This window comes from Acidocella sp. C78, assembly GCF_907164655.1.
This window is the reverse complement of sequence record NZ_CAJQZK010000073.1, coordinates 1-55589: the sequence shown is the minus strand read 5'-3', so window position 1 is coordinate 55589 and position 55589 is coordinate 1. Positions and strand designations below refer to the sequence as shown.

The window sequence follows — 55589 nt, the reverse complement described above, 5'->3', positions numbered from 1 at the left end:
CACCTCATCGGGCGTCAGGGTTTCGCCGGGGTTGGGCTTCACCCAGGCGCAGGGCACCTCGCCCCATTTCGCGTCCGCGATGCCGAAGACCGAGACGCTGGCGACCTTCGGGTGGGTGAACAGGAATTCCTCCACCTCGCGCGGGTAGATGTTTTCGCCGCCGCGGATCACCACGTCCTTGCTGCGGCCGACGATGGTGCAATAGCCGTCCTCGTCGATCACGCCGAGATCGCCGGTGTGCATCCAGCCGGCGTCGTCGATCGCCTCGGCGGTTTTCGCCTTGTTGCCCCAGTAGCCGAGCATCACCGAATAGCCGCGCGTGCACAGCTCGCCCCGCTCGCCGCGCTGCACGATCCGCCCCTCGGCGTCGATCACCTTGACTTCGAGATGGGGGTGGATGCGCCCCACCGTCGCCACCCGGCGTTCCGGCGTGTCGTCGGTCGCGGACTGGAAACTGACCGGCGAGGTCTCGGTCATGCCGTAGCAGATGGTGATTTCCGGCATGTGCATCCGGTTCATCACCCGGCGCATCACCTCGATCGGGCAGGAGGTTCCGGCCATGATTCCGCCGCGCAGCGAGGAGAGGTCGAACCCCGCGAAACCGGGATGTTCGAGCATGGCGATGAACATGGTCGGCACGCCGTAGAGATGGGCGCAGCGTTCCTCGGCAACGGCGCTCAGCGTCGCCAGCGCGTCGAACCCGGCGGCGGGATAGACCATCGTGGCGCCATGGGTGATCGCGGCGAGATTGCCCATCACCATGCCGAAGCAATGATAGAGCGGCACCGGGATACAGATTTTCTCGCCGTCGCGCAGGCCGATTCCCTTGCCCACGAAATAGCCGTTGTTGAGGATGTTGTGGTGCGAGAGGGTGGCGCCCTTGGGCGCGCCGGTGGTCCCCGAGGTGAACTGGATGTTGATCGGGTCGTCGAATTGCAGGTCGGCGCGCAGGGCTTCCAGCGCCGCGCGGCTCGCAGGTGTCGCGGCGGCGGCGATGGCGGCGAAGGGCGTCATGCCAGCGGGCAGATGAGCCGCGCCGCCGATGACGAAGCGGCGTTCGAGATGCGGCAGGCGGTCCGCCGGAATGCTGTCCAGCATCGCGACATAGTCGCTCGACTTGAAGGCGCGGGCGAGGACGAGGGCGCGGCACTGGACGTCGTTCAGCACGTATTCCAGCTCGGCGGTGCGATAGGCCGGGTTGATGGTGACGAGAATGATCCCCGCCCGCGCCGAGGCGAATTGCAGGATCGCCCATTCGGCGTTGTTGGGCGACCAGATGCCGATGCGGTCGCCGCGGCGCAGGCCCAGCGCGAGCAGGCCGGCGGCGACGTCGTCCGCCGCGCGGTCGAACGCGGCATAGGTGAAGCGCTCGCCGCTTTCGCGCACCACCAGCGCCTCGCGGTCGGGTGGCGGCGGGCGGCCTCCGCCAGGGCGGCGCCGATGGTGATTCCGAGGCGCGGCGTGTCGCCCGGTCCCTGGACGTAGCTGGTGCTCGTCATGATTCGTTGTCTCCCTGCGGCCGAGCGTAATGCAGCCGCCGGACGGCGCAAGGGGGCGGGTGGCCGCGCGGCTGGAGCCGCTCTATAACGGGGCGATGGTTTTTCCCCCGCCGGACCGCGCCTGATGCACGCCCGCCCCAGCGCCACGATCGAACGCCGGCTGGACGAGGCCGCCGCCGCCTGTGCCGCCGCCGGCCGGCAGCTCACGCGGCAGCGCCGCGCCGTGCTCGGCCTGATCCTCGCCGCCGAGGGGCCGCTGACCGCCTACGAACTGCTCGACCGGCTGCGGCAGAGCCATCGCGGCGCCACGCCGGCGACGATCTATCGCGCGCTCGAATTCCTCATCGCTGCGGATCTCGTGCACAAGGTGGAGAGCCTGAGCGCCTATGTCTCCTGCGCCGACCCGGCGGGCGAGGCGCAGGGCCATACCCATGCGGCGCAGTTCTTCATCTGCCGCCAGTGCGGCGCGGTGGCCGAGCTGGAGGACGAGGCGGTGGCCGCCGCGCTGGAAGCCGCCGCGGCGCGGATCGGCTTCGCCCCGGGGGGCGCGATCGTCGAGGTCGGCGGGCTCTGCGCCGCCTGCGCCGCCGGCTAGTGTCCCGAATCTGAAATCCGATGGATTTCAGATGCAGGGCAGAGCACTCTATGACCCGCGCGGGGGCGTGCCGGCGCGGGCGATGGGGGCGACGAATTGCGGCTCGGTGTCCCAGGGGAACAGAATCCAGGTGTCCTGCGAGACCTCGGTGATGAAGGTATCGACCAGCGCCTTGCCGGCCGGCTTGGCGTAGACGGTGGCGAAATGGGCGCGGGGGAGCAGCTGGCGCACCTCGCGCGCGGTGGTGCCGGTATCGACCAGATCGTCGATGATGAGGAAGCCCGCGCCGTCGCCGGCGGCGGTGGGCGGCTTGGTGATGGTCGGCTTGCCGATCCGCTCCTCGTCATAGGTGACGATGCTGACGGTCTCGATCAGGCGGCATTCCAGCTCGCGGGCGACGATGGCGGCCGGGATGAGGCCGCCGCGGGTGATCGCGACGATGCCATCGAAGGGCGCCAGCGCGTTGAGCCGCCAGGCCAGCGCCTTGGAGTCGCGGTGAAGCTGGTCCCACGAGACGGTGTAGTAATGCGCGGCCATCAGAACAGGCGTCCTCCGTCGGGCACGGTGAAATCGGGGCGGATCAGCACGACCTCGCCGTTTTCGTCCGGCAGGCCGAGGGTGAGCACCTCGGACATGAAGGGGCCGATCTGGCGGGGCGGGAAATTGACCACGGCGCAGACCTGCCGGCCGATCAGCCGGTCCGGCGCGTAATGCACGGTGATCTGCGCCGAGGAGCGCTTCACGCCGAGCGCGTCGCCGAAATCGATCCACAGGCGGATGGCGGGCTTGCGGGCCTCGGGGAAGGGTTTCGCATCGACGATGGTGCCGACGCGGATGTCGATCCGGGCGAAATCGTCGTAGGTGATGGTCTGGGACGTGTTCTCGGCCATGAGGCTGCATTGGCCAGCGCGGGCGCATTGTCAATCCGGCGGCGGAATGCGATTGGATCGGCAAACCGTTACAGGAGTGTCCAGAGAATGCGCGATTTCGACTTTCCGGGCCGCAGCGCCGTCTATGCCGGGCGGGCGATGGCCGCGACCTCGATGCCGGCGGCGACCCTCGCCGCGCTCGACGCGCTGCGGGCGGGCGGCAACGCGCTCGATGCGGCGGTGACCGCGGCGGCGGTGCTCGGCGTGATCGAGCCGCACTCGACCGGCATCGGCGGCGATTGTTTCTGCCTCTACAAGAAGGCCGGCAGCCCCGAGGTGATCGCGATGAACGGCTCGGGCCGGGCGCCGGCGGGGGCGACGATCGACTATTTCGAGCGGCAGGGGATCGCCCAGCTCGACAATATCTCGCCGCACGCCGTGACCGTGCCGGGCGCGGTTTCCGCCTGGGAGACGCTGCTCGCGGCGCATGGCAGGCGCGGGCTCGACGCAGCCCTGGCGCCGGCGATCCGCTATGCCGAGGAGGGGCATCCGGTGCATCCGCGCGTCGCGTTCGACTGGAAGCTGGTCGAGGGCAAGCTGCGCCGCAGCGGCGCCGCCGCCCTGCTGCCGGGCGGGGCCGCGCCGGAAGCGGGGACGATGTTCCGCCAGCCCGAGCTTGCGCGCACGCTGAGGGCGATCGCGAAGGACGGGGCGAAGGGGTTCTACGAGGGGCCGGTCGCCGCCGGCATCGTCGCGGAGCTGCGGGCGCGCGGCGGCGTGCATACCGAGGCGGATTTCGCCGCCGGGCGGACCGCGGCGAAATTCGTCACCCCGATCCAGCGGGATTTCGACGGGCTGACGATCTGGGAATGCCCGCCGAACGGCTCGGGCCTGCTGGCGCTGATGCTGCTCGGCATTCTCGAAGGGTTCGGCCCGGCGCCGGACGGGCCGATGGGGCCGATCCGGCTGCACCGGCATATCGAGGCGGCGCGCCTCGTCTATCGCGATCGCGACGCGCTGCTCGCCGACCCGGACCAGGCGGAGGTGCCGGTCGCGCATCTGCTCAGCGACGACTATCTCGGCGGGCTGCGGGCGCTGATCCGCGACGACCGGGCGATGGTGGACCTGCCGCGCGCCGGCGAGACGGCGCTGCCGCTGCACCGCGACACCGTCTATCTCTGCGTGGTGGACGAGGACGGCAACGCCTGCTCGTTCATCAACTCGACCTATGAGAGCTTCGGCTCGGGGATTCTCGCCGGCGATACCGGCGTGGTGCTGCACAATCGCGGCATGGGCTTCCGCATCCAGCGCGGCCATCCGAACTGCATCGCGCCGGGCAAGCGGCCGATGCACACGATCATCCCCGGCATGGCGACGCAGGGCGGCGAGGCGGTGATGCCGTTCGGCGTGATGGGCGGGCACTACCAGCCGATGGGCCAGTCCTGGCTGGTGACCAACATGCGCCAGTACGGGCTCGACGTGCAGGAGGCGCTCGACCTGCCGCGGGTGTTTCCCTTCGCCGGACAGGTGGAGCTGGAGCGCTCGGTGCCGGCGGCGAGCCTCGAAGGGCTGGTCGCGCGCGGGCACAAGGTGGTGCGCGAGGACCGGCCGGACGCGCGGCCGCATGGCGGCGGCCAGGCGATCTGGATCGATCGCGGGCGCGGCGTGCTGATCGGCGGCTCCGACCCGCGCAAGGACGGCTGCGCGCTCGGCTATTGATCCCGCGCCGCGCCGCGCCGTGCCGCCCGTCCCGCGCGCGCGGGCGGGCGGGGCGGCGAAATTCGGGGGGTGAAAATTTCCGGTTCAAATCCGGGCGAAAAAGGCGAATACTGTCTCCCGTCGGGAGAGCAAGGCCATGGAAGACCCCGCCCACGCAGCGGCCCCGCACGGGCCGCGCGCCGTCGCCCTGGTAGGTCCGCAGGGCAGTGGCAAGAGCGCGCTGTTCGCAGCGCTGATCGACGCGGCCGGCGGCGGCGCCGCCGCGCGGCGCGGCGGGCGAGGGCGAAGTTCCACGCATGACATGCAGGTCGGCCACTGCGATTTCCTGGGCGAGCGCTGGGCGCTGCTGGATTGTCCCGGATCGGTGGAGTTCGTCCACGAGGCGGCGGCGGCGCTGGCGGTGGCGGATATCGCGGTGGTGGTGGCCGAGCCTGACCCTGCGCGGGCGATCGCGCTCAGGCCGGTGTTCCGCATGCTGGAGGACGCCGGCGTGCCGTTCCTCGTTTTCGTCAACAAGGTGGACACGCTGAGCGCGCCGGCCGAGGCGCTGGTGGCGGCGATGCAGGCGGAGACCGCGGTGCAGCTGGTGCCGCGGCAGATGCCGCTCCGCGAGGGCGAGCGGGTCATCGGCTATGTCGACCTGCTCTCGGAGCGGGCGTTCCGCTACCGGCCGGATGCGGCCTCGGAGCGGATCGGGCTGCCGGCGGGTGTGGCCGCCACCGAGCAGGCGGCGCATGACGCGCTCATCGACAGCCTGGCGGACCGGGACGACGAGCTGCTCGAACAGGTGATCGAGGGGGCGACACCCACGCCCGCCGAGCTTTACGGCCATTTCCGCAAGGACACGGAGGCGCGCAGCCTGGCCGGGGTGATGTTCGGCGCGGCCGAGCATGCGCATGGGGTGCTGCGGCTGTGGAAGGCGCTGCGGCACGACGCGCCGGAGGTGGGCGCGACGGCGGCGCGGCATGGGGTGGCGCCCGACGGGCCGGCGCTGGCGCAGGTGTTCCGCACGAGCTGGCGCGGGGCGGCGGGCAAGCTTTCATTCGCCAGGGTCTGGCGCGGGGCGCTGCGCGACGGGACGAGCCATGGCGGCGTGCGGATCGGCGGGATGATGCGCTTCGCCGAGGGCGAGTTGCAGCGCGTGGCCGAGGCGGAGGCGGGCGATGTGGTGGCACTCGGCCGGCTCGACGGGGTGGGCACCGGCGGCACGCTGGGCGAGGCGGCGCCGGCGATGGCCTTTCCCGCGCCGCCGCCGCCGCTGCACGAGGTCGCGATCGCCGCGGCGGAGCGGCGCGACGACGTGAAGCTCGCCAGCGGGCTGGACAAGCTGCTGGAGGAGGACCCGGCGCTGCGCCTCGCGCGCGACGCCGACAGCGGCGAGACGCGGTTGGCCGGGCTGGGCGAGATTCATCTCGGCGGCGCGGTGGAGCGGCTGGAGCTGCTTTCCGGCGTCGCGGTGCGGACGGCGCGGCCGCGCGTGGCCTTTCGCGAGACGATCCGCCGCCCGGTGCGCGAGCATGCGCGGCTGAAGCGGCAGACCGGCGGGCATGGCCAGTTCGCCGATGTGACGCTGGAGATCGCGCCGCGCGGGCGGGGCGAGGGATTCGCCTTTGCCGACCGCATCACGGGCGGCGCGGTGCCGAAACAGTATATCGCGGCGGTGGCCGACGCCGCCGAGGAGGCGACGCGGCGCGGGCCGTTCGGCCACCAGGTGGTGGATGTCGCGGTGACGCTGGTCGATGGCGGGTTTCACGCGGTGGACAGTTCGGACATGGCGTTCCGCGCGGCGACGCGGGCGGGCATGGCGGAGGGGCTGGCGAAGGCCGAGCCGGTGCTGCTGGAGCCGATCCACCGCATCACGATCAGCGCGCCGAACGCCTTCACCGCCGGAGTGCAGCGGCTGCTGAGCGGACGGCGCGGGCAGATTCTGGGCTATGCCGAGCGCGCCGGCTGGCCGGGCTGGGACGATACCGAGGCGCTGCTGCCGGCGGCGGAGCTGCACGGGCTCGCGGTCGAGCTGCGGTCGCAGACCGCGGGGCTTGGCAGCTTCGTCCACAGTTTCGCGCATCTGTCGGAAGCGCCGCCGCGGCTGGCCGAGAAGGTGGCGCAGGCGGCGGGCAGCTGATTTTACAGGCAAGGAGACGAGATGGACACGCAGGTTTCCGGCACGCTGGCCGCGCCGTTGCTGATCGGGCGGGATTCGCGGGGCGTGGTCACGCTCACGCTCAACCGGCCGGCGAGTTTCAACGCGCTGTCGGACGAATTGCTCGCCGCCCTCGATGCGGCGATCGGCGCGATCGCGGCGGATGCGGATGCGCGGGTGGTGGTGCTGGCGGCGGCGGGGCGGGCGTTCTGCGCCGGGCACGATTTGCGGGAGATGATCGCGCGCGAGGACGAGGCGGCGCATCGCGACCTCTTCGCCCGCTGCACCCGGGTGATGCTCGGCTTGCAGCACCTGAAGGTGCCGGTGATCGCGCGGGTGCAGGGGTGGCGACGGCGGCGGGCTGCCAGCTGGTGGCGAGCTGCGACCTCGCGGTGGCGGCGGCGAGCGCGCGCTTCGCGGTTTCGGGCATCAATCTCGGCCTGTTCTGCTCGACGCCGAGTGTGGCCCTCGCCCGCGCGGTGCCGCGCAAGGCGGCGCTGGAGATGCTGTTCACCGGCGCGATGATCGATGCCGAGGAGGCGGCGCGGCGCTTCCTGATCAACGAGGTCGCGCCGGATGACGGGCTGGATGACGCGGTGGCGCGGCTCGTGGAGCAGATTCTCGCCAAGCCGCGCGCCGCCCTTGCCATCGGCAAGGCGCAGTTCTACCGCCAGATCGAGCTGGGCATTGCCGAAGCGTATGACGTGGCGGGCGAGGCGATGGCCTGCAACATGCAGGACGCGGCGGCGCGGGAGGGGATTTCACGCTTTCTCGACCGTAGGAAATAATTCCAAACGGCGAGACATCATTCAGTAGGAAACAATTCAGTAGGATGAAATTCCCATCCGGCCCCGGAGGAAAAACCGGGGCCGGAGCAGAACGTCAGTACATGTGCTGGCCGCCGTTGATCGACAGGGTCGAGCCGGTGATGAAATCGGCCTCGTCGGCGGTGAGGAAAACGACGCCGCGGGCGATGTCCTCGGCGTGGCCGAGGCGGCCGACGGGGATTTTCGCGATGATCTTTTCAAGCACTTCCGGCGGCACGGCGCGCACCATGTCGGTATCGACATAGCCGGGGGCGATGGCGTTGACGGTGATGCCGAAGCGGGCACCTTCCTGCGCCAGCGCCTTGGTGAAGCCGTGGATGCCGGATTTCGCGGCGGCGTAGTTCACCTGGCCGTACTGGCCGGCCTGGCCATTGATCGAGCCGATGTTGACGATGCGGCCGAACTTGCGCTCCTTCATCCCATCGAAGGTCGCCTTGCAGAGATTGAAGCAGGAGCCGAGATTGGTGTCGATCACCGCGTCCCACATGTCGCGGGTCATGCGCGCGAGGGTGGCGTCGCGGGTGATGCCGGCATTGTTGACGAGGATCTCGATCGGGCCGAGGCGGCTGGTGAGGCGGGCGATCGCCTCGATGGTCTGCTCGAAATCGCCGACGTCGAATTTCACCGTCTCGATGCCGTGGACGGCGGTGAAATTCTCCGCCGCCGCCTGGTTGCCGGCATAGGTGGCGACGACGGTGCGGCCAGCGGCCTTCAGCGCGACGCTGATGGCCGCGCCGATGCCGCGCGTGCCGCCGGTGACGAGTGCGATTCGAGACATCCTGTTCTCCTCCCGTTTGATCTGGCGTCCGCCGATCAGTTTCGTCGGACAATCTGGACTGGATTGGCGAGTCTGTCCATGATCGAAATCAATCAGTTAGCGATGTTTCATGTCCGGAAGGCGGCGAGGCCGCGGCGCTGGCGGCCGGCCTGATCGAAATTGTCGGGCGCGAGCCATGCGGTGAGCGCCGCCCGCCGGTCGGGCCATTCGGAATCGAGGAGGGAGAACCAGGCGGTGTCGCGGTTGCGGCCCTGGGTGACGGCGTTCTGGCGGAAGACGCCCTCGAAGGTGAAGCCGAGGCGCAGGGCGGCGGCGCGGGAGGGCAGGTTCAGGCTGTTGCACTGCCATTCCACCCGCCGGTAGCCAAGGTCGTCGAAGGCGTGGCGGAGCATCAGGAACAGCGCCTCGGTGCCGGCGCGGTGGCGCCTGAGACGCGGGGTGAAGTTGATCGAGCCGAGTTCGAGCGCGCCGTTCGCCGCGGCGATGTTCATGAAGGCGGCGTGGCCGGCGGGTTCGCCGCTATCCGCCTCGATGATGGCGTAGGCCACGCGGCCGGGGGCGCTGGCCACGGACTCGACATAGGCGTGGAACGCGGGTTCGTCGGCCGGGCGGGCGGTACGCCACCAGGTCCAGTCCCGGTCGTCCGGCGCGGCGCGGAATCCGGCGATGAGGCCGGCGCCGTGGCGTGCGGGGTCGAGACGTTCCAGCCGGCAATAGCGCCCCGCGAAGCCGGCGGCGTCGGGGAGCGGGCGAGGCGTCCAGCCGGGGACGGGCGCGCCGACGATCTGGCCATAGGCGTTGGTTTCGGTCATGCGGTGCGGATCTCGGGTTCGTGGCGGACCGGGAAGTTCATCGACCGGGCGATGAAGCATTTTGCTCCGGCATCGCGGTGCAGGGCGGCGGCGCGGGCGGCGTCGTTGCCTGGCGCGATGGTGACGACGGGCCGCAGGATGGCCTCGATGAACTGGCCAGCGCCGGAGGCTTCCTCCTCCATCACCGCCTCGGCGCGATCCTCGTAGGCCAGCACGGCGATCCCGGCCTCGGCGCAGAGATGCAGATACCAGAGCTGGTGGCAGGAGGAGAGCGAGGCGAGCAGCAGCAGTTCGGGGTTCCAGCGCGCGGGATCGCCGCGGAAGGCGGGATCGGATGTCAGCGCGAGGTCCGGCCGGCCGTCGGCTTCCACCTCGTGGTCGCGGCCATAGGCGGCGTAGGCGCTGGTGCCGGCGCCGCGGTTGCCGGTCCAGCGCAGGGTGGTGGCGTAGCGGTGCAGCCGGCTCAAGCCTGTGTCCCTATTCGCTGTAGGCGCAGGATTCGCCTTCGGAATCGCGGAAGACGGCGACGCGGGCGAGGCCCGGGCAGGCAGGGGCGAGATGCGCCCAGATGAAGCAAGCGAGGTTTTCCAGCGTCGCCGGGCCGAGCCCCTCCACCTCGTCGAGGAAGCGGTGGTCGAGCGCCTCGCGCAGGGCGGCGAGGTGCTGGCCGAGCCTGCCGAAATCCATCAGCATGCCGCTCGCATCCGGCGTGCCGCGCAGCGTGACGGTGGCGCGGTAGGAATGGCCGTGGATGCGGCGGCTCGCCTCGGCGGCGATCTGGCGTTGCAGCGTGTGGGCCGCCTCGAAGCGGAATTCCTTGGTGATTTCGTGCATGGTCAGGGGATGCCGAGATATTTGTGGGTCTGCATCGACAGGCGCCATTGCGGATGGGCGAGGCAGTATTCGATGGCGGCGCGCGTGTTGGCCGCGCGGTCCGGCCCGTCCATCGGCTGGAGCAGGAAATGCGCGAAGTCGAGCCCGGCGAAGCGCTCGGGCGCGGCCTCCGGCTGCGGATAGACCAGCTTCAGCTCCGAACCCTGACGCACCACCAGCTCGGCCCCTTCCTTCGGGCTGACGCAGAGCCAGTCGATGCCCGGCGGCGGTTCGATCGTGCCGTTGGTCTCGACCGCGATCTCGAAGCCCGCTTCATGCACCGCTTCGATCAGCGGCGCATCGAGCTGGAGCAGGGGTTCGCCGCCGGTGAAGACGACGAGGGCATCGCGCGTGGTGGCGGCGGACCAGGTGGCGGCGATGGCGCGGGCGAGGCCGGCGGCATCGGCGAAGCGGCCGCCGCCCGGACCGTCGGTGCCGATGAAATCGGTGTCGCAGAAGCGGCAGGTCGCCGTTGCGCGGTCTTCTTCCCGGCCGGACCACAGGTTGCAGCCGGCGAAGCGGCAGAACACCGCGGCGCGGCCGGCGTTGCGCCCCTCGCCCTGCAGGGTGGGAAAGATTTCCTTTACACTATAGGCCATGATGGCGTGACCTACCGCAAAACGGCGCCGCTGGCGACGGGGGCGGCTTCATTGCCGCCATCCCGCGGCGGCGCGGCTTGATCGGACGGCGCAGTCCCGGCACGATCATGTGCATGAGCGAAACGAACCCGCCGAAACATCATCTGCTGATCGCCGGCACCGGGCGGAGCGGCACGTCCTTTCTCGTGCGTTGGCTGGCGGAGCTGGGGATGGAGACGCATTTCTCCCGCTTCGGCGAACACGCCGCGTGGAACGAGGAGGCCAATGCCGGGGCCGAGAACCTGCCGCTGCCGGCGCTGGACGCGGACATGCCCTATGTCGTCAAATCGCCGTGGGTGACGGAATTCATCGACCAGGTGCTGGCCGATCCGGGGATCGTGCTCGATGGCGTGATCGTGCCGATGCGCAACCTTGCCGACGCCGCCGCGAGCCGGACGATCAACGAGCTGCGGCAGGTGGCGGCCGAGCCCGACTGGCCGCTGGCGATGGAAAAGCCCTGGGCGCATCGGGGGGTGACGCCGGGCGGGGTGGTGTATTCGCTGCATCCGCTCGACCAGGCGCGGGTGCTGGCGCTCGGCTTTCATCATCTGCTGGAGCGGCTGGTGGCGGCGGAGGTGAAGGTGGTGATGGTGTCGTTCCCGCGGCTGATCGAGGATGCGGCCTATCTCTACCGGACGCTGGCGCCGCTGCTGCCGCCGGAGCTGGACGAGGCGGCGGCGGCGGCGGCGCATGCGCGCATCGCCGATCCGGCGAAGGTGCGGGTGGGCGCGGGCGGGCATGACGCGACGCTGGAACGGCTCGACCGGGTGGCGCTGAACCGCGAGATCGGCCGGTTGCGGCGCGAGATGGCGGCGCTGGAGGACCGGGCGGCGGCGGACGAGACGGCGGCGGCGGCGCGGCGCCATGCCGAGACGATCGAGCGCAGCCGGATGTGGCGCGCGCTCGGGCCGCTGCGGCGGGCGCTGCACGGGCTGCGCGGCGGCGGGCGATGACAGCGCTTTCTTTTTCGTGAGAACTGCCCCATATTGTAAAGAGAATGTTACACAACGCGTCCGCCGCACGGAACGGCGGGGGCAGAACAGGGGTTTCGCGCAGATGCGGGGCAGGCTTGTGCCGGACGATCGGGAGGCCTGCGTCCTTCATCCCGGATCCATTTACGGAACATTGATCTTTTCGGCGCCAGAGTGGCGTGACGAGAAAGGCGGTTTGCGCCCATGATGTATGATATCTACCAGACCCAGGACGATTTCCTGGCCCCGTTCAGGATGGCGGCGCGCACCATGCTGCCGCTGTTCGAGCTGATGGAGCCGCCCTTCGGCGTTCCCACCCTGCCGGTGGCCGCCCGCGCGGCGCTGGAGATTTTCGGCAATAGCGGCATTTCCCACAAGCGGCCGGAATTCGGCATCGGCCGCGTGCGCTCGGGCGGGCGGGATGTCGCCGTCAGCGAGACGGTGGTGACCGGCACGCCGTTCGGCGACCTGCTGCATTTCCGCAAGGACATGGCCGAACCCGGCCCGCGCGTGCTGGTCGCCGCCCCGCTCTCGGGCCATTTCGCGACATTGCTGCGCAACACCGTCGAGGTGATGCTCCAGGACCACGACGTGTACATCACCGACTGGAAGAACGCACGCGACGTGCCGGTGAGCGCCGGGCGCTTCGGCTTCGATGACTATGTGGCGCATATCATGGATTTCCTGCGCGAGCTGGGGCCGGGCGCGCATGTGGTCGCGGTGTGCCAGCCGGCGGTGGCGGTGTTCGCCGCGACCGCGCTGATGGCCGAGGCCGGCGATCCGGCGGCGCCGCGCAGCATGACGCTGATGGGCGGGCCGATCGACACCAGGCGCAACCCCTCGAAGGTCAACGACCTCGCCAAGACGCGCGACATCGCCTGGTTCCGCAAGAACCTGATCACCACCGTGCCGGGCCGCTTCGCCGGGGCGGGCCGCGCCGTCTATCCCGGGTTCGTGCAGCTCGCCTCGTTCGTGTCGATGAATCTCGACCGGCATATCGGCGCGCATCTGCGCCAGTTCCGCGCCATCGTCACCGAGGATGACGCGAGCGAGGCGGCGCACCGCAAGTTCTACGACGAATACCAGTCGGTGATGGATCTGACGGCGGAATTCTATCTCGAAACCGTCGAGCGCGTGTTCCAGCGGCACGACCTGCCGCGCGGCCAGCTGAGCTGGCGCGGCCAGATGGTGCGGCCGGCGGCGATCGGCCAGACATCGGTCTTCACCGTCGAGGGCGAGCGGGACGATATCTGCCCGCCCGGCCAGTCGGTCGCGGCGCTCGATCTGTGCACCGGGCTGAAACCGGCGCAGAAGCGCAACCATCTTCAGCTCGGCGTCGGCCATTACGGCGTGTTCTCCGGCTCGCGCTGGGCGAACGAGATCTATCCGCGGCTGCGCGAGGTGATCGCCGCCGCCGGCTGACCGGCGGCGGGCGCAAGGCGGGCGGCTGGCGGAAACACATGCGCCGCCATCAGCCGCCGCACCGCGCGCAGCGTGTGATGGCGCGACAGGCCGGTGGCGATCACCGCATCGGCGCGGCGGCGTTTTTCGGTATCCGGCATCTGCAGGGCGATGATCCGCTCGATCTCGGCGCGGGGCAGGCCGCGGCGCAGCACCCGCGCGATTTGCACCGCGCGCGGGGCGGAGACGGTGAGCGCGAGATCGACCCGCGCCTCGCCGCCGGTTTCGAACAGCAGCGGAATGTCGAGCAGCACGGCGCGGGCGCCGCGCCTTCGGGCGGCGGCGAGGAATTTTGTCTCCGCCGCCCGCACCATGCGGTGCATGATCGCTTCCAGACGGCGCCGCGCGACGGGATCGGCGAGAACTTGTGCGCGCAGGGCGGCGCGGTCGAGCACGCCGGCGCGCACCACGCCGGGGAACGACGCGGCGAGTATGGGAATCGCCGCCCCGCCCGGCGCCTGCAGCGCGCGCACCGTGGCATCGGCATCGAACACCGGCACGTGGCGGCGGCGGAAGATCCCGGCGACGGTGGATTTTCCCATGCCGATCCCGCCGGTGAGGCCGATGATCTTCATCCCATGAGGTCGGCCGCGACGGCGCGGTAGAGCGCATCGTCCACCGCCGGGGTGACGCCGAACCACGCGGCGAAGCCCGGCACCGCCTGGTGCAGCAGCATCCCCAGCCCCTCGACCGCGACGAGGCCGCGCGCCCGGGCCTCGGCCAGCAGCCCGGTTTCCAGCGGGACATAGACGATGTCCGCCACCGCCATACCGGGGGCGGCGCGGGCGAGATCGAGATCGAGCGACTGATGCCCGGCCATGCCGAGCGAGGTGGTGTTGACCACCAGCGCGTGATCCGCCAGCGCGTCCGCCCGCGCCTCCCACGGGATGTGGGCGAGGCCGAAATCCCGCGCCAGCGCCGCCGCGCGCGCGGGCGAGCGGTTGCAGAGGGTGACCTGAGCGCCGGCATCCTGCAACGCGGTGGCGATGGCCCGCGCGGCCCCTCCGGCGCCGAGCACCAGCGCGGGGCCGGCTGCGGGATCGACGCCATGGGCGCGCAGATTGGCGAGAAAGCCCGATCCGTCGGTGTTCGCGCCCTCGATCCCCGTCGGCGTGAAGACGAGCGTGTTCACCGCGCCGGCGCGCCGCGCGCTGTCGGCCACGCGGTCGCACACGGCGAAGGCGGCCTCCTTGTGCGGGATCGTCACGTTGGCGCCGGCGAAGCCCATTTTCGCCAGCGCTGCGACGCAGGCGGCGAAATCGTCCGGGGCGATGGCGAGCGGGAGATAGGCGCCGTCGATCCCGTGGCGTTCCAGCCAGGTGCCGTGCAGGCGGGGCGAGCGGGAATGGGCGACCGGATAGCCGATCACCCCGGCGAGGCGTGCGTGGCCGGAAAGGATCATGACCTGTTTCGATCATGAAGCGGCGCCGGCGGCAAGGGGCGGTTTCGCGCCGGCGGTTCCGCGCCATATCCACGACAGAGCGGAGGGATGTCATGGACGGAACGGGACGGGATGACGTGGCGGTGGTGTTCGGCGCGGGCGGCGGCATCGGCGGCGCGCTGGTGGCAGCACTTGCGGGCGATCCGCGCTTCGCCGCGGTGGTCGGGCTCGGGCGGGGCAGCGCGCCGCGCTTCGACCTGCTCGATGAGGCCAGCATTGCCGACGCGGTGCGGGCGGTGGCGGCGCGGGGCGCCATTCGCCTCGCGATCGATGCGACCGGCTTCCTGCACGATGCGGCACAGATGCCGGAGAAGAGCCTGCGCGAGCTGGATGCGGGCCGCCTCGCCCGCAGTTTCGCGCTGAACGCGATCGGCCCGGCGCTGCTGATGAAGCATCTGCTGCCGGCCTTGCCGCGCGAGGGGCGGGCGGTGTTCGCCACGCTGTCGGCGCGGGTCGGCAGTATCGGCGATAACCGGCTCGGCGGGTGGTATGGCTATCGCGCGTCGAAGGCGGCGCTGAACCAGTTCGTGCGGACGGCCGCGGTGGAGCTGGCGCGGCGGTCGCAGGCGGCGATCTGCGTCGCGCTGCATCCGGGCACGGTGGCGACGGGGCTTTCGTCCCCTTTCGCCGCCACCGGGCTCGACGTGCAGGCGCCGGAGGTGGCGGCGGCGCGGCTGCTCGCGGTGATCGACCGGCTTACCCCAGCCGAGAGCGGCGGGTTTTTCGACCATCGCGGCGAGGCGGTGCCGTGGTAGATGACGGCACCGGCATTTCAGGCGGTGCCGTGGTAGATCAGGCCGTATAGGCCGCGCGGCGGGTGGCCAGCGCGTCGTCCAGCAGGTCGAGCCGGTCCTGGCCCCAGAACAGCTCGCCGTTCAGGATGTAGGAGGGCGCGCCGAACACGCCGGCGGCCTCGGCCATCTCGCGGTTGCGCTGATAGGCGGCTTCGATCTCGGGCGCGGCGGCGCGGGCCTGGAGGTCGGGCGCGATGCCGGATGCGGCGGCGAGATCGGCGATGGTCGCGGGATCGGCGAGGTTGCGCTCCTCGGCCCAGACCGCGGCGAAGACGCGGCGGAGGAACGGGTCGGGGTCGCCGCCGGCGTCCACGATGGCGATCGCCAGACGATCCGCCAGCGCCGGGTCCACCGGGAAGAATCGCGGATGCAAATTGAGCGCGAGGCCGCGGCGGGCGCGCCAGCGTTGCAGCTCGACCAGACGGTAGTGCTGGCGGACCGGGTGGCGTTTGGCCAGCGGCTGGCCGCCGGTTTCGGCGAAGATCGCGCCGAGCGGCACCGGGCGGTACTCGACCGCGGCGCCGTGGCGGCGGGCGATGTCGAGAAAGGCGGCGTGGCCGAGATAGGTCCAGGGCGAGTGGCTGGTGAAGACATAGGTGATGGTGGCGGCCATGGGCGATTTCCTCCGCGCTGCTTGCGTGCTGCGCCCATGTTGATAGGGAAGGAGCGTGCCGGCGCCAAGGGCGGCCCGGCGGCGACCACCGCACTCCGGAGAGACCGAACCGCATGAGTTCCATCCTGACCCTTTCCTGCCGCAACCGGCCCGGCATTGTCGGCGCCGTCGGCCATTTCCTGCACGCGCACGGGCAGGACATCCGCGAGGCGCAGCAATTCGACGACCGGGCGAGCGGGCGCTTCTTCATGCGTGTGGTTTTCGCGCCGGTGGGCGACGCGCCTTCCTCCGGGCTGGAGGCGGAATTCGCCGCGGTGGGACGCGAATTCGGGATGGAGTGGGAAATCATTCCCAGCGGGCACCGGATGCGGACGATGATCCTGGTTTCGCGCTTCGATCACTGCCTGGTCGACCTGGTCTATCGCCAGCGGATCGGCGAGCTGCCGATGGACATTGTCGGCGTGATCGCCAACCATCCGCGCGAGAGCTACGCCCATCTCGATCTCGACGGGATTCCCTTCCACCATCTGCCGATCGCGCCGGACACCAAGATGGAGCAGGAGGCCGAGGTGTGGCGGCTGATGCGCGAGAGCGGCACCGAACTCGCCATCCTCGCGCGCTACATGCAGGTGCTGTCGGACGGGCTGGTGGCGAAGCTGGCCGGGCGCTGCATCAACATCCACCATTCCTTCCTGCCCGGCTTCAAGGGGGCGAAGCCCTATCATCAGGCCTATGCGCGCGGGGTGAAGCTGATCGGCGCGACGGCGCATTACGTCACCACCGCGCTCGACGAGGGGCCGATCATCGAGCAGGATGTCGAGCGCATCTCGCATGGCGACACGCCGGAGGCGCTGGTGCGCAAGGGGCGCGACATCGAGCGCCGGGTGCTGGCGCGCGCCGTGCTCGGGCATCTGGAGCGGCGGGTGTTCATCAGCGGCAGCAAGACGGTGGTGTTCGCCGGCTAGAGCACGTTCCGATCCTTTCGGATCGGATGTCGTGCTTCATCTTGTTGATGCTCTGGAGCCAAAAAGGGGGCGGCGATGTCGCGCGCGGTGCTGTTCGATACGGAAACGACGGGGCTGGAGCCGCTGGGCGGCGACCGGGTGATCGAGGTCGCGGCGATCGAGCTGTGGAACGACCTGCCGACGGGCAGGGTGTTTCACACGCTGATCGACCCCGAGCGCGACATTCCCGCCGAGGCGAGCCGGGTGCATGGCATGACCGGCGCGGATGTCGCCGGCAAGCCGAAATTCGCCGAGATCGCCGCCGAGTTGCTGGAGTTCTTCGCTGGAGATCCGCTGGTCGCGCATAACGCGCCGTTCGATTTCGGCTTTCTCGACGCCGAGTTCGCCCGCATCGGCCAGGCGGCGCTGGACCGGGCGCGGATGATCGACACGCTGGCGCTGGCCAAGCAGCGGTTTCCGGGCATGCCCAACTCGCTCGACGCGCTGTGCCGGCGCTTCGGCATCGACCTGTCCGCCCGCACCACGCATAACGCGCTGCTCGACTGCAAGCTGCTCGCGGAGGTTTACGTCGAGCTGACCGGCGGGCGGCAACGCGGGCTCGACCTCGCCGCCGAGAGCGCGATCCGGCTCGTGGAATATCGCAGCGAGGGGCCGCGCACGCCGCGCCCGATCGCGGTGAGTGCTGAGGAGATGGCGGCGCACGAGGCGTTCATCGACAAGCTGAAGGAGCCGGTCTGGCGGCTGGAGCGGTAGCCGATCCTTTCGGATCGGATGATGCTCTGAATCAGGCGGCGCCGATCGTCCCCGCGCGGCTCACGCCGCGACCGACCAGAGCGCGAAGGCGTAGTTCAGCGCGGTCTGTTTCAGCGCGTCGAACCGGCCGGCGGCGCCGGCATGGCCGGCCTCCATGTCGATTTTCAGCAGTGCCGGCGCGGGGCCGGTGGCAAGCGCGCGCAGCCGGGCGACGAATTTCGCCGGCTCCCAGTAGGTCACCCGCGGGTCGGACAGGCCGCCGGTGCACAGGATCGGCGGATAGGCGCGCGCCGCCAGATTGTCGTAGGGCGAGTAGGCGGCGATGGTGTCGTAGGCGGCGGGGTCGGTGATCGGGTTGCCCCATTCCGGCCATTCCGGCGGGGTGAGGGGCAGGGTATCGTCGGAGATGGTGTTCAGCACGTCGACGAAGGGCACCTCGGCGATCACCCCGGCCCAGAGATCCGGCCGCAGGGTGAAGGCGGCGCCGACCAGCAGCCCGCCGGCCGAGCCGCCCTGGGCGACGATGTTGCCGGCGCGCGCATAGCCGCCGCCGATCAGCGCCTCGGCGGCGGCGATGAAATCGGTGAAGCTGTTCATCTTGTGCGCGGCGCGGCCGCCGAGGAACCAGTTCCACCCCTTCTCGGTGCCGCCGCGGACATGGGCGATGGCGAAGATCCAGCCGCGATCGACCAGCGAGAGGATCGAGGTGCGGAACCACGGCTCCATCGGGATGCCATAGGCGCCGTAGCCATAGAGCAGCAGCGGAGCCGCGCCGTCCAGTGCCTGGAAGCGGCGCATCAGCACCGTCACCGGGACCGACGCGCCATCGGCCGCCATGGCGTCGATGCGCCGTGTTTCGTAGCGCGCGGGGTCGTGGCCGGAGGGGATGTCCTGGGTCTTGCGCAGGATCGCCGTGCGGGTGGCCAGATCGTAGTCGAAGGTCTGGCGCGGGGTGGTGGGCGAGGAATAGACGTAGCGGATCGTCCCGCTGTCGTATTCGAGGCCGGGCTCGGCGCGCAGCACATAGGCCGGCTCGTCCTGCGCGATCTCCCATGCGGCGCCGCCATCGCGCGGGGCGACGATGATGCGGGTGTTCGCCTCGATGCGTTCGAGCCGGACGATGTGGTGTTTCAGCGCGAAGGCGCCGACGAGGTAGCGGCCCGGCCGGTGCGGCACGAGGTCGCGCCAGTAGGCGCGGCCCGGGGCATCGAGCGGCGCCTCGACCAGCTTGAAATCCACCGCGCCGTCGGCATTGGTGCGGATGACCAGACGGTCGCCGGCGTCCTCGACATCGTAGCGCAGGCCCGGCTCGCGCGGGGCGATGAGCGCGGGCGGCGCGGTCGGGTCGTTGCCGGGGATGCGCCAGACCTCGCTGGAGTCCTGGTTGCCGGCGGAGACGAAAATGGAGCCGCCGGACAGGCTGGTCTCGACGCCGAGGAAGAAGCCGGGATCGGGCTCGGCATAGACCAGCGTGTCGCTGCCATCGGCGAGGGCGCGGCGGAACACCTTGGTCGGCCGGCCGTGATCGTCGCGGAACACCCAGAAGATGAAGCGCGCGCAGGGCGAGAAGGTGAAATCGCCGCTGCAGGATTCGATCGGCGGGGTCGTCTCGGCGCCGGTTTCGATCTCGCGGACATGGATGCAATAGACTTCCGACCCTTGCGTGTCTTCCGCCCAGGCGAGCAGGCGGTGATCGGCGCTATGCGCGACTGCCGGGGCGGAGAAGAAGGCGTGGCCCTTCGCGCGCGCCGGCAGGTCGAGCAGGATTTGTTCGGCACCGCCGGCACGCGGCGTGCGGGCAATGACCGGGTGCTCGGCGCCGGGATCGTAGCGGCGGTAATAGGCGTACGCGCCGTGCGGCGCGGGGACGGTGGAGTCGTCGTCGCGGATCCGGCCCTTCATTTCGGCGAGCAGCGTCGCCTGCAGGTCCCTGGTGCCGGCGAGCACGGCGTCGGTATAGGCGTTCTCGGCGAGGAGATGGGCGCGGATCTCGGGATCGAGGGCGGCGGGGTCGCGCAGCACCGCCTGCCAGTTGGCATCGCGCAGCCAGGCGTAGTCATCGGTCCGCACCCGGCCGAGCTGCTCGATGCGGACCGGCTTGCGCGTGGCGGCTGGCGGGGTGGGGTGGGGCGCGTTCTGCTCGTTCATGGGGGCGCTATGCTCTGGTTATCAACAAGATGGAGCACGACATCCGATCCTGATGGATCGGAACATGCTCTAGAAAAGCCCGTGGATCGCGCCATCGGGGTCGAGCCCGATCGCCTCGGCGGCGGGGATGCGCGGCAGGCCGGGCATGGTCATGATGTCGCCGGCGAGCGCGACCACGAAGCCGGCGCCGGCCGAGAGGCGGGCGTCGCGCACCGGCAGGGTGAAGCCGGTGGGCGCGCCGCGACGGTCGGGGTCGGCGGTGAAGCTGTATTGCGTCTTGGCGACGCAGACCGGCAGGTGGCCGTATCCCTGCGCCTCGAACCGGGCCAGGCGCTTGGCCGCCAGCGGCGACAGTTCGATGTCGTCGGCGCCGTAGATGCGCTGGGCGATGGTGCGCAGCTTGTGCGGCAGCTTCATGTCGTCCGGGTAGAGCGGCGCGAAGCGGGCGGATTTCGCCGCGATTGCCTCCATCACCGCCTGGGCGAGATCGGCCGCGCCGGCGCTGCCATCGGCCCAATGGGTGCAGAAGCAGACCCGCGCGCCGCCATCCTCGTCGAGGGCGGTGCGCAGGGCCTCGCGCTCGGCCTCGGTATCGGTGACGAAGCCGTTGATCGCGACGATCACCGGCAGGCCGAAGGCGCGCATGGCGGCGACGTGGCGGCGCAGATTGGCCGCACCGCGGGCGACCGCGCCGGGATTCTCGGCGCCGAGATCGGCCTTGGCCACGCCGGCATGCATTTTCAGCGCCCGGATCGTCGCGACGACGACGGCGCAGGAGGGGGCGAGCCCGGCCTGCCGGCACTTGATGTCGAGGAATTTCTCGCCGCCGAGATCGGCGCCGAACCCGGCCTCGGTCACCACGATGTCCGCCAGCTTGAGCGCGGTGCGGGTGGCGATGACCGAGTTGCAGCCATGGGCGATGTTGGCGAAGGGCCCGCCATGGACCAGCGCGGGCGTGCCTTCCAGCGTTTGTACCAGGTTGGGTTGCAGCGCGTCGCGCAGCAGGGCGGCCATCGCGCCCACCGCCTTGAGATCGGCCGGGGTGACGGCCGAGCCGTCCCGCCGCTCGGCGACGACGATGCGGGCGAGGCGGCGTTGCAGGTCGTCGAGATCGCGGGCGAGGCAGAAGATCGCCATCACCTCGGAGGCGACGGTGATGTCGAATTTCTGCTCGCGGGCGGCGCCGTTCGCGCCGTCGCCGAGGCCGAGAACGGTCTGGCGCAGCGCGCGGTCGTTCATGTCGATGGCGCGGCGGAAGGCGATCCGGCGGGGGTCGATGCCCAGCTCGTTGCCCCAGTAGACATGGTTGTCGAGCAGGGCGGCGAGCAGGTTGTTGGCGCTGGTGATGGCGTGGAAATCGCCGGTGAAATGCAGGTTGATCTCCTCCATCGGCCCGATCTGGGCGCGGCCGCCGCCGGTCGCCCCGCCCTTCTGGCCGAAGCATGGGCCGAGCGAGGGTTCGCGCAGCGCGATCATCGTGCGCGCGCCCGCGGCGCGCAGCGCATCGCCGAGGCCGATCGAGGTCGTCGTCTTGCCCTCGCCCGCCGGTGTCGGGCTGATGCCGGCGACGAGGACCAGCGCGCCGTCCGGCCGGTCTTCGAGCGAGCGGATGAAGCCGGCATCCACCTTGCCCTTGTGGCGGCCATAGGGGATGAGCGCCTCCGCCGGAATGCCGGCGGCGGCGGCGATGTCGCCGATCGGGCGCAGGCTTGCAGCGCGCGCGATGTCCAGATCCGAGGCCATGAACCCTCCCGTTTTGTAATCTTCAGTTATGTCCGCGCGGCGGGGGGCAGGCAAGGCTCCCGCCGCGCGCCGCGGCAAGGCTTTCACCCCGCGGCACGCGGCAAGGCTTGCGAGCAGGGGGCAGGCGCCGGTAAATAGCGGCCATGACATTGCCGTTCTCCCTGCCGGCCTGGATGCCGTCCTGGCTCGGGCTCGTGCTGCTGCTGGTCGGCCTGCTCTATGCGCTGGCGATGCTGGCCATGCCGTTCTCGGTGTTCGGCGTGAAATCGCGGCTGGAGGCGATCGAGGAGCAGCTTGAGCAGGTGCAGGAGGAGCTGCGCATCCTGACCATGCGCCTGCCCGAGCCGCTGCGCGGCGTCACGGTGGACGAGGGGCTCTACGATCCGCTGCCGCGCGCCGCCGCCGGCCAGGAGCGCGTGGCGCGCCGCCCGACCGCCGCCGCGCCGCCGCCCGAGACGGTGCGGCCGGCGCCGCGCGCGCCGATCGGGCGTGAGATTCCGCCGCCGCCGCGCGCCGCCGCGCCGCGCGGCACCCCGCCACGGCGGATCGAACCGCGGCTCGACTAGGCCGCGAGCCGGCTGCTAGCCTCCGCCCATGAGCCAGTTTCAGGGCGGCGACGCGCCGACATTCGCGACTTTTCCCACCTTTCTCGGAACCGGGCGCCGCGCGCCTGACGCGGCCCATGTGGTGGCGGGGATTCCGCTCGATCTCGGCGTGACCAACCGGGCCGGCGCGCGGTCCGGCCCGGCGGCCATCCGTGTCGCCTCGCGCATGCTGGCGGGGAACCATCATCCGCACTACCGCGTCATGGTCGATGAGATGGACCTTGCCGATGCCGGGGATTTCGCCATCGCCCTCGGCGACCTGAAGGAAAGCCTCGCGCTGATCGAGGCGCAGGCGGCGGGGATCGGCCATCTGATCGCGCTCGGCGGCGAGCACGGCATCACCCTGCCGCTGCTGCGCGCGCTGGCGACGGCGCGCGGCGGACCCGTCGGGCTCGTGCATTTCGACGCCCATGCCGATACCTGGGCGGAGAATTTCGGCCAGGCCTACAGCCACGGCTCGGTGTTCTACCACGCGCTGAGGGAGGGGCTGGTCGATCCGCGGCGGATGATCCAGATCGGCATCCGCTCGCCCCTGCTCAACGAGGCGCAGGACTGGACGCTGGCGCAGGGGGTGACGGTCCTTTCGGCGCAGGACGTGCACGAGCAGGGGGTGGAGCGCGTCGCCGAACGCATCCGCGCGGTGGCGGGGACGGGGGCGACCTATCTCAGCTTCGATATCGACTGCCTCGATCCCGCTTTCGCGCCGGGCACCGGCACGCCGGAAATCGGCGGGCTGGCGTCGTGGCAGGCGCAGGCGCTGCTGCGCCGGCTCGGCGGGATCGATTTCGTCGGCATGGATCTCGTCGAGGTCGCGCCGGCCCATGACGTCAGCGAGATCACCGCGCTCGCCGGGGCGACGATGGTGTGGGAGTATCTCGCGCTGCTCGCCTCCCAGGGGCGCTGAGGCGAAAGGCCCGGCATCGGGCGATGCCGGGCCTGGAAGGTCGGGCGTTCAGACGCGCGGGACTACCAGTTGTTGTCGGGGTCGAAATCGCCGCCGCCGGCATCGCCGCCGTCCCAGCCGGGATTGCCGAGCAGGCCGTCGTCACGATCCGGCGGCATGCCGCCCGGATCGCCGCCATTGGGGTCGATCATCGGCGCGCCGCCATGGCCGCCGGCCAGACCGTCGATGATGCGTTCGCCGGCGGCGAAGCCGGCGCCGGCGGCAAGGCCGGTCATCAGCGAGCTGCCGAGTCCGCCGCCGCCGAAGCCGCCGCCCATGCCGCCACCGGGTGCGCCATAGGGCGGGGCACCGTTCGGCGGCATGCCGCCGGGTCCATAGCCGGGCGCGCCGGGCCACGGGGCCTGCATCGCGCGGCGGCGGCTGTTGCCGAGCCAGCGGACCAGCAGGAACAGCACCACCAGCCCGCCGATCACCAGCACCGCCGGATGGATATGCGCGCCGCCGCGCACGGCGGCGGGCGCGGCCGGGGCGGCGGCGAGATGCGCCTTCAGCGCGGCGACGCGGCCGGGATCGGCGAAGGGCAGGCCGGGCGCGTAGGTTTCGGCGCGGGCGAGCGAGGCGCGCGCGGCGGCGATGCGGCCGGTCGCGTCCTCCGCCTCGGCCTTCAGATACCAGGCGACGCCGCTTTGCGGGTGGGCGCGCAGCGCGCCGCGCAGGTCGGCCAGCGCCGTGTCGGCATGGCCGCCGGCGATCAGCGCCTGGATTTGCTGCGGCGTGGGCGATGCGGCATGCGCCGGGGCGAGGGACAGGCCAGTGCCCGCGAACAGGAGCGCGGCGAGCAGGATGGTGCGAACGATCTTCAACCCCTTCATAGGGACCTCCGCGGGCCGGTGGTGATGGAGGAGATGCGCCAGCCCGTATGGCCGATATAGGCAAAGGCGGCGGCGAATCACAGATCCGTGCGCCGGCTCTCGACAGCGCCGCGGCGGGCGGCGAGACTGGCGCCGACCCGCAGAGGAGAGCCGACCCCGATGACCGACCACGCGCCAGCCCCGCCCACGCTCGACACGCTCGCCCGCGACCTCGCGGCGGGGCGCACCACCGCTGCCGCCCTGGTCGAGGACTGCCTCGCCGCGATCGCCGATCCGGCGGGGGACGGGGCGCTGGCGTTCATTTCGGTCGATGCGGCGGGGGCGCGGGCGGCGGCTTCGGCGTTCGACGCGATGCGCGGCACCGGCATGGCGCCCTCGCCCTGGGCCGGCATCCCGATCGCGGTGAAGGACCTGTTCGACGTCGAAGGCCAGGAGACCCGCGCCGGCTCGAAGGTGCTGGCCGGAAGCGGGCCGGCGGCGCGGGATGCGCCGGCCATCGCCCGGCTGCGGCGGATGGGGTTCGTGCCGATCGGCCGCACCAACATGACCGAGTTCGCCTATTCCGGCATCGGCACCAACCCGCATCACGGCACGCCGTCGGCGCGCTGGCGGCGCGAGGGGAAGCGGATTCCGGGCGGCTCGTCCTCGGGCTCGGCGGTCGCGGTGGCGGCGGGGATGGCGCATGCCGGCATCGGCACCGATACTGGCGGGTCGTGCCGGATTCCGGCCGTGTTCAACGATCTCGTCGGGTTCAAGCCGACGGCGCGGCGGATTCCGCGCGAGGGGGTGGTGCCGCTGTCCTCCTCGCTCGATTCGGTGGGGCCGCTGGCGCGCTCGGTGGGCTGCTGCGCGCTGCTCGATTCGATCATGGCGGGCGCGCCGGAGGCCCCGCCGGCGCCGGCGTCGTTGGCCGGGCTGCGGCTCGCTGTGCCGGGCGATGTCGCGCTCGATGCGCTGGACGATGTGGTCGCCGCCGGGTTCGACGCGGCGCTGCGCCGGCTTTCGGCGGCCGGGGCGCGGATCGAGACCATCGCGATGCCGGAATTCGCCGAGGTCGCGACGCTGAATGCGCGCGGCGGGCTGACGGCGGCCGAAAGCCATGCCTGGCACCGCGCGCTGCTGGAGCGCGGGGCGGATGCGTATGACCCGAGGGTGCTGGCGCGGCTGCGCCGGGGGGCGGAGCTTTCGGCGGCGGATTACATCGACCTGCTTTCCGGCCGCGCCGATCTGGTGGCGCGGGCGCGGGCGCGGCTCGCCCCGCATGACGCGCTGCTGATGCCGACCGTCGCCATCCTGCCGCCGACGATCGCGGAGATGGACGACGATGCGGCCTTCACCGCCGCCAATCTGCGGGTGTTGCGCAACCCGACGCTGATCAACATGATCGATGGCTGCGCGATCTCGCTGCCGCTCAACGCGCCGGGTGAGGCGCCGGTGGGGCTGATGGTCTGCGGCGCGGCGGAGACCGACCGGCGGATTTTCGCCATCGCCGCCGCGATCGAGGCGCTCGGCCTGAACCAGCAATAAGACGGGAACCATGGGGGAGATGACGAGGATGACCGACGCGATCCGTGTGGATGACGTGCTGCCCGAGGATGCCGGGCGGGCGACCCTTGCCGGCCGCGCCTTTCTGCCCGGCGCGGGGCCGGTGGTGGTGGCGGTGCGCGGCGCCGAGCTGGTCGACATCACCAGCCGCGCGGTGCCGACCGCCTCGGCGCTGTTCGCGCTCGACGATCCCGCCGGGCACGCAAGCGCCGCGGCGGGGCGGACGATCGGGCGGGTGGATGAAATTCTCGCCAACAGCGACGAGGCGCGGCGCGATCCGTCACGCCCCTGGTTGCTCGCGCCGGTTGATTTGCAGGCGGTCAAGGCGGCGGGGGTGACGTTCGTGGTCAGCCTGCTGGAGCGGGTGATCGAGGAACAGGCGCGCGGCGCGCCGGAGAAGGCGCGGGAGATCCGCGCCGATCTCGACCGGCTGATCGGCGCCGACCTGCGCGCGCTGCGCCCTGGCTCGGCGCAGGCGATGGCGGTGAAGGCGGCGCTGATCGAGCGCGGCCTGTGGTCGCAATATCTGGAGGTCGGCATCGGGCCGGACGCCGAGATCTTTACCAAGGGCCAGCCGATGAGCGCGGTGGGGTTCGGCGCGCATGTCGGCGTCCATCCGCGTTCCACGTGGAACAATCCGGAGCCGGAGGTCGTCGTCGCGGTGTCGCCAGCGGGGCGGATCGTGGGGGCGGCGCTCGGCAACGACGTCAATCTGCGCGATTTCGAGGGCCGCTCGGCGCTGCTGCTCGGCAAGGCGAAGGACAACAACGCGAGCTGTGGCCTCGGCCCGTTCGTGCGGCTGTTCGATGACGGGTTCACGATCGAGGATGTCCGCCGCGCCCGGCTCGACCTGACGGTGGAGGGGGCGGACGGGTTCCGGCTCGAGGGGATGAGCTCGATGACCGAGATCAGCCGCGACCCGGTCGAGCTGGTCGAGGCCGCCGCCGGGCCGCATCACCAGTATCCGGACGGGTTCGTGCTGATGCTGGGGACGATGTTCGCGCCGATCCAGGACCGCGACCGGCCGGGCGAGGGCTTCACCCACAAGGATGGCGATCTCGTCACCATCGCCTCTTCCCGGCTGGGGCGGCTGCGCAACCGGGTGCGGCCGTGCCCGGACTGCGCCCCCTGGAGCTTCGGCGCGCTTGAGCTGATGCGCAGCCTCGCCGCCCGCGGGCTGCTCTGATCGGCGCCAGGCGGCCGGTTCAGCGCGGCCGGTTCAGCGGCCGAAGCGGCGGTCGCGGCGCTGGAAGGCGCGGATCGCCCGCAGGTAGTCGATCCGGCGGAAGGCGGGCCAGGTGGCGTCGCAGAAATGCAGCTCGCTGTGAACGCTCTGCCAGAGCATGAAGCCGGAGAGGCGGATCTCGCCGCTGGTGCGGATGATGAGGTCGGGGTCGGGCATGCCGGCGAGGTAGAGATGGCGGCGGATCGCCTCCGGGCTCACGGCGGCGGCGGCCTCGGCGCAGCCCATCCCGGCGGCGGCGCATTCGGCGAGCAGGGCGCGCACCGCGTCGGCGATTTCCTCCCGCCCGCCATAGCCGATGGCGAGGGTGACCGTCATGCCGTCATTGCCGCTGGTCGCATCCTCGGCGGCGTCGATCGCTTCGAGCAGGGCGGGGGCAGGATGTCGCGCCGGCCGATCGCGGCGAGGCGGACGCCGCGGCGGCTGATGTGCGGATCGGCGACGAGGGCGCGCATCTTGGCCTCGACGGCGCCGAGAATGCCGCCCACCTCGGCCTCCGGCCGGCCGAGATTGGCCGGGGAGAACACCCAGAGCGTGATCATCGGAATGCCCAGCTCGGCGCTCCAGGCGAGGATTTCGTCGAGCTTGGCCGCACCCCGGCGATAGATCTCGCCGGGATCGTTCAGCCCGGCGCGGCGGGCGTGGCGGCGGTTGCCATCGAGGATGATGCCGACATGGCGCGGCAGCGCGCCGGCGGCGACCTCGCGGGTGAGCCGCGCCTCGTACAGCCGGTAGACAAGGCCCCAGCCGAGCCGCCGCATCGCCCCGGTCAGCCTGGCGCGGCGGCGGGCGGATGGCCCCGGCGCTCCGGCCCGATCGTCTGACATGCGGGGTTTGTGGGCCGGGCGGGGGCGGAATGCAAGCGCTCGGGACGGCACCGCAACGAAACGCCCGGCCCGGCGGTTGACATTTCCGGCGGGAGCGGGAAGCTGCCGCGACCTTCACGCACAGGATCGACCATGACCGGGATGCAGACCAGGCCGCGCCACCAGGGCGTCTTTCCCGTGGTGCCGACGATTTTCGACGCGGCCGGCCGGCTCGATCTCGAAGGCCAGTGCCGCGCGGTGGATTTCATGATCGACGCCGGCGCGGACGGGTTGTGCCTGCTCGCCAATTTCTCCGAGCAGTTCGTCCTCGCCGACGAGGAGCGCGAGATCCTGATGCGGCGGATGCTCGAACATGTCGCCGGACGGGTGCCGGTGATCGTGACGACGAGCCATTTCAGCACCGATCTCTGCATCGAGCGCAGCCGCCGCGCCGAGGCGATGGGGGCGGCGATGGTGATGGTGATGCCGCCCTATCATGGCGCGACCATCCGCGTCGGCGCCGCCGGGTTGTGGGAATTCTTCCAGCGCCTGTCGGATGCGATCCGGATTCCGGTGATGATCCAGGACGCGCCGGTGGCCGGCACGCCGCTGCCGGCCGAGCTGCTCGCCGAGATGGCGCGCGAGATCGCGCAGATCGCCTATTTCAAGATCGAGACGCCGCAGGCGGCGGCGAAGCTGCGCCGGCTGATCGAGCTGGGCGGCGCCGCGATCGAGGGGCCGTGGGACGGTGAGGAGGCGATCACCCTGCTCGCCGATCTCGACGCGGGGGCCACCGGGGCGATGACCGGGGGCGGCTATCCCGACCTGATCGGCCCGATCGTGCATGCCTATCTGGCCGGGCGGCGCGGCGAGGCGGTGGCCGGCTACGAGCGCATCCTGCCGCTGATCAATTACGAGAACCGCCAGTGCGGGCTGATCGCGGCGAAGGCGCTGATGCGCGAGGGCGGGGTGATCCGCAGCGAGGCGGTGCGCCATCCGCTGGCAGCGCTGCACCCGGCGACGCGCGAGGGGCTGCTGGAGGTCGCCCGCCGGCTCGATCCGCTGGTGTTGCGTTGGGGGTGAAGGCCGGGGCGGCTTCGCGCCCGGCTGGCGGTTGTGCGGGTGGCGGGCGGTGGCGCGGGCTTGCCGGGGCGGCGCTGCTGCTCGCGCTGGCGGGCTGCGCGCCCTATCGTCCGGCGCCGATCGACCCGGCGGTGACGGCGACGGCGCTGACCGCGCGGCGGCTGGACCAGACGGGGCTGCTGCGCTTTCTCCGCGCCATGGGCGCGCGGCCGGAGCGCGGGTTCGGGCTGCGGGCGCTGACGCTGGTCGCGGTTTATGAACGCCCGGCGCTGAAGCTCGCCACCGCCGAGGCCGGCGCGGCCGCGGCGGGCGTGGTGCTGGCGCGGCAGGTGCCGAACCCGACCCTGTCGCTGTCGCCGACTCTCAACGCGACGCAGGCCAGCCCCTCGCCGATCCGGATCGGGCCCGCAATCAGCTTTCTGGTGGCGAATTTCGGCGCCCGGCAGGCCGGCATCGCCGCCGCCGAGGCGCGGGTGGCCGCCGCGCGCGACATGATCGCCGCCACCGCCTGGCAGGAGCGCGGCGCGGTGCGCGCGGCGCTGCTCGCCCTGTTCATCGATCGCCGCGCCCTGCGGCTCAGCCGGCGGCTGGCCGGTGCGGCGGGGGAGATCGAGACGGTGATCGCCGGGCGGGCGGCGCGCGGGATGTTGGCGGCGAGCGCTCTCGCCGGCGCCGCGCAGGCGGCGGACCAGGCGCGGCTCGCGGTGGCGCGGGACGAGGCGCGTCTTGACGCCGACCGCGCCCGGCTCGCCGCCGCGATCGGCATGCCGGCGGCGGCGCTGCGCCATGCGCGCCTGTCCTTCGCCGCCTTCGCCCATCCGGTCGCGCCGCGCGATCTGCCGGCGCTGGTCCGTCGCGCGCTGATCGCGCGGCCCGAGATCGAAGCCGCGCTGGCCCGCTATCGCGCCGCCGACGCCGCGCTGCGCCAGGCGGTGGACAGCCGCTTCCCCGGGCTGCGGATCGGGCCGGGGTATGAATACGACCAGGGGGACAACAAGTTCGCGCTCTCGCTGTCGCTGCCGCTGCCGGTGTTCAACCAGCACCAGGGGCAGATCGCGGTGGCGCGGGCGCGGCGCCGCGTGGCCGCCGCCGCGTTCGAGCGGGCGCAGGCGCGGGCGCTGGGGCGGATCGACGCCGCCGCCGCCGTGTGGCGGGGCAGCCGCGCGGTGCTGCGGGCGGCGCGGCGGCTGGAGGCGGTGGCCGAGCGGCGGGCGGCGCAGGCGGCGGCGGCCTATCGGCTCGGCGCCACCGGGCGGCTGCGGCTGGTCGAGGCGCGGCGCGCGGCGCTGCTCGCCCGCAGCCAGCGCCTTGCCGCCGAGGCGGCGGCGCTGCGCGCCCTCGCCGGGCTTGGCGATGCGCTGGAGATGCCGGTTTTCAGGGAGACGCCCGCATGAGGCAGGGACGATATCGCGCGGCGGTGGCGTTGGCGGCGGCGTTGGCGGCGGCGCTGCTGCCGCCGCTGGCCGGCGGCGCCGCGCGCGCGGCGGGTGTGACGGTCGGCAAGGCGACGCTGGCGAGCGGGCTGATCGGCACGATGACGCCGAAGCTGCGCACCGAGGCGCCGCAGCTTCATGCCGAGGGGCGGGTGCTCGACCCGGCCCCGGCGATCGCCCTGCACGGCCGGATCGTGGCGGCGCAGGTGGCGGCGACGCTGGATGCCGCCACGCTCGCGCGCACCCGCAGCCTCTATCATGCGGCGGGCAATGTGTCGCGGGCCAGTCTCGAACAGGCCGAGGCGGCGGCGCGCGGCAGTGCCGCGCGGCTCGCGACCTTGCGGGCGGAGGCGATCGCGCGGTTTGGCGTGAAGCTCGGCCGCGCCATCGCGCAGGATGGGCCCGCGTTCCGCGCCATCGCCGCCGGCGGCGCGCTGGTGCTGGCGGTGCGGGCGGGGCCCGCGCTGAAGCCGGCGCCCGCCCGCGCCACGGCGCGGCTGCCCGACGGGACGGCGGCGGCGCTGCGGGCCATCGGGCCGGCGGGGGTTCTGCCGCCGGGGCTGGTGGGCCAGGCGCTGCTGTTCACCGGCCCGTCGCTGCCGGTGGGCACGCCGCTCGACGTGTCGCTGCCGGCGGGGCGGAAGATCGCGGGATATGACGTGCCGGCGGCCGCGCTGGTCTGGCATCGCGGCCGGGCCTTCGTGTTCGTGCGGACGGCGCCGGGGCGGTTCGCCGCGATCGCGGTCGGCGGCGCGTCATCGGCGGCGGCCGGCGGTGCTGCCACGCGGTTCGTGCCGGCGCAGGCGCTGCCGCCCGCGCCGGCGATCGTCGTTCGCGGCGCCGGGCTGCTGAATTCGATGCTGGCCGGCGGTGGCGATGCCGCCGATCAGGATTGAGACAGCCCGCATGCTCCCCGCCATCGTCCGCATCGCGCTGCGCTATCGTCTCGTCGTCGTGCTCGTGGTCGCGGGGCTCGCCGCGATCCAGATCGCGCGGCTGCCGGGGGCGCGGTATGACGTGTTTCCCGAATTCACCGCGCCGACCGTTCTGATCGAGTCGGCGACGCCGGGGTTCAGCGCGGTGCAGACCGAGCAGCTGGTGACCGACCGGCTGGAGCGGCGGCTGACCGGCCTGCCGGGCCTCGCGCGGATGCGCTCGACCTCGGAGGCCGGGCTGTCGGTGGTGCATCTGGTGTTTCACGGCGGCACCGACCCCTATGCCGACCGCCAGCGCGTCGCCGGGCGGCTCGCCGAGCTGGGCGCGATCCTGCCCGCCGGGGTCGTGCCGCGTCTCGCGCCGATGCAGTCCTCGACCGGGACGGCGCTGGAGATCGGGCTGTATCCGCGGGCCGGCATGTCGCTCGAACGGCTGACGGCGATCGCCGAGACCGAGCTGCGCCCGGCGCTGCTGGCGGTGCCGGGGGTGGCGAAGATCGTGATATTCGGCGCCCGGCCGCCGCAATTCGACATCGCGCTGCGGCCGGGGCGGCTGCTGGCGACCGGATTCACCGCCGCCGACGTGGCGCGGGCGGCGCATGCGGCGAGTGCGGTGATCGGCGCCGGGTTCATCGATACCGGCGCGCAGCGCCTGGTGCTGGCGCCGGAAGGCCAGGCGCGCGACGCGGCGGCGCTGGCGCAGAGCTGGCTCGGGACGCGGGGCGGCCTGCCGGTGAGCATCGGCGATGTCGCCCGGGTGCGGGTCGGCGCGCCGCCGGGCTTCGGGGCGGCGCTGATTCATGACCGGCCGGGGCTGCTGCTGCTGGTCTCATCGCTCTACGGCGCCAACACGCTGAAGGTCGCCGACCAGGCGGGGCGGGTGGTGGCCCGGCTCACGCCGGGGCTGCTGGCGCAGGGCGTCGGCGTCGATCCGCGCGCCTTCACCCCGGCGGCGTTCATCCGCATCGCGCTGCTCGATCTCGGCCATGTGCTGCTGATCGGCGCGGGGCTGATCCTGCTGGTGCTGCTCGCCGCCCTGCGCGACTGGCGGGCGGCGCTGATCTCGTTCATCGCCATTCCGGTTTCGCTGCTGGCGGCGGTGGGGGTGATCACGGCGCTCGGCGTCACGCTCAACACCATGGCGCTGGCGGGGCTGGCGATCGCGCTCGGCGAGCTGGTGGACGACGCGGTGGTGGATGTCGAGAACATCACCCGGCGGCTGCGGGAGAACCGGGCGCGGGCGGCGCCGGAGCCGATGCTGCCCGTCATCCTGCGCGCCTCGCTGGAGGTGCGCAGCGCGATCGTCTTCGCCAGCGCCGCGGTGATCGCCGCCTTCACCCCGGTGATCATGCTCGGCGGCGTGGCCGGGCGGCTCTTCGCGCCGCTCGGTATCGCCTATATTGCGGCGATCGCCGCCTCGCTCGCGGTGGCGCTGGTGGTGACGCCGGCGCTGGCGGCGCTGCTGCTCGGGCGCGGCGGCGGGCGGGCGCGGACCCCGCCGATCGTGCTGCTGCAACCGGCCTATCAGCGGCTGCTGGCCGGGCTGGAGCGCGCGGGCGGGATGGCGGCGGCGCTGGCGCTGGTGGCCGTGCTGGCGGCCGCGGCGAGCGTGCCGCTGCTCCAGGCGCGCTTCCTGCCGCGGTTTCGCGAGAACGACGTGATCGTTCACTATCTCGCCGCCCCCGGCATGTCGGTCGATGCGATGCTGGCGATCGGCCGGCAGGTGGTCGGCACGATCGACCGCCTGCCCGAGGTGGCCAACGCGGTGATGCATATCGGCCGCGCCTCGATGAGCAACGGCCATGCCGGGGTGAACAAGGCCGAGATCGACATCACGCTGAGCCGGCGCGGGAACCGGCACGCGGCGCGCTCGGCGCGGCGAATCCTCGATGCGGTGCGCGGCATCGAGGGCCTGTCGTGGTGGAGCCGGACATTCCTCTCCGAGCGAATTGATGAAAGCGTGTCCGGCGATACCGCGCCGGTGACGGTGGCGGTGTTCGGGCCGGATCTCGCGCGGATCGACGCGGCGGCGCGGCGCATCGCCGCCGTGGCGCGGCGCCTGCCCGGCGTGAGCGCCGCAGCACCGGTGGCGAGCGCCGCCGAGCCGACCCTCGCCATCACGCTCGACCGCGCGGCGATGCTGCGCTTCGGCGTCAGCGCGCGGGCGGCGCTCGACGCGCTGCGGCTGGCCTATGCGGGGCAGATTGTCGGGCATGTCTATCTCGGCACGCTGGTTCAGCCGGTGGTGGTGACGCTGCCGCGCGCGCTGCGCCGGGCGCCGGACGGGGTGGGCGACCTGCCGGTGGCGGCGGCGGGCGGCCGGGTGGTGACGCTAGGGATGATCGCGGCGATCCGGCAGACGCGCTCGCCGGCGCAGATCCTGCACGAGGAGGGACGGCGGGTGCAGGTCGTCGCGGTGCAGACCCGGCACGGCGGGGCGGCCGCGGCGATCGCGGCGCTGCGCCGGCGGCTCGGGCGGATGCGGCTGGGGGCGGGCGTTTACGTGGAGTATGGCGGCACGGCGGTGGCCGGCGGGGCGGCGCGGCGCGCGCTCATCGCCGATGCGGGGATCGCGCTCGCGGTCATTCTCGCGCTGATCGCGCTGGCGCTGCGCGACGCGCGGGCGGTGGCGCTGGTGGTGGGCATCCTGCCGGTCGCCTTCGCCGGCGGGGTGGCGACGGTGTGGATTTTTCTCGCCGGCCATCTCGGCCTCGGCGCGATGGTGGGGCTGGCGACGCTGTTCGGCCTGACGCTGCGCAACGGGCTGCTGTTGCTGATCCACATGCGCCGGCTGGCGACCGAGGAGGGGCTGGCGTGGTCGGCGGCGACGGCGCGGATGGCGGCGGCGGACCGGCTGCCGGCGATCGTGATCACCGCCATCGTCACCGCGCTGGGGCTGCTGCCGCTCGCCATCGCCTCCGGCTCGCCGGGCGATGCGATCGAGGGGCCGATGGCGATCGTGATCCTGGGCGGGCTGCTGACGGCGACGCTGCTGTCGTTGTTCGTGCTGCCGGTGCTCGCGCCGCGCCTCGCCCGGTTTCGCCCGCGCCGGGACGACGGGCTGGGCTGACGCCCCGATATGCGGCGGCTTCCCGCGGGCAAGAAAAATCCCGGCGCATGGGGATGCGCCGGGATGTCTGGCCCCTGGCGCATATGGATGCGCCGGGATTGCTGGCCTTGGCGTGATCAGGGAGTCGGGTTGGTGCTCGGCAGCGGGTTGAAGTCGGCCGGGATCGTGGTGGCGATGCCCTTGGCGACGTCGGTCGGCACGATGTGGTCGGCCCGGCAGCCATTGCCGCCATAGTGCGGCAGCGACATGATCACCTTGTTGGGGATCATCGCGTAGCTGGCCGGCAGCGGCGCCGCCCGGCCGGTGAGGCGGGCCGGATCGAAAGCGCCCATCAGGTCGCCGACATAGGGGGTCAGCGCGTCGGACGGGCCGATATTCGCCTCGCCGAACTCGCTCTCGCCATCGGCGCGGCCCTTCAGCTCATCCGGCAGCAAGGCGAGCGGCGTCAGGCCGAACACCTCGTCGACGAACTTCACCACCGAGGACTGGCTGCCGTCCTGGTGATCGACCTGATGCGTCTTCGCATAGGGCGAGATCAGGATCATCGGCACGCGCGGGCCGAACTTGAAGACCTCCTTGTCCGGGCCGTTGACGATGACCGGCGGCGGCACATGGTCGTAATCGCCCTCGGAATCGTCCCAGGTGATGATGATCGCGGCGTGCTTCCAGTATTTGCTGCTGGCGATCGCGTTCACCGCCTTGGCCACCATCGCCTCGCTGATCTGCGCATCCGAGTAGGCGGGGTGGTCGTCATCGCCGAGGAAGTTGGTCTGCGCCTTGGCGACCGGGTTGACCGGCTTCAGGCCGAAGATGTTCTGAAATCCGCCCTTGACGTAGAACACGCCGCCGGCGGCCGGCAGGGTGCCGCCCTTGAGCGCCGTGAACAGGTCGCCGAGCCCGTGCAGGTTGGCGCGCTCGTCGGGGTTGTTGGCGACATAGCCGAAATATTGCGGGCCGTTATGGTGGGTGATGTAGGAGGCGTGGGTGCCGTTGGCATCGACCGGGTTGGCCGGGTCGGTCGGCTCGTGGTCGTAGCCTTCCTCGTACCAGCCCCAGTTGACCTGCTTGTGGCCGGACTGGGTGAGGTAGGCGATGTCGTCGTTGATGTCGGCGAGGTCGCCGGCGGCGTCGCTGTCGTGCTGCGTGATCGCGGCGGCGTTGCGGCCCATCGTGTTGATCGCGATGGAGGCGTAGGTCTGGTTGAGCTGCACGCCGTAGGTGAAGGCGGAGCCGCCGAAATCGCCCGGATTGACCGGCACGTTGGCGTTCTTGCTGGGGTCGAGCGGCGAGCCCCAGAAGGGATCGTTGTCGTCCATCACCGGCTCGCCGGCGCCGGATTCGCTCACCTTGAGGCCGTACGGGTTGGTCGCGGTCGGCCCGGTCGTCGGGTCGAAGGTGTTGAACGCCTCGTTCGGGTGCAGTGCCCACTGGGTCAGGCCGGTCTGGGCGGCGAAGATCGACAGGTTGCCCGGCGTCGAGGGGCCGGTGATGTTCTGGAAGACATGGTCGAACAACACGAAGCGGCTGGCGTAGCGCCACAGGAAGGGCACCGTTTCGCAATCCTCGTAGGCCATCGCGAGTTCGCCGAACTGCTTCGCCTTGAGCGAGGGATTGCCGGACGGCGAGTATTTCAGCTCCTCGGTGACGGCGAACTTGTCCATCAGCGGCTTGCCGGCGACGACATCCATCTTGGCGGCGATGCGGGCGTGGGAATGGTCGATGTCGTCGGTATCCCAGGCATATTGCTTCGGCCCGATGCGGAAGGGCGAGATCGTCGTCGTGCTGCCATCGGTGTTGACCAGCTCCTGCACGAAGCCGGGGGTCTTGGCGGCCGGCTGCGAATAGAGCCCGTCCGCGCCGGGGAAGGTGCCGAAATAGGAGTCGAACGAGCGGTTCTCCTGATACAGCACGAAGACGTATTTGATCTTCTGGCGCACGAGCTGGACGAGCTGCGCGTGGGTGAGATGGAAGCGGTGGTGCCGGTGTTCGCCGTGTTCGCCCTGCTCCCAGCCGCCATTGTGCCAGGCCTCGCGGTCCATCAGCCCGGCGACGAAGGCATGGGCGTCGTCCGGACGGTTGAAGGCAAGGCGCCCATCCTGCTCGGCCAGCGCCGGTTGAATGGTCATGCTCAGCGCGCAGAGCGCTGAACAAGCCATTGCCAAAGCTCGTCTCATGATTGTCTCCAAAATTAATTATTAACCTAGGTTAAAAATATACAGATCAAATTTCCTTGTGCTGTGATGTTTCCGTTGCAAAACTGTGAAATTATTTGACACGAAACATCCGGCTGGCCATGGCCAGGGCGCGCGCGCGATAGGCGGCGTTGAGTGCCGGGGTGGCCGAATGATAGTCGCCGATGCCGCGCATCAGCGTGCCGGCGCGGTCGATATCGGCGCGCAGGATGAAGGCGGCGGCGGCGATGCTGAAACACGGATCGTCGATCAGGCGGCGCCGCGTCTCGCCCCGGCCGAGGCGGGCGCGGCGGGCGATGGCGTCGAGCCAGACGCTGTTGACCTGCATCAGCCCGTAATCGGCGGTGCCGTTGGAATCCGGCCGGACCAGCCCGGGATGCCCGCCCTCCAGCCGGGCGATGACCGGCAGCACCCGCGGCGGCAGGTGATAGACCGCGGCGGCGAGGAGCATGCAGCGCAGCAAGCCGGTCATCGTGACGTCTCCGTGAAATCGCGCGCGGGGGGAAAGCCGGCGCTGGCGCCGCGGCCGGCGGGTCGGATATCCAGTGAGGCATGTGTGAAACCAAAGCTCAGGCGCGGCGCGACGCGGGCTATACGCTGCTCGAATTGCTGGTCGTCATCGTCATTCTCGGCCTGCTGATCGCCCTGGTCGGGCCGGCGCTGCTCAGCCAGCTCGGGCGGGCCAAGGCGAGCATCGCCGAGCAGTCGATCGAGCGGATCGGCTCGGTGCTCGACCTGTTCAAGCTCGATGTCGGCAGCTACCCGACGACGGATGAAGGCTTGCAGGCGCTCATCAGCAAGCCCGCCGGGGTGAGCGGCTGGCACGGGCCGTATCTCAAGCAGACCACGCTGCCGCGCGACCCGTGGGGGCATGGGTTCGTCTATCAGGCGCCCTCGGCGCGGCCGGGGCTTGCCTATGATCTGTGCTCCAAAGGGCCGAAGGACGTGACCGCGGCGCCGGGAGCGCCGGGGATGATCTGCAACCGCTGAGGGTGGCGGGTTACTCGCAGCGCGCATCCGACCAGTCCAGCACGATATAGGGCGCATCGACATTGGCCGGTGTCAGGCGGATGGTCGCGCAGCGCGCCGCGCGGGCCACGCCCGGCCCGGTGGCGATGGCCTCGATCCGCATCACCGGCGGGCCGCCGACATGCCCGCCCGGCAGGTCTATCCGCCCGGCCAGCCCCACCGCCGCGCGCACCGCCGCATCCGCCGCCGCGAGGTTGGGCAAGGCGGGGGCGTAGAGCGAGAGATGCGGGCGCAGCCAGGCGAGCAGGCCGGGAATCATGCCCGGCAGGCTGGCGAGGTCGGCCAGGCTGCGGAACGGCGCCTGCGGCGGGCCATAGGCGCTGCCGGCGGCGCGGTAGCGGGCGCGGAGAGCGGCGAGGCGGGCTGGCGCAAGCGCCGGGTCGCGCGCCTCGGTCAGGGTTTCGGCAAGGCTTTGCGCGGGTGCTGCGGCCATGCCGCCGACGCGGAACAGCGCGGCCAGCAGGGGGGCGGGGGCGGTGTCGGGGTTGATCCGCCCGGCGACGAAGCTGGTGGTGAGCCGGACATGCGAGGCACCCATCCGCACCTCTGCCGGCGCCACGCCGCCGGCATCGAGCCGGGCGACGGCGAGCCACACGCCGCCCTCGGCCGCCGCCGCCGCCACCGCGGCGTCGCGCAGGTTGCCGGCGATCGCCATCTGCTGGCGGGCGGCGACCAGCAGCCGGGTGACGAGGAAGCCGAACAGCACCAGCACCGCCAGCACGATCAGCAGCGCGAAGCCCCGCTCGTCGCGCCGGCGGGGCCGCGCCATGCTCAGTGCAGCCCGAGATGCCGGCGCAGCGCCGCTTGCGGATCGGCCGATCCGTCCATCGGCAGGCCGTTCAGCTCGGCCGGCACATTGGCGGCGTTGGGCAGCGCCTGTTCGAGGTCGCTTGTCAGCGCCGCGGCGTCGGTCGCGTCGTGGACGACATGCGGGGTGATCAGCACCAGCAGCTCCTGGCGCGCGCGGTTGTTGTCCTGCGTGCCGAAGAGCGGGCCGAGCAACGGCACGTCCTTGAGGAAGGGCAGGCCGGAATTGCCGCGCTGGACATTGTCGGTGATCAGGCCGGCGAGGCCGATCGTCTGCCCGTCATGCACGACGACGCTGGAGGAGACGGCGCGCTCGGAGAAGGTGGGCGAGTTGAGCCCCTGGGTGGTGACCGAGGGGGCGACGTTGCTCACCTGCTGCGAGACCGTGAGCGCCACCAGACCGTCGCTGGAGATATGCGGGGTGATTTGCAGGATCACGCCGGTTTCCTGGTAGTTCACCGAGTTGATGACCGGCGCGCCGGTGGTCAGCGTGCTCTGCGAGGTCTGCGAGAGATAGGGCACGAGGTTGCCGACCAGCAGGTTCGCGGTGCGGCCGTTCTGCACGAGGAGCTGCGGCGAGGAGAGCACCTGCACCTGGGTCACCGATTGCAGCGCCGAGATCGCGAGCGGCGCGCCGTCGCTGCCATGGCCGGCGAGGACAAAGCCGGGGAAGCTCTGGTTCAGCGCGGCACTGGTGCCGGTGCTCAGCACCGCGTTGATGCCGCCGGACTTGAAGAAGAACTGGGTGCCGTATTTGAGCGCGCCGTTGAGATCGACCTCGGCGATCGTCGCGTCGATCTCGACTTCCAGCGGCTCGATGTCGAGCTTGCGGAGCATCGCCTCGACCGAGGCGTTTTCCGAGGCGTCCGCCCGCACCAGGATCGCGTTCTGCCGGGAATCGGCGAGGATGCGCAGGCCGCTGGAATCGCCGCCGCCGCCCGCGCCGCCGCCGAGCGGGCCGAGCAGCGGATTGCTCGCCGCCGCGTGGTCCGATGCGGGGGCTGCGGCCGGTGCCGCGGCGGGAGTGGCGAGGCCGGCGCCGAGCCCGGAGGCGGTGCCGGTGCCGGTGCCCGTGCCGCTGCCGGGGGGGGCGCCGAGCCCGCCGGTGGCGCCGCCGGCCGCGTTGCCCACCAGCCCGCCCGAGCCCATCAGCGTCTGCGCCGAGACGCCGGGGGCGGTGTTGCCGGTGGTGTCGGGCCCGGAGGGCTGGGCCGTCACGTCGTTGGGGGTGAAGGCTTCCTGCAACACCTGGGCGACGTCCTCGGCGCGGCTGTTGCGCAGGTAATAGACGTGCCAGGCGCGGCGCGTCGCCGCTTCCTGCCGCGCGAGGGTGCGGTAGACCCGGTCCGCCGCGCGCACGGCCGCGCCGGAGGGGGCGATCACCAGCACCGCGCCGATGCGCACCAGCGGCACCACCTTGACCACGCCGCCCGCCTTGCCGGCGTGCAGCGCCTGGGTGAGGGCGGCGGCGAAATCGCGGGCGTTGGGGCCGGTCGCGGGGTAGAGCGCGTAGGACTGGCCGGCGAGGGCATCGACGTCGAAGGCGCGGATCAGCGCGAGCAGGGTGGCGCGGACCTGCGGGTTGCCCTCGACGATGAGGGCGTTGCGGTCGGGCTCGGCGATCACTCTTCCGCCCTTGCCGACATAGGGTTGCAGCACGGCGGCGAGATGCGCCGCGCTGACATGGGTGAGGGCGACGACGCTCGACCCGTCGAGCCCCGGCGCGGTGGCGAGGGCGGCGGCCGCCTTGTCGGCCGGGACCACCTGGTAGAGCCCGTTGCTGCGGATGAGGGCGGCGTGGTTCTGCGCGAGCAGGGTTTGCAGCGTCGGGATCAGGGCGGAGGCGGGGATGTCGTGCGCGGTGCGCAGCGTCGCCTTGCCCTGCACCGCCGGGTCGATCGTGTAGGTGACGTGCAGCATGTTGCCGAGGATTTGCGCGACGACGGCGCGGATGTCGGTGTCGGCGAAGTCGAGCGAGACATCGCCGCTGCCGGCGGGCAGCGGGGCGCCGGGGACGCTGGCGGGCGGCGCGTGGCCGGGGCTCGCGGTGATCGCGCCGGTGACGGGCGGGGTGGCGATCACGGCGTCGGCGCGGGCTGGTGGCGCGGCGGTCGATGATGCGGCGGGTGCGGGGGCGAGCAGGCGGGTGGCGTTGGGCGGCTGCGGCCGCGGGGTGCACCCGGCGAGCAGGGCGGCGGCGGCGAGAACGCCGGCATGGACACGGGCGCGCATGGTTTCGCTCGATCTCCTGAGACTTATCGGGGGCCGGGATGGACAAGGATGCCGGCCTCGGCGGCCGGCTTCGGCGGGGTGGCGTGCGGTGCGGCGCCGGCCGCGTGGGCGAAGCGCGGCACGAGGCGGAGGCGCCGCGCGGGCCGTCGAGCAGCACCGCGCGGCGGCCGATCCGCACGATGCGATAGCCGCCGAGCTGCGCGCCCTCGCCGAGCAGGACCGGCTTGCCGGAGGGGCGGGCGAAGATCGCCAGCCGCACCGCATCGCCGCGCAGGATGCCGGACAGGCGGGGCATCAAGGCGGCGTCCGCGCTGGCGGCGGCGGCGACCGGCCGGCGGTCGGGGCGGAACAGCGGACGGGCGAGAATCCGTGCCGTGGCGGCGGCGGATGAAGCGGGCTGGGGGGACGCCGTCGGGGTCGGGCGCGCCGCCACGGGGGGAGTGGCGGTGCCGGCATCGGCGCGAGCGCCAGCAGGGCGACGGTGGCGGCCAGCGCCAGAACGAGAGCGCCGAGGCCGAGCCGCGCGCCGATCATCGCGCCGCCTTCGCGATGCGGAAGCCAGAGACGGTGAAGCTCGCATGCAGCGGCAGGGCGGCGCCGGCGGCGGGCACGCCGGTTGCGTGCAGGTCGAGCCGGTTGACCAGCATCCGCGGCGATGCCGCGCCGAGCGCGTCGAGAAAGCCGATCAGCGCGGGGTAGGAGGCCGTCATCGAGATTCGCAGGCGAACCCGCTCGACGCCGCCGAGGCTGACCGGCGGGAGCAGTTCGGCGCTGTCGAGCCCGATCCGGTGGGTCGCGGCGAGGGACTGCACCGCGCCCTGCAAACGGGCGCCGGCGATGGAAGCCGAGCCGCCGGGAAGATAGGCGTCGCGCCCGGCGCCGGGTCGGCCCTGTGTGGCCAGGCGCCGCAGCGATGGCAGGTTGGCGACCAGCATCCGCTCATGCGCGAGCAGCGTGCGGGAGGCGGTGACGCGGGCGCGCAGGTCGCGATACCAGGCGAGGCCGGGGCGGATGATGCCGAAGCCGACAAGGGCGAGCAGCGCCGCCGAGATCGCGAGCGCGAGCGCCTGCCCGGCGCGGCCCTCCGGCAGGTCGCGCGGGAGGCGGGTCATCGCGTCAGCCCGCTTCATCGTCGCGCAGCCGCACGCGGATCGAGAACACGTCGCCATTGCCGTTGAGCGAGCGGGTGACCGGGGCGGCGAAGGCCGGATCGGCGAAATGCGGATCGGCGGCGAGCCGGGCGATCAGCCCGGCGGCGTTGGGCGACTCGCCATCGAGCGTCGCCACCCGGTCGCGCAGGGAGAGATCGGTCAGGTAGCTGCGGTCCGGCAGGGCGCTTGTGAGGGCGGCGAGCATGCGCAGCATGTCACCCTCGCGCGCTGCCTCGGCACCGAGTGCCGCGCGGAAGCGGTCTTCGGCGGCAAGCCTCGCGCGCAGCGCCTCGGCCAGCCGGACCTGCGGGGCGATCGCGTCCCGCGCCGTGGCGAGCCGGTGCAGGGCGAGCGCCTGGCGCGCCGGCGGAATGGCGAGGCAGAGCCCGGCGAGGGCTGCCGCGAGCAGCGCCAGCGCCGGGGGGACGCGGCTTTGCCGCCGGGCGCCGGGCAGCGCGAAGACGGCCTCTCCCTCCGTGCCCGCGGCCTCGATCCGCACGGCGGCGAACCCGGCCTCGCCCAGTGCGGCGAGGAGGCCGGCGATCCAGGCACGGGGGAGCACGGCGAGGCGAACGTGGAGCAGGCCCTGCGCGGGGTCGCGCGCGACGATCTCGTGGGCGACGAGCACCTCCTCGGCGGTGAAGGGGGTCAGCCGGTCGATCTCGAAGGCGAGGGCTGCCGCAAGGTCGCGCCGCGCGGCGGCGGGAAGGGTGACGCGGCGGATCAGCGCGCCGGCGCCGCGCAGCCGCAGCACCACCGGCCGGATGACGGCGCTGCGCCGCATCTGTCCCAGCCGGCCGAGCGCGCTCCCGCCGCCGCGGCCTTCCTGCGTGACCTCGGCCGCCGCGGGGGGCGCGCCGGCGGCGGCGGTGACGGTCACCGCCGCATCCCGCCCGCCCGGCCGCCGCAGGGCGCCGGGCACCAGCGACCGCAGGGTCGCGATGTACCAATGAATGAAATCCATTAATATTCTGGTTACGCGACTAAAGAAAAATTGAAAATTAAGGTTTTGTGTCACTCGATCGCGGCGCAGCGGCGCAGCGGCGCGGGCGGGGGCGCGTGGCTATCCGCCGGCGGCGAAGGGGGCGCGCCAGGGGGCGGCGATCAGGTCGGGCCAGGGGCGCTGTCCGGCGGCGGGGACGATGCGCAGCCGGATCAGGCGCGGCAGCGCGCCGGCCGGGCCGGCCGCGTGCCAGGCGGGTGCCGCGTCCGGCCGGTCGGCCCACCAGTAGCGCAGCTCGATCGCCCGGATATGGCGGGCGAGGATTTCGACATGGGCCTCGCCGGCCGGCGCCGGCCGTGGGCCGAGCGGCGGGCCGGGCGGCGCCGGCCGCCAGGCGAGCACCAGATCGCCGCCGCCGGTGACGCCGATCTCGGCGAAGACGAGGCGGCTCGACAGCGCCGCGGCGCGTGGCAGGGTGGTGACGAGGGCGAGGTTGTGCGCGGCGCCGGCGGGCTGGCCGGGCCGGGCCTGCGCGATCAGCCGGCGCAGGGCGCGGAAGGTGGCGAGCCGGTCGGCCTCGGCGCCGATCGTCCCGGTGGTGCGGCGATAGGTGGCGATGCCGAAATGGCTGGCCTGGGCGAGCCCGGCGAGCAGCAGGCCGAGCACCACCAGCGCGACCAGCATTTCCAGCAAAGTGAAGCCGCTATCCCGCCTCATGGTGGTGCGACGCGGATGGTCACCAGCGTCACCGCCCGGCCGGCGCCGCCCCAGCGCTCGCTCACCGACAGGCGCAGCGCCCGCAGCGGCGCGCCCTTCGCGACCGGCAGCGGCGTGGCCTCCTCGCGGAAGCGGAAGCCGCCGCCATCGCGCCCGGTGCGGACGTAGTGGCCGCGCGGCGCGAAGGCGGCGAGGGCGGCGAGGCGGGACTGGGCGCGTTCCACCGCCGCCGCCTCGCGCCCGCCGATGGCGACGCCCGCCGCGCCATCGAAGGCGGCGCGGTACAGCACCGCGACCGCCAGCGCCGCGATGACGAAGGCGACCAGGGTTTCCAGCAGGATGAACCCGCTATCGCGGCGGGGCATCGGTGCTGATCCGCCCGGTCAGCCAGTCCACCGTCACAAGCGCTCGCGCGGCGCCGCGCGAGAGCAGGATCCGCCCGCCGGTCGCGCTGCCATCGGGGGAGAAGACGATCCGCCCCCAGCCGCGCGCGGCCGGGCCGTGAAACGCGATGGCGATTCCGCGCGGCAGGCTGCCCCGCTCGCCCGGGCCGACCCAGTTTCCATCCGCCGGCGCGATCGCGAAGGTGCTGCGCCGGCCGGTCGTGATCGCCACGGCGCGCGCGGTGCGCAGCGCCCCGACGAGGGTGGCGGCGGCGGTCGCGGGGTCGTGGCCGATGCGCCGCCAGGGCGCCGCGGTGGCGGCGAGCGTCAGCGCGAGGCCGAGAATGACGACGACGACGAGCAGTTCGAGCAGCGTGTAGCCGCGATCGTCCGCCGCGAGCTCAGTGGGCGCGGGCTCAGTGGGCGAGGGCATCGAGACCGAGCATGGCCAGCAGCAGCGAGGCGACGATGAAGCCGATCGCGCCGCCCATCACGATGGTGATGGCGGGGACCAGCAGCGAGACGAGTTTCTGCACGCCGAGCCGCGCGCGCTCCTCGTGGATTGCGGCGGCCCGCAGCGCCATGCGGCCGAGCTGGCCGGTTTCCTCGCCGAGGCGGAGGAGCTGCACCGTCCGCTCCGGCAGCAATCGCGCGGCGGCGAGCCCGGCGGCGAGCCCCTTGCCGCGCCGCGCCGCGTCCGCCGCGGCGGCGATGGCGAGGGCGGCGGCGCGATTGCCGATCACGTTCTGCACGATCGCCATGGCCGGCACGAGGGCGACGCCGTTGCCGAGCAGCGTGCCGAGCGTGCGGGTGAAGCGCGCCGCCAGCGCCTCGCGCAGCAGGAAGCCGACCAGCGGCAGGCGCAGGACCAGCCGGTCGAACCGCAGGCGCGGGGCGGGGCGGGCGAGCAGCAGGCGGGTGCCGGGGATGGCGAGGGCGAGCAGCGCCAGCGCATAGGGCCAGAGCGTGGCGCAGGTTTGCCCGATCGCGAGCAGCAGGCGGGTGGTGGCGGGCAGGGGGACGCCGTTTTCGGCGAAGATCGGCACGAATTCCGGCAGCACGTTGGTCAGCAGAAACACGATCGCGCCGGTCGCGGCGAAAGCGAGCAGGGCGGGATAGGTGAGGCCGGCGATCATCGCCGCGCGCAGCGAGCGGTTGCGCTCCAGCAGTTCGGCGAGGTCTTCGAGCGTCGCGGCGAGGGCGCCGGAGTCCTCGCCGGCGCGCACCAGCCCGACATAAAAGGGCGGGAAGCTGCGGGGCTCCTGGCCGAGCGCGCGCCAGAGCGCGGCGCCGTCGCGCACCTTGTCGCAGATCGCGAGGATGATGGCGCGGGCGCGCGGGGTGGCGGCGGCGGCGGCGGTGAAGCGCAGGGCGCGTTCGAGGTCGAGCCCGGCGCCGAGCATCGAGGCCAGTTCGCGGGTGAAATCGGCCAGCGCGTCGGCGCCGAGGCGGGGGGCGCCGCCGATGTCGCGGTTGAGCAGGGCGAGCAGGCCGGCGCCGTGGCGCGGGGCGGCGCCGAGCAGGATCAGGCCGCGGCGCTTGACCGCCTCGATCGCCTCGGCCTCGTTCGCCGCCTCGATGGCGAGGCGGGCGGGCGCGCCGGCGCGGTCGATCACCCGGAAGACGAAATCAGGCATCGCGCCGCTTCGTCATGCGAGCAGGCTTTCGGCGAGCGAGGTTTCGCCGGCCAGCACCGCATCGCGCGCGGCGCTGGCGAGGCTGCGCAGGCCGGCGGCGCGGGACAGCTCGTCCTCGCCGGCGCCGGCGGCGAGGCGGGCGGCGAGTTCGGCGGTGGGGGTGAGGAACTCGGCGACCGCCATGCGGCCGCGAAAGCCGGTGTCGCGGCATTCGGGGCAGCCGCGCGGGTGGTTGAGCGGCGTGCCCGCGGCGATTCCGAGCTGCGCCGCCTCGGCCGGGGTCGCCGGCGCCGCCTGCCGGCAGGCGGGGCAGAGCCGGCGGATCAGCCGCTGGGCGAGCACGCCGCGCAGCACCGAGGCGACGAGATAGGGTTCGAGCCCCATGTCGCGCAGGCGGGTCATGGTGGCGACCGCCGAGTTGGTGTGCAGCGTCGAGAGCACGAGATGGCCGGTGAGCGCGGCGCGGGCGGCGATTTCGGCGGTTTCGAGGTCGCGGATCTCGCCGACCATGATCACGTTCGGGTCCTGCCGGAGGATGGCGCGGAGGAGCTGGGCGAAATCCAGCCCGATCTGCGGCTTGACCTGGCTCTGGCTGATGCCGGCGAGGCGGTATTCGATCGGGTCCTCGATGGTGACGATCTTGCGGCGCGCGCGGTCGAGGCCGAGCAGGGCGGTGTAGAGCGTCGTCGTCTTGCCGCTGCCGGTCGGGCCTGTGACGAGGACGATGCCGTTGGGTGCTGCGAGGGCGGCGCGGAAGGCGGCGACGATCGCCGGGTCGAGGCCGAGGGCGCCGAATTCGAAGGTCATCGCGCTGCGGTCGAGCACGCGGATGGCGATGGTCTCGCCGTGCATCGTCGGGATCGAGGAGACGCGGAAATCGACCTCGTGGCCGCGCACCGGCAGGCGGATGCGGCCATCCTGCGGCAGGCGGCGCTCGCCGATATCGAGCCGCGCCATGATCTTCACGCGCGAGACGATGGCCGGGGCCATCGCCGCCGGGTGGACCTCCGCCTCGACCAGCGCGCCGTCATGGCGGTAGCGGATGCGCAGCCGGTCTTCCTCGGGCTCGATATGGATGTCCGACGCGCGGGTTTCGACCGCGCGGGCGATGATCTGGTTGACCAGGCGGATCACCGGCGCCTCGCTGGCGAGATCGCGCAGGCGCTCGGCATCCGCCTCGCTCGGCCCGGACTCCTCGGCCGCCTCCGCCGCGGCCCCGGCATCGCCGGTTTCGGGGTAGAGACGGTCGAGCGCGGCGTCGAGGTCGATCGGCACGGCGACGGCGCGGCGCACCGCGCAGCCGGTGGCCGCGGCCACCGCGCCGGCGGCGAAGCCATCGAACGGATCGACCATCGCGAGGTCGAGCAGCCCATCGGCCATCGCCAGCGGCAGCACCCGGGCATCGCGCAGGAAGCGCGGGCGGAGCCGCGCGGGCAGGACTGGTTCCGCCGGATAGGCTTCCGGCGCGAGCAGGGCGAGGCCGAGAGCGGCGGCGGCGGCCTCGGCCAGGCTGCGCTCGCCGATCAGCCCGAGGCGGACCAGCGCCGCGGCGAGGCCGAGCCCGGTTTCCGCCGCCAGCGCCCGCGCCCGCGCGATGCCGAGGGAATCGACCAGCCCGGCCTCCAGCAGGAGTGTGCCGATGGCTGAACTGTCCTCATCCGGGCGCAAGGCGGCGTGATCGAGCATCGGATATGTCTCGCGGAAACGATTTTTTTACCTTATGCCCCGAGGACGCTGCCGCCGGAGCCGAAACCATATGACAGTTCAGGGAAATATTCTGGTTGCGGGCACGATCCTGGCCGCGCCCTTCATCGGCTCGTTCATCGGCACGCTGGTGGAGGACCTGCCGCGCGGCCGGCTGTTCGCGCGGGGCCGCTCGCGCTGCGATGCCTGCGCCGCCACGCTCGGCCCGGGCGACCTCGTGCCGCTGGCCAGTTTCCTGCTGCGGCGGGGCCGCTGCGTGCATTGTGGCGCAGCGATCCCGCGCCGGCTGCTGCTGATCGAGCTGGCGGCGCTGCTGCTGGCGATCGGCATTGCCGCGCTGGACCCGGCGGGGCCGCGCGTGCCGCTCGATTTCGCCTTCGCGGCGACGCTGCTGGCGGTGGCGCTGATCGATCTCGACTGTCTGCGGCTGCCGGACGCGCTGACCCTGCCGCTGCTGCTGGCCGGGCTGCTCGCGACCGCGCTGCGCCAGCCGGCGGCGCTGGGGGCGCACGCGGCGGGCGCGGCGCTGGGCTATCTCGGCTTTACCGGGCTGCGCCTGCTTTGGCGGCTGCTGCGCGGGATCGACGCGTTGGGGCGGGGGATGCGAAACTGCTCGCCGCCGGCGGGGCCTGGCTGCCGCCGGCCGCCCTGCCCTGGGCGGTGGTGATCGCCGGGCTTGCGGGGCTTGCCGGGGTCGCGCTCTGGGCGGTGCTGCGCGCCGAGGCTGGCGGCGGGAGGCTGATGCGGCAAAGACTGCCGTTCGGCCCGGCGCTGGCGGTCGGCCTGCTGGCGATGAGACTTGCGACATGAACTGTCATCAAAACAACATTAATTAATAACACACAAAGATTTTATTACACGTAAAGTTGAATGTGTCGGACGGTAACCACGTTGTCCGCCGTTCGCGCTGACGTTCATTCTCAAAAATGGAGACGACCGATGCACGCCAGAAGGGCGGCCACGGCTTTGCGTACTCTTTTGCTTGCGGGTTCGGCGATCATCGCCGTCGCGGCGACCACGGGGGCGGGGCAAGCCGCCCCGGCAACCATCACCTCCAGCGGCCAGTATCTCACGCCGACGGCCACCCCTGGCGCGGTGTTCACCCGGCTCAATCCCGGCCTCGCCGACAACCCTTCCTATGTCGCCGGGCAGGCGATCAGCACCGCCGTCAGCCCGGATGGCAAGACGCTGCTGGTGCTGACGAGCGGCTACAACCTGGTGAACGACGCGAACGGCAAGGTCATTCCGGGCGATTCGGAAGAGTATGTGTTTGTCTATGACATCTCGAACGACACGCCGGTGCAGAAGCAGGTCATCAAGGTGCCGAACACCTGGGCCGGCATTTCGTTCAGCCCGGACGGGCAGCATTTCTATGTCTCGGGCGGCGTCGACGACGACGTTCACACCTATGCGCAGGGCGCCAGCGGCTGGGCCGAAATCGGCACGCCGTTCGCGCTCGGCCATGCGGCGGTCGCGGGCAATCCGCTGAGCAGCGGCGGCGTCGGCTTTCTCGTGAAGCCGCAGGCGGCTGGCCTTGCCACCACGGCGGATGGCTCGTCGCTGCTGGTCGCCAATTTCTATAACGACAGCCTGTCGATCGTGAAGCTGTCGGGCGGCGTTCCGAGCGGGAGCGCGACCGAGGTGCAGCTGCGCCCCGGCGTGATCAACGCCGCGCAGGATGGCGTTGCGGGCGGCGAATATCCGTTCTGGGTCGTCGCCAATGGCAACTCGACCGCCTATGTCTCCAGCGAGCGGGATCGCGAGATCGATGTCGTCTCGCTGACCGGCACGCCGCAGGTGACCGCGCGCATCAAGGTCGCGGGCAATCCGAACCGGATGGTGCTGAGCGCCGATGGCAAGTATCTCTATGTCGCGTGCGACAACGAGGCGGATGTCGAGGTGATTTCCACCGCGTCGAACACGGTGGTGGACACGATCCACACCACCGCGCCGGCCTCCTTTGTCGGCATGCCGAAATATTTCCACGGCACCGCGCCCAATTCGCTCGCGCTGTCGCAGGACGGCACGCGGCTCTATGTGACCAATGGCGGCACCAACTCGGTCGCGGTGATCGCGCTGAACACGGCGAAGCCGGAGGTGATCGGCCTGCTGCCGACCGGGTATTATCCGAACAGCGTCAGCGTCAGCCCGGATGGCAAGATGCTGTATGTGGTGAACGGCAAGAGCATGCCGGGGCCGAACCCGTGCAACGAGAAGCTGGCGGCCGACGTGCCGGCGAGCTGCACCGCGCTCCAGCACAACAACCAGTATATTCTCCAGCTCTCGAAGGCCGGCTTCCTGACGATGCCGGTGCCAGCGACCAACGAGCTGGACGCGCTGACGCATCTCGTTGCGCACAACAACCATTTCTCGTTCCACGAGAGCGCGCGCGACCGCTCGATGATGGCGTTCCTGCACCGCCACATCAAGCACATCATCTACATCATCCGCGAGAACCGCACCTATGACCAGATCCTCGGCGATCTCGGCGAGGGCAACGGCGATCCGGCGCTGGCCGAGTTCGGCAAGACCTATACGCCGAATGTTCACCGCCTCGCCTGGAACTTCGTCGATCTCGACAATTTCTACGATACCGCCGAGGTGAGCGGCAATGGCTGGCCCTGGAGCACCTCGGCCCGCGAGTCCGACTATGGCACCAAGGCGCTGCCGGTGAACTATGCCGGGCGCGGCCTGTCCTATGACTGGGAAGGCACCAACCGCAACGTCAATGTCGGCATCGGCTCGCTCGCCGGCCGCAAGGCCGCCAACCCGCTCTATCCCGCCGACTCGAACCTGCTGCCCGGCACCGGCAACGTCGCAGCACCGGACGGACCGCACGGCCAGGTGCAGCGGGGCTATCTGTGGGACGCGGCGCTGCGCGCGGGGCTGAGCATCCGCAATTACGGCTTCTTCATCGATCTCGGCCGCTACAACCTCTCGGGCGCGCTGGCGAAATACGGCATTCCCGAGATCACCGACGCCTACGCCCAGAAGATCAAGGTCTCGTATTCCACCAACCCCGATCTCGCGCCCTATACCGATCCGTATTTCCGCGGGTTCGACAACACGATCGCCGATTACTACCGCGAGCAGGAATGGAGCCGCGAGTTCACCAACTATGTGCGCCACCACGACCTGCCCTCGCTCGAACTGGTGCGGCTGATGCACGACCACACCGGCAATTTCACCACCGCGCAGAACGGCGTGAACACGCCGGGCCTGCAGATCGCCGACAACGACTATGCGGTGGGCAAGCTGATCCAGACCGTCGCGCATTCCCCCTATGCCTCATCGACCCTGATCTTCATCGTCGAGGACGACGCGCAGGACGGGCCGGATCATGTCGACGGGCATCGCAGCGAGGCCTTCGTGGTCGGGCCCTATGTGCGCCATCATGCCGTGGTTTCGGCGCGCTACAGCACGGTGAACATGATCCGCACGATGGAGGACATTCTCGGCATCGGGCCGATGACGCTGAACGACGCCTACGAACGGCCGATGACGGCGGTCTTCAGCCGCGACGACCGGAAGTGGACGTTCAACGCCGCCGTGCCGCAGCCGCTGACCGCGACGACGCTGCCGATCACGACGCAGCCGCAGCAGGACGAGCCGGAGTGGCAGCCGCTCCACAACGCCGCCTGGTGGGCGAAGAAGACCAGGGGGTATGACTGGCGCAAGGAAGACGCCATTCCCGCGGTCGCCTACGACCACATCCTCTGGGAGGGCATGATGCCCGGCAAGCCCTACCCGACCGAGCGCAACGGCCGCGATTACGCGCGGTAACGCCTGATGGATACCGGGCGGCGGCACCGCCGCCCCGGCCCCGCGACAAGGGAAACCGGCCGGAGCGGCGTGCTCCGGCCGGTTTTTTCATGGCAGTCGCGCGGGGCGTTGCGAGGCTGCGCGCCGGATCAGAATGTCATCCTGACGCCGCCATAGCCGGCGATTGGGCGGCCGGGATTGGCGGTGCGCGGATCGGTCACGCCGCCGGGGACGAAATTCCACGGCACGTCGGCGACCGGGCCGAACCCGCCATAGGTCTGATACGACAGGTTGGTCACGTTATCGACCATCGCGAAGACGGTGAGCCGCGGGGTGAGCTTGTAGGAGGCATAGACGTTGAACACCGCGTAGCCGCCGACGGGCTTGGTCAGGTTCGCCTCGTCGCCGAAGCGGTACTGGCTCGATTGCAGGATGGCGGTGGTGCCGAGCAGCAGCCGCTCGGTGAGCTTGTATGAAAGGTCGATCGTGCCGCGATTGGCGGGGATGCCGGGGATGCGGTCGCCGGGGACGACGTGGATCTGGCCGTTGGCATCGGCGGCGGGGTTGGAGGGGCTGTTGAGCGTCAGCGCGTTCTGGAACGTCGCGTCGATATGCGCGAAGCCGAGGCGCAGGCCGAGCCGGGGGCCGGCATAGGCGAGGTCCGCCTCGATCCCCTGGCGGCGGGTGGTGCCGCTGTTGGTGTAGAATTGCAGGTTCGGGTTGTAGAGGGTGGACTGGTAGATGATGTCGTCGTGCACATCGGTGCGGAACAGGTCGACATTCCAGCGCAGCGTGCCGCCGGCGAAGCGGGGGAGATGGCCGCGCGCGCCGAATTCGAAGGTGCGGGCGACGACCTGTTTCAGGTTCGGATCGCCGACGAAGAAGTTCAGCAGCGAGCACGGGTTGGCCGCGCTGGCGCAGGAGAGTTCGGTCGGCGTCGGGTTGCGGTTGGTTTCGTCGACGCTGCCATAAAGGTCGAGCGTCTTCAGCGCGTGCCAGGTCAGGCCGAGCTGCGGGTTGAACCGGTCATAGGCGTGATGGCCGGAAACCGGGCCGCCGAGCTTGTCCGCGAGGTCGATCTCGGCATTGTTGAACCGCCCGGCGAGGGTGAGGTCGAGCCGCGGGGCGAGGGTGAACACGTCGTTGAAGAACAGGCCGAAATAACGAGTCGTCGTCGCCACCTGCACCGGGTTGACGCCGTATGCCGGCTGGTCGACCGTTACACCCGGGCCGATGAAGAGATGCGTGACCGGCGTGATCCCGCCGATCTGGGTGAAGGCGTTGAACATGGTGTTGGAGCCGTCGAAGCTCGCGCCGATGGTCAGGTGGTTGGGGTGGCGCAGCAGCCGGCTGTCGTTGATGAGCTGGACCGAGGCGCCATAAGCCTGCTGGTCGATGCCCTCGTTGACGAGGCCGGAATAGATCCCGCCATTGAGGAAGTCGGGCACCGCGGCGCCGCCGCGCGTCGTCACCACCTCGCTGGTGCCGGCGTTGCAGAGGGTGCCGGGCTGGCCGGGGCAGGCGGCGAGTTCCTGGGTCACGCCGTTCGGCAGGCGCTGCGAGAGATCGGCGAAATAGGCCAGGGCGTCGAGCGCGGTATCGCCGTCGAGCGCGTAGCGCGCGGTGGCGCGGGTGGCGATGTATTTGTTGTAGACGGTGTTGGGGCCGGAGAAGATGCTGGCGATGTCGTAATTCAGCGCCTGCACCGGGGTGGCGCCGGGATTGCCGATCGCGTTGTCGGCGGCGATGACGCCGAGATGCAGCTCGGCGCGCGCGTTGCGCCAGCCGAGATCGGCATAGACCCGGGCGAGGCGGGAGGATTGGGTCTGGCGGAAACCCGCATCGTGGACGACGTCGGCGGCGAGATAGGCGGCGGTGCCGGCGCGGTGCGCGCCATATTGCAGGCTGCCGCCGGCGCGGCCGTAGGAGCCGCCATAGACCGAAACCTCGCCGCCAGGTGCAGTGAATCCGTTCTTGAGCGTGACATCGAGCGCGCCGCCGAGCGCGTTGAGCCCGAAGGCGGGATTGGCCGGCTGGAGGCTCGCGCTGCGGATCGCCTCCGGCGGGATCAGGTCCCAGTTCACGGTGTCGCCGAACGGGTCATTGAAGCGCATTCCGTCGAGATAGACGGCGACGCCCTCGGCCGTGCCGGTGACCGGCGAGGCGGTGAAGCCGTGGAAGTTGATGTCCGGCTGGAACGAATTGCCGTCGACATCGCTGATCGAGGCGCTGGGCACCGCGGCGAGAATGGCGTCGGTCAGGCTTGGAATCCCGGTGCGGTCGATCTCGGCCGCGCCGAGGACGTGGGTGGCCTGGGGCAGCCTGTCGCGCCCGATCGCCGAGCCGGGCAGCGGGGTTGTGGCGATGACGTCGACCTGCGGCACCTGGACGATGGCGGCGGCCGGCACGAGCGACGCGGCCGGCACGGCCTGGGCGCGGGCGGTCGGCGCGAGGGCGCCCATCGAGAGGAGACAGGCGGTCAGGCGGCGGAACATGCGGTGACACTCCTGGGTCTGCGGCAATCCCTTCGGTCCGGAAGCCTTGGCGCCGGTCGGTCAGGATGGCGATGGGACGATGACGCCGCGCATCGCCCTTGCTCCGGGCGGGTCGGCGCGCCGGTCAATTTTTAGTTATCGTTCGGCGACCCCGCCAGCGCCGCTCGCATCGCGCGCGACGGATATAATCAATTCTTCATTTTAGTTGTCGATGTGATAATTTTTAACAAAATGAACGAACGATCCGTCGATTACGCACCGAAACGGCCTTCCCGCCGCTTCCGTCACCGACGGGGCAGTTTCGAAAAGCAACACTCCGGCCAGGGTGGCCAGGGTTGCGGCGTGGACGCAGACCGGCTTTTCGATCTAGCCTCCTCGCCAGCGGTGCGCGTTCGGGACGCCGCAAGTCAAGCCCGGCCGCAAGACGGGCGACAAAGGAGGAAAACAGTGCAGTACAGCCGCGAGTTTCTGCTCGACAGCTACCGGACGATGGCGACCATCCGGCGCTTCGAGGATCGGGTTCATGATGAGTTCGCGACGGGAAAAATCCCCGGCTTCGTGCATCTCTATGCCGGCGAGGAAGCCTCCGCCGTCGGCGTCTGCTCGCATCTCGACGAGCGCGACGTGATCGCCTCGACCCATCGCGGGCATGGCCACTGCATCGCCAAGGGGTGCGACGTCACCGGCATGATGAAGGAGATTTACGGCCGCCGGGGCGGGCTGTGCGCGGGCAAGGGCGGGTCGATGCACATCGCCGATCTCTCGAAGGGCATGCTGGGCGCCAACGGCATCGTCGGCGGCGGGCCGCCGCTGGTCTGCGGCGCGGCGCTGACCGCGAAGACGCTCAAGACCGGGGGCGTCGCGGTCGCTTTCGTCGGCGATGGCGGCTCCAACCAGGGCACCACGCTCGAATCCTACAACCTCGCCAAGGTGTGGAACCTGCCGGTGCTGTTCGTGGTGGAAGACAACGGCTACGCGGAATCGACGGCCAGCGGCTGGTCGGTCGGCGGCACCCAGGCGGGCCGCGCCGCCGGGTTCGGGATTCCCTGTGTCGAGGTGGACGGGTTCGATTTCTTCGCCGTCTACGAGGCGGCGCGCGACCTCATCGCCCGCGCGCGCAATGGCGGCGGGCCCGGCATGCTGCATGCGACGCTGACCCGCTTCTATGGCCATTTCGAGGGCGATGCGATGACCTATCGCGCCGCCGACGAGATTGCCCGGCTGCGCGCCGAGAAGGACAGTCTCAAGATTTTCCGCGCCAAGGTCGGGCCTGGCGGCACCGCCTCGCCGGGGGATTTCGACGCCGTCGACGCCGAGGTGACGGCCGCGATCGACGCCGCGGTGCTCGCCGCCGAGACCGACGCGCCGCCGACCGAGGCGGACCTGCTCACCGACGTCTATGTCAGCTACTGACCAAATCGACCGGGGAAACACACCATGGCCAAGAAAACCTATCGCCAGGCGATCAACGAGGCGATTGCCAGCGAGATGCGGCGCGACCCGCGCGTGATCGTGATGGGTGAGGACAATGCCGGCGGCGCCGGCGCGCCGGGCGAGCAGGATGCCTGGGGCGGCGTGCTCGGCGTCACCAAGGGGCTGATCGGCGAGTTCGGCGCCGAGCGCGTGCTCGACACGCCGATTACCGAGAGCGCCTTCATCGGTGCGGCCGCCGGGGCGGCCGCGACCGGGCTGCGGCCGGTGGCCGAGCTGATGTTCATCGATTTCATGGGCGTCTGCTTCGACCAGATCTTCAACCAGGCCGCCAAGTTCCGCTACATGTTCGGCGGCCGCGCCGTCACCCCGCTGGTGATCCGCACCATGTATGGCGCGGGGTTCCGCGCCGCCTCGCAGCACAGCCAGTCACTCTACCCGATCTTTACCCATATTCCGGGGCTCAAGGTGGTGCTGCCCTCTTCGCCCTATGACGCGAAGGGGCTGCTGATCCAGGCGATCCGCGACGACGACCCGGTGATCTTCTGCGAGCACAAGGTGCTCTACGACGAGACCGGCGAGGTGCCGGACGAGGCCTATACGATCCCGTTCGGCGAGGCGAACCTGACCCGCGAGGGCAAGGACCTGACCATCGTCGCCTTCGGGCGGATGGTGAATTTCGCCAACCAGGCGGCCGACCAGCTCCGCCGCGACGGGATTTCCGCCACCGTGATCGACCCGCGCACCACCTCGCCGCTCGATTCCGAGACCATTCTCGACTGCGTCGCCGAGACCGGCCGGCTGGTGGTGGTGGACGAGGCCAGCCCCCGCTGCTCGATGGCGGCGGATATCTCCCGCCTCGTCGCCGAGGAGGCGTTCTCCCACCTCAAGGCGCCGATCCGCACGATCACGCCGCCGCACACGCCGGTGCCCTTCTCGCCGCAGCTCGAGGATCTCTACGTGCCCGG

At 71.4% G+C, this 55589-nt stretch carries 49 protein-coding genes and 2 pseudogenes (1 of these 51 running past the window's edge); 24 read left to right on the top strand and 27 right to left on the bottom strand.

Annotated features, from left to right (window positions below):
- Window positions 1-1389: the 5' portion of an AMP-binding protein gene (locus ACIDOCELLA78_RS90460; protein ID WP_283770840.1), read on the bottom strand. Its footprint begins 141 nt before the window's first position; only the first 1389 of its 1530 coding nucleotides appear in the window; it begins with the start codon at window positions 1387-1389; its stop codon lies off the left edge, out of view.
- A 234-nt stretch (window positions 1390-1623) separates the two neighbouring features.
- Between ACIDOCELLA78_RS90460 and ACIDOCELLA78_RS90455 the strand changes: the two genes are divergently transcribed.
- Entirely contained in the window at window positions 1624-2094 is a 471-nt protein-coding gene (locus ACIDOCELLA78_RS90455; protein ID WP_201728940.1) for a Fur family transcriptional regulator, read from the top strand.
- A gap of 48 nt (window positions 2095-2142) precedes the next feature.
- On the opposite strand, the gene gpt is transcribed toward ACIDOCELLA78_RS90455, so the two are convergent.
- Window positions 2143-2631 (bottom strand): xanthine phosphoribosyltransferase, encoded by a 489-nt coding sequence (gpt, locus tag ACIDOCELLA78_RS90450; RefSeq protein ID WP_201728939.1) that lies wholly within the window; start codon window positions 2629-2631, stop codon window positions 2143-2145.
- A complete protein-coding gene (locus tag ACIDOCELLA78_RS90445) occupies window positions 2631-2984 on the bottom strand; it encodes a tRNA-binding protein (protein WP_201728938.1) in 354 nt (117 codons plus the stop codon). Before ACIDOCELLA78_RS90445 ends, gpt begins: the two co-directional genes overlap by 1 nt.
- 87 nt (window positions 2985-3071) lie before the next feature.
- On the opposite strand from ACIDOCELLA78_RS90445, the gene ACIDOCELLA78_RS90440 reads away from it, so the two are divergent.
- The 3 genes and pseudogenes from ACIDOCELLA78_RS90440 to ACIDOCELLA78_RS90430 all read left to right on the top strand — a co-directional run bounded on the left by ACIDOCELLA78_RS90440 (window position 3072) and on the right by ACIDOCELLA78_RS90430 (window position 7613).
- Window positions 3072-4682 (top strand): gamma-glutamyltransferase family protein, encoded by a 1611-nt coding sequence (locus ACIDOCELLA78_RS90440; protein WP_201728937.1) that lies wholly within the window; start codon window positions 3072-3074, stop codon window positions 4680-4682.
- 136 nt (window positions 4683-4818) lie between these two features.
- Window positions 4819-6807 carry an elongation factor G gene (locus ACIDOCELLA78_RS90435; RefSeq protein ID WP_201728936.1) on the top strand — a complete coding sequence of 663 codons (1989 nt, stop codon included), beginning with the start codon at window positions 4819-4821 and terminating at the stop codon, window positions 6805-6807.
- 21 nt (window positions 6808-6828) lie between these two features.
- Window positions 6829-7613 (top strand): annotated as a pseudogene (locus ACIDOCELLA78_RS90430) (enoyl-CoA hydratase).
- A gap of 94 nt (window positions 7614-7707) precedes the next feature.
- On the opposite strand, the gene phbB reads toward ACIDOCELLA78_RS90430, so the two are convergent.
- From phbB to queE, 5 genes are all read right to left on the bottom strand, one after another.
- Window positions 7708-8430 (bottom strand): acetoacetyl-CoA reductase, encoded by a 723-nt coding sequence (phbB, locus tag ACIDOCELLA78_RS90425; protein WP_201728935.1) that lies wholly within the window; start codon window positions 8428-8430, stop codon window positions 7708-7710.
- Window positions 8431-8537: 107 nt separating this feature from the next.
- The gene (locus tag ACIDOCELLA78_RS90420) at window positions 8538-9242 is read right to left on the bottom strand and encodes a GNAT family N-acetyltransferase (RefSeq protein WP_201728934.1); all 705 of its coding nucleotides are present in this window, start codon (window positions 9240-9242) and stop codon (window positions 8538-8540) included.
- Entirely contained in the window at window positions 9239-9709 is a 471-nt protein-coding gene (locus ACIDOCELLA78_RS90415; protein WP_201728933.1) for an OsmC family protein, read from the bottom strand. The genes ACIDOCELLA78_RS90420 and ACIDOCELLA78_RS90415 overlap by 4 nt, the downstream gene beginning before the upstream one ends.
- Before the next feature lie 10 nt (window positions 9710-9719).
- Window positions 9720-10076 (bottom strand): 6-carboxytetrahydropterin synthase, encoded by a 357-nt coding sequence (locus tag ACIDOCELLA78_RS90410; RefSeq protein ID WP_201728932.1) that lies wholly within the window; start codon window positions 10074-10076, stop codon window positions 9720-9722.
- A 2-nt stretch (window positions 10077-10078) separates the two neighbouring features.
- A complete protein-coding gene (gene queE, locus ACIDOCELLA78_RS90405) occupies window positions 10079-10714 on the bottom strand; it encodes a 7-carboxy-7-deazaguanine synthase (protein ID WP_201728931.1) in 636 nt (211 codons plus the stop codon).
- A 113-nt stretch (window positions 10715-10827) separates the two neighbouring features.
- On the opposite strand from queE, the gene ACIDOCELLA78_RS90400 reads away from it, so the two are divergent.
- Complete coding sequence (locus tag ACIDOCELLA78_RS90400) at window positions 10828-11706, top strand: hypothetical protein (protein WP_249676002.1); 879 nt, start codon at window positions 10828-10830, stop codon at window positions 11704-11706.
- A 222-nt stretch (window positions 11707-11928) separates the two neighbouring features.
- On the top strand, window positions 11929-13146 hold the full coding sequence (locus tag ACIDOCELLA78_RS90395) for a polyhydroxyalkanoate depolymerase (RefSeq protein ID WP_201728929.1): 1218 nt from the start codon (window positions 11929-11931) through the stop codon (window positions 13144-13146).
- Here the strand turns inward: ACIDOCELLA78_RS90395 and coaE are convergent.
- A complete protein-coding gene (gene coaE, locus ACIDOCELLA78_RS90390; protein WP_249675998.1) occupies window positions 13107-13760 on the bottom strand; it encodes a dephospho-CoA kinase in 654 nt (217 codons plus the stop codon). The two genes, ACIDOCELLA78_RS90395 and coaE, sit on opposite strands and share 40 nt — an antisense overlap.
- The gene (locus ACIDOCELLA78_RS90385; protein WP_201728928.1) at window positions 13757-14587 is read right to left on the bottom strand and encodes a shikimate dehydrogenase; all 831 of its coding nucleotides are present in this window, start codon (window positions 14585-14587) and stop codon (window positions 13757-13759) included. The genes coaE and ACIDOCELLA78_RS90385 overlap by 4 nt, the downstream gene beginning before the upstream one ends.
- 92 nt (window positions 14588-14679) lie before the next feature.
- On the opposite strand from ACIDOCELLA78_RS90385, the gene ACIDOCELLA78_RS90380 reads away from it, so the two are divergent.
- Window positions 14680-15381, top strand: a complete 702-nt coding sequence (locus ACIDOCELLA78_RS90380; protein ID WP_201728927.1) for an SDR family NAD(P)-dependent oxidoreductase — start codon at window positions 14680-14682, stop codon at window positions 15379-15381.
- Between the two features lie 37 nt (window positions 15382-15418).
- Here the strand turns inward: ACIDOCELLA78_RS90380 and ACIDOCELLA78_RS90375 are convergent, their stop codons facing one another.
- A complete protein-coding gene (locus tag ACIDOCELLA78_RS90375; RefSeq protein ID WP_201728926.1) occupies window positions 15419-16033 on the bottom strand; it encodes a 2-hydroxychromene-2-carboxylate isomerase in 615 nt (204 codons plus the stop codon).
- Between the two features lie 113 nt (window positions 16034-16146).
- On the opposite strand from ACIDOCELLA78_RS90375, the gene purU reads away from it, so the two are divergent.
- The gene (purU, locus tag ACIDOCELLA78_RS90370; RefSeq protein ID WP_201728925.1) at window positions 16147-16998 is read left to right on the top strand and encodes a formyltetrahydrofolate deformylase; all 852 of its coding nucleotides are present in this window, start codon (window positions 16147-16149) and stop codon (window positions 16996-16998) included.
- Between the two features lie 75 nt (window positions 16999-17073).
- On the top strand, window positions 17074-17751 hold the full coding sequence (gene dnaQ, locus ACIDOCELLA78_RS90365; RefSeq protein WP_201728924.1) for a DNA polymerase III subunit epsilon: 678 nt from the start codon (window positions 17074-17076) through the stop codon (window positions 17749-17751).
- A gap of 60 nt (window positions 17752-17811) precedes the next feature.
- On the opposite strand, the gene ACIDOCELLA78_RS90360 is transcribed toward dnaQ, so the two are convergent.
- Window positions 17812-19899: a S9 family peptidase gene (locus ACIDOCELLA78_RS90360; RefSeq protein ID WP_201728923.1), complete on the bottom strand. Its 2088-nt coding sequence runs from the start codon at window positions 19897-19899 to the stop codon at window positions 17812-17814.
- 69 nt (window positions 19900-19968) lie between these two features.
- Window positions 19969-21642, bottom strand: a complete 1674-nt coding sequence (locus ACIDOCELLA78_RS90355) for a formate--tetrahydrofolate ligase (RefSeq protein WP_201728922.1) — start codon at window positions 21640-21642, stop codon at window positions 19969-19971.
- A gap of 143 nt (window positions 21643-21785) precedes the next feature.
- Here ACIDOCELLA78_RS90355 and ACIDOCELLA78_RS90350 point away from each other — a divergent pair, with 143 nt between their 5' ends.
- Window positions 21786-22208: a hypothetical protein gene (locus tag ACIDOCELLA78_RS90350; RefSeq protein ID WP_201728921.1), complete on the top strand. Its 423-nt coding sequence runs from the start codon at window positions 21786-21788 to the stop codon at window positions 22206-22208.
- Window positions 22209-22236: 28 nt separating this feature from the next.
- Window positions 22237-23151 (top strand): agmatinase, encoded by a 915-nt coding sequence (gene speB / locus ACIDOCELLA78_RS90345; protein ID WP_201728920.1) that lies wholly within the window; start codon window positions 22237-22239, stop codon window positions 23149-23151.
- Between the two features lie 62 nt (window positions 23152-23213).
- On the opposite strand, the gene ACIDOCELLA78_RS90340 is transcribed toward speB, so the two are convergent.
- Window positions 23214-24023, bottom strand: a complete 810-nt coding sequence (locus ACIDOCELLA78_RS90340) for a tetratricopeptide repeat protein (RefSeq protein WP_201728919.1) — start codon at window positions 24021-24023, stop codon at window positions 23214-23216.
- A 159-nt stretch (window positions 24024-24182) separates the two neighbouring features.
- On the opposite strand from ACIDOCELLA78_RS90340, the gene ACIDOCELLA78_RS90335 reads away from it, so the two are divergent.
- Together ACIDOCELLA78_RS90335 and ACIDOCELLA78_RS90330 are read left to right on the top strand one after the other, a co-directional pair.
- Window positions 24183-25550: an amidase gene (locus tag ACIDOCELLA78_RS90335; RefSeq protein ID WP_201728918.1), complete on the top strand. Its 1368-nt coding sequence runs from the start codon at window positions 24183-24185 to the stop codon at window positions 25548-25550.
- Between the two features lie 28 nt (window positions 25551-25578).
- Window positions 25579-26754: a fumarylacetoacetate hydrolase family protein gene (locus ACIDOCELLA78_RS90330; protein WP_201728917.1), complete on the top strand. Its 1176-nt coding sequence runs from the start codon at window positions 25579-25581 to the stop codon at window positions 26752-26754.
- A 33-nt stretch (window positions 26755-26787) separates the two neighbouring features.
- On the opposite strand, the pseudogene uppS reads toward ACIDOCELLA78_RS90330, so the two are convergent.
- Window positions 26788-27572: pseudogene (gene uppS / locus ACIDOCELLA78_RS90325) on the bottom strand (polyprenyl diphosphate synthase).
- Between the two features lie 198 nt (window positions 27573-27770).
- Between uppS and ACIDOCELLA78_RS90320 the strand changes: the two are divergent.
- From ACIDOCELLA78_RS90320 to ACIDOCELLA78_RS90305, 4 genes are read left to right on the top strand one after another with little or no spacing between them, the layout of a single operon-like run.
- A complete protein-coding gene (locus ACIDOCELLA78_RS90320) occupies window positions 27771-28700 on the top strand; it encodes a dihydrodipicolinate synthase family protein (RefSeq protein WP_201728916.1) in 930 nt (309 codons plus the stop codon).
- A complete protein-coding gene (locus ACIDOCELLA78_RS90315) occupies window positions 28697-30094 on the top strand; it encodes a TolC family protein (protein ID WP_201728915.1) in 1398 nt (465 codons plus the stop codon). The genes ACIDOCELLA78_RS90320 and ACIDOCELLA78_RS90315 overlap by 4 nt, the downstream gene beginning before the upstream one ends.
- Window positions 30091-31029 carry a hypothetical protein gene (locus tag ACIDOCELLA78_RS90310; protein ID WP_249675994.1) on the top strand — a complete coding sequence of 313 codons (939 nt, stop codon included), beginning with the start codon at window positions 30091-30093 and terminating at the stop codon, window positions 31027-31029. The genes ACIDOCELLA78_RS90315 and ACIDOCELLA78_RS90310 overlap by 4 nt, the downstream gene beginning before the upstream one ends.
- 10 nt (window positions 31030-31039) lie before the next feature.
- Window positions 31040-34138 (top strand): efflux RND transporter permease subunit, encoded by a 3099-nt coding sequence (locus ACIDOCELLA78_RS90305; RefSeq protein WP_201728914.1) that lies wholly within the window; start codon window positions 31040-31042, stop codon window positions 34136-34138.
- A gap of 116 nt (window positions 34139-34254) precedes the next feature.
- On the opposite strand, the gene ACIDOCELLA78_RS90300 is transcribed toward ACIDOCELLA78_RS90305, so the two are convergent.
- Window positions 34255-36264 (bottom strand): phospholipase C, encoded by a 2010-nt coding sequence (locus tag ACIDOCELLA78_RS90300; protein ID WP_249675991.1) that lies wholly within the window; start codon window positions 36262-36264, stop codon window positions 34255-34257.
- Between the two features lie 139 nt (window positions 36265-36403).
- Window positions 36404-36802: a lytic transglycosylase domain-containing protein gene (locus ACIDOCELLA78_RS90295; RefSeq protein ID WP_201728912.1), complete on the bottom strand. Its 399-nt coding sequence runs from the start codon at window positions 36800-36802 to the stop codon at window positions 36404-36406.
- Window positions 36803-36882: 80 nt separating this feature from the next.
- Here ACIDOCELLA78_RS90295 and gspG point away from each other — a divergent pair, with 80 nt between their 5' ends.
- A complete protein-coding gene (gene gspG, locus ACIDOCELLA78_RS90290; protein WP_201728911.1) occupies window positions 36883-37320 on the top strand; it encodes a type II secretion system major pseudopilin GspG in 438 nt (145 codons plus the stop codon).
- Between the two features lie 10 nt (window positions 37321-37330).
- Here gspG and ACIDOCELLA78_RS90285 read toward each other — a convergent pair whose 3' ends face one another.
- The gene (locus ACIDOCELLA78_RS90285; RefSeq protein ID WP_201728910.1) at window positions 37331-38128 is read right to left on the bottom strand and encodes a type II secretion system protein GspK; all 798 of its coding nucleotides are present in this window, start codon (window positions 38126-38128) and stop codon (window positions 37331-37333) included.
- Window positions 38129-38130: 2 nt separating this feature from the next.
- Window positions 38131-40398, bottom strand: coding sequence for a type II secretion system secretin GspD (gspD, locus tag ACIDOCELLA78_RS90280; RefSeq protein ID WP_201728909.1), 2268 nt, complete (start codon window positions 40396-40398; stop codon window positions 38131-38133).
- A gap of 88 nt (window positions 40399-40486) precedes the next feature.
- Here gspD and ACIDOCELLA78_RS90275 point away from each other — a divergent pair, with 88 nt between their 5' ends.
- The gene (locus tag ACIDOCELLA78_RS90275) at window positions 40487-40789 is read left to right on the top strand and encodes a hypothetical protein (RefSeq protein ID WP_201728908.1); all 303 of its coding nucleotides are present in this window, start codon (window positions 40487-40489) and stop codon (window positions 40787-40789) included.
- Window positions 40790-40928: 139 nt separating this feature from the next.
- On the opposite strand, the gene gspM is transcribed toward ACIDOCELLA78_RS90275, so the two are convergent.
- The 7 genes from gspM to ACIDOCELLA78_RS90240 all read right to left on the bottom strand — a co-directional run bounded on the left by gspM (window position 40929) and on the right by ACIDOCELLA78_RS90240 (window position 46915).
- The gene (gene gspM, locus ACIDOCELLA78_RS90270) at window positions 40929-41528 is read right to left on the bottom strand and encodes a type II secretion system protein GspM (RefSeq protein WP_201728907.1); all 600 of its coding nucleotides are present in this window, start codon (window positions 41526-41528) and stop codon (window positions 40929-40931) included.
- The gene (locus tag ACIDOCELLA78_RS90265) at window positions 41515-42513 is read right to left on the bottom strand and encodes a PilN domain-containing protein (protein ID WP_201728906.1); all 999 of its coding nucleotides are present in this window, start codon (window positions 42511-42513) and stop codon (window positions 41515-41517) included. The genes gspM and ACIDOCELLA78_RS90265 overlap by 14 nt, the downstream gene beginning before the upstream one ends.
- A 99-nt stretch (window positions 42514-42612) precedes the next feature.
- Window positions 42613-43209 carry a prepilin-type N-terminal cleavage/methylation domain-containing protein gene (locus tag ACIDOCELLA78_RS90260; RefSeq protein ID WP_201728905.1) on the bottom strand — a complete coding sequence of 199 codons (597 nt, stop codon included), beginning with the start codon at window positions 43207-43209 and terminating at the stop codon, window positions 42613-42615.
- A complete protein-coding gene (locus tag ACIDOCELLA78_RS90255; RefSeq protein WP_201728904.1) occupies window positions 43206-43574 on the bottom strand; it encodes a type II secretion system protein in 369 nt (122 codons plus the stop codon). The genes ACIDOCELLA78_RS90260 and ACIDOCELLA78_RS90255 overlap by 4 nt, the downstream gene beginning before the upstream one ends.
- A complete protein-coding gene (locus ACIDOCELLA78_RS90250; protein ID WP_201728903.1) occupies window positions 43558-44025 on the bottom strand; it encodes a GspH/FimT family protein in 468 nt (155 codons plus the stop codon). Before ACIDOCELLA78_RS90250 ends, ACIDOCELLA78_RS90255 begins: the two co-directional genes overlap by 17 nt.
- A complete protein-coding gene (locus ACIDOCELLA78_RS90245) occupies window positions 44009-45229 on the bottom strand; it encodes a type II secretion system F family protein (protein WP_201728902.1) in 1221 nt (406 codons plus the stop codon). The genes ACIDOCELLA78_RS90250 and ACIDOCELLA78_RS90245 overlap by 17 nt, the downstream gene beginning before the upstream one ends.
- A gap of 12 nt (window positions 45230-45241) precedes the next feature.
- Window positions 45242-46915: a GspE/PulE family protein gene (locus ACIDOCELLA78_RS90240; RefSeq protein ID WP_201728901.1), complete on the bottom strand. Its 1674-nt coding sequence runs from the start codon at window positions 46913-46915 to the stop codon at window positions 45242-45244.
- A 70-nt stretch (window positions 46916-46985) separates the two neighbouring features.
- Between ACIDOCELLA78_RS90240 and ACIDOCELLA78_RS90235 the strand changes: the two genes are divergently transcribed.
- From ACIDOCELLA78_RS90235 to ACIDOCELLA78_RS90225, 3 genes are all read left to right on the top strand, one after another.
- Complete coding sequence (locus tag ACIDOCELLA78_RS90235; RefSeq protein ID WP_249675988.1) at window positions 46986-47600, top strand: prepilin peptidase; 615 nt, start codon at window positions 46986-46988, stop codon at window positions 47598-47600.
- A complete protein-coding gene (locus ACIDOCELLA78_RS90230) occupies window positions 47594-47743 on the top strand; it encodes a hypothetical protein (RefSeq protein ID WP_249675986.1) in 150 nt (49 codons plus the stop codon). Before ACIDOCELLA78_RS90235 ends, ACIDOCELLA78_RS90230 begins: the two co-directional genes overlap by 7 nt.
- Window positions 47744-47872: 129 nt before the next feature.
- A complete protein-coding gene (locus ACIDOCELLA78_RS90225) occupies window positions 47873-50716 on the top strand; it encodes a beta-propeller fold lactonase family protein (RefSeq protein ID WP_249675984.1) in 2844 nt (947 codons plus the stop codon).
- A 128-nt stretch (window positions 50717-50844) separates the two neighbouring features.
- On the opposite strand, the gene ACIDOCELLA78_RS90220 is transcribed toward ACIDOCELLA78_RS90225, so the two are convergent.
- Window positions 50845-53190 carry a TonB-dependent receptor gene (locus ACIDOCELLA78_RS90220; protein WP_201728900.1) on the bottom strand — a complete coding sequence of 782 codons (2346 nt, stop codon included), beginning with the start codon at window positions 53188-53190 and terminating at the stop codon, window positions 50845-50847.
- 447 nt (window positions 53191-53637) lie between these two features.
- Here ACIDOCELLA78_RS90220 and ACIDOCELLA78_RS90215 point away from each other — a divergent pair, with 447 nt between their 5' ends.
- Window positions 53638-54603, top strand: a complete 966-nt coding sequence (locus ACIDOCELLA78_RS90215; RefSeq protein WP_283770839.1) for a thiamine pyrophosphate-dependent dehydrogenase E1 component subunit alpha — start codon at window positions 53638-53640, stop codon at window positions 54601-54603.
- Between the two features lie 24 nt (window positions 54604-54627).
- A partial coding sequence (locus tag ACIDOCELLA78_RS90210) for an alpha-ketoacid dehydrogenase subunit beta (RefSeq protein ID WP_201728899.1) occupies window positions 54628-55589 on the top strand: 962 nt, incomplete at its 3' end.

Bases quoted from the DNA above. Each gene is read 5' to 3' on its own strand.
- ACIDOCELLA78_RS90235 (WP_249675988.1), top strand. From the start codon at position 46,986: ATGACAGTTCAGGGAAATATTCTGGTTGCGGGCACGATCCTGGCCGCG.
- ACIDOCELLA78_RS90295 (WP_201728912.1), bottom strand. From the start codon at position 36,802: ATGACCGGCTTGCTGCGCTGCATGCTCCTCGCCGCCGCGGTCTATCAC.
- ACIDOCELLA78_RS90440 (WP_201728937.1), top strand. From the start codon at position 3,072: ATGCGCGATTTCGACTTTCCGGGCCGCAGCGCCGTCTATGCCGGGCGG.
- speB (WP_201728920.1), top strand. From the start codon at position 22,237: ATGAGCCAGTTTCAGGGCGGCGACGCGCCGACATTCGCGACTTTTCCC.
- gspG (WP_201728911.1), top strand. From the start codon at position 36,883: ATGTGTGAAACCAAAGCTCAGGCGCGGCGCGACGCGGGCTATACGCTG.
- gspD (WP_201728909.1), bottom strand. From the start codon at position 40,398: ATGCGCGCCCGTGTCCATGCCGGCGTTCTCGCCGCCGCCGCCCTGCTC.
- ACIDOCELLA78_RS90395 (WP_201728929.1), top strand. From the start codon at position 11,929: ATGATGTATGATATCTACCAGACCCAGGACGATTTCCTGGCCCCGTTC.
- gpt (WP_201728939.1), bottom strand. From the start codon at position 2,631: ATGGCCGCGCATTACTACACCGTCTCGTGGGACCAGCTTCACCGCGAC.
- ACIDOCELLA78_RS90355 (WP_201728922.1), bottom strand. From the start codon at position 21,642: ATGGCCTCGGATCTGGACATCGCGCGCGCTGCAAGCCTGCGCCCGATC.
- purU (WP_201728925.1), top strand. From the start codon at position 16,147: ATGAGTTCCATCCTGACCCTTTCCTGCCGCAACCGGCCCGGCATTGTC.
- ACIDOCELLA78_RS90375 (WP_201728926.1), bottom strand. From the start codon at position 16,033: ATGGCCGCCACCATCACCTATGTCTTCACCAGCCACTCGCCCTGGACC.
- ACIDOCELLA78_RS90350 (WP_201728921.1), top strand. From the start codon at position 21,786: ATGACATTGCCGTTCTCCCTGCCGGCCTGGATGCCGTCCTGGCTCGGG.
- ACIDOCELLA78_RS90435 (WP_201728936.1), top strand. From the start codon at position 4,819: ATGGAAGACCCCGCCCACGCAGCGGCCCCGCACGGGCCGCGCGCCGTC.
- ACIDOCELLA78_RS90240 (WP_201728901.1), bottom strand. From the start codon at position 46,915: ATGCTCGATCACGCCGCCTTGCGCCCGGATGAGGACAGTTCAGCCATC.
- ACIDOCELLA78_RS90335 (WP_201728918.1), top strand. From the start codon at position 24,183: ATGACCGACCACGCGCCAGCCCCGCCCACGCTCGACACGCTCGCCCGC.
- ACIDOCELLA78_RS90360 (WP_201728923.1), bottom strand. From the start codon at position 19,899: ATGAACGAGCAGAACGCGCCCCACCCCACCCCGCCAGCCGCCACGCGC.
- ACIDOCELLA78_RS90420 (WP_201728934.1), bottom strand. From the start codon at position 9,242: ATGACCGAAACCAACGCCTATGGCCAGATCGTCGGCGCGCCCGTCCCC.
- ACIDOCELLA78_RS90330 (WP_201728917.1), top strand. From the start codon at position 25,579: ATGACCGACGCGATCCGTGTGGATGACGTGCTGCCCGAGGATGCCGGG.
- dnaQ (WP_201728924.1), top strand. From the start codon at position 17,074: ATGTCGCGCGCGGTGCTGTTCGATACGGAAACGACGGGGCTGGAGCCG.
- ACIDOCELLA78_RS90250 (WP_201728903.1), bottom strand. From the start codon at position 44,025: ATGCCCTCGCCCACTGAGCCCGCGCCCACTGAGCTCGCGGCGGACGAT.
- phbB (WP_201728935.1), bottom strand. From the start codon at position 8,430: ATGTCTCGAATCGCACTCGTCACCGGCGGCACGCGCGGCATCGGCGCG.
- ACIDOCELLA78_RS90445 (WP_201728938.1), bottom strand. From the start codon at position 2,984: ATGGCCGAGAACACGTCCCAGACCATCACCTACGACGATTTCGCCCGG.
- ACIDOCELLA78_RS90455 (WP_201728940.1), top strand. From the start codon at position 1,624: ATGCACGCCCGCCCCAGCGCCACGATCGAACGCCGGCTGGACGAGGCC.
- ACIDOCELLA78_RS90380 (WP_201728927.1), top strand. From the start codon at position 14,680: ATGGACGGAACGGGACGGGATGACGTGGCGGTGGTGTTCGGCGCGGGC.
- ACIDOCELLA78_RS90385 (WP_201728928.1), bottom strand. From the start codon at position 14,587: ATGATCCTTTCCGGCCACGCACGCCTCGCCGGGGTGATCGGCTATCCG.
- ACIDOCELLA78_RS90265 (WP_201728906.1), bottom strand. From the start codon at position 42,513: ATGGATTTCATTCATTGGTACATCGCGACCCTGCGGTCGCTGGTGCCC.
- ACIDOCELLA78_RS90220 (WP_201728900.1), bottom strand. From the start codon at position 53,190: ATGTTCCGCCGCCTGACCGCCTGTCTCCTCTCGATGGGCGCCCTCGCG.
- ACIDOCELLA78_RS90305 (WP_201728914.1), top strand. From the start codon at position 31,040: ATGCTCCCCGCCATCGTCCGCATCGCGCTGCGCTATCGTCTCGTCGTC.
- ACIDOCELLA78_RS90410 (WP_201728932.1), bottom strand. From the start codon at position 10,076: ATGCACGAAATCACCAAGGAATTCCGCTTCGAGGCGGCCCACACGCTG.
- ACIDOCELLA78_RS90400 (WP_249676002.1), top strand. From the start codon at position 10,828: ATGAGCGAAACGAACCCGCCGAAACATCATCTGCTGATCGCCGGCACC.
- ACIDOCELLA78_RS90300 (WP_249675991.1), bottom strand. From the start codon at position 36,264: ATGACCATTCAACCGGCGCTGGCCGAGCAGGATGGGCGCCTTGCCTTC.
- ACIDOCELLA78_RS90310 (WP_249675994.1), top strand. From the start codon at position 30,091: ATGAGGCAGGGACGATATCGCGCGGCGGTGGCGTTGGCGGCGGCGTTG.
- coaE (WP_249675998.1), bottom strand. From the start codon at position 13,760: ATGAAGATCATCGGCCTCACCGGCGGGATCGGCATGGGAAAATCCACC.
- ACIDOCELLA78_RS90260 (WP_201728905.1), bottom strand. From the start codon at position 43,209: ATGAGGCGGGATAGCGGCTTCACTTTGCTGGAAATGCTGGTCGCGCTG.
- ACIDOCELLA78_RS90320 (WP_201728916.1), top strand. From the start codon at position 27,771: ATGACCGGGATGCAGACCAGGCCGCGCCACCAGGGCGTCTTTCCCGTG.
- ACIDOCELLA78_RS90225 (WP_249675984.1), top strand. From the start codon at position 47,873: ATGCACGCCAGAAGGGCGGCCACGGCTTTGCGTACTCTTTTGCTTGCG.
- ACIDOCELLA78_RS90245 (WP_201728902.1), bottom strand. From the start codon at position 45,229: ATGCCTGATTTCGTCTTCCGGGTGATCGACCGCGCCGGCGCGCCCGCC.
- gspM (WP_201728907.1), bottom strand. From the start codon at position 41,528: ATGAAGCGGGCTGACGCGATGACCCGCCTCCCGCGCGACCTGCCGGAG.
- queE (WP_201728931.1), bottom strand. From the start codon at position 10,714: ATGGCCTATAGTGTAAAGGAAATCTTTCCCACCCTGCAGGGCGAGGGG.
- ACIDOCELLA78_RS90285 (WP_201728910.1), bottom strand. From the start codon at position 38,128: ATGGCGCGGCCCCGCCGGCGCGACGAGCGGGGCTTCGCGCTGCTGATC.
- ACIDOCELLA78_RS90340 (WP_201728919.1), bottom strand. From the start codon at position 24,023: ATGAAGGGGTTGAAGATCGTTCGCACCATCCTGCTCGCCGCGCTCCTG.
- ACIDOCELLA78_RS90255 (WP_201728904.1), bottom strand. From the start codon at position 43,574: ATGCCCCGCCGCGATAGCGGGTTCATCCTGCTGGAAACCCTGGTCGCC.